The organism is Pseudoalteromonas issachenkonii (genome assembly GCF_002310795.1).
Taxonomy (GTDB): domain Bacteria; phylum Pseudomonadota; class Gammaproteobacteria; order Enterobacterales; family Alteromonadaceae; genus Pseudoalteromonas; species Pseudoalteromonas tetraodonis.
The window spans coordinates 1384112-1441782 of the sequence record NZ_CP011030.1; the positions used below are offsets into that span (position 1 = coordinate 1384112).

46 protein-coding genes, 2 tRNA genes and 1 pseudogene (2 of these 49 running past the window's edge) are annotated in these 57671 nt (G+C 40.3%); 31 read left to right on the forward strand and 18 right to left on the reverse strand.

All coding sequences use genetic code 11. From position 1 onward, the window contains the following. The 10 genes from PISS_RS06410 to PISS_RS06455 form a co-directional block, all read left to right on the forward strand. Positions 1-896 carry the 3' portion of a glycoside hydrolase family protein gene (locus PISS_RS06410; protein WP_058154477.1) on the forward strand. It extends 298 nt beyond the left edge of the window, so 896 of the gene's 1194 nt are visible here — the last part of the coding sequence; its start codon lies beyond the left edge, outside the window; it ends in the stop codon at positions 894-896. 15 nt (positions 897-911) lie between these two features. After that, positions 912-1664: a WecB/TagA/CpsF family glycosyltransferase gene (locus tag PISS_RS06415; RefSeq protein ID WP_058154478.1), complete on the forward strand. Its 753-nt coding sequence runs from the start codon at positions 912-914 to the stop codon at positions 1662-1664. Between the two features lie 383 nt (positions 1665-2047). Then, complete coding sequence (locus tag PISS_RS06420) at positions 2048-4261, forward strand: choice-of-anchor A family protein (protein ID WP_058154479.1); 2214 nt, start codon at positions 2048-2050, stop codon at positions 4259-4261. A 108-nt stretch (positions 4262-4369) separates the two neighbouring features. Continuing rightward, entirely contained in the window at positions 4370-4768 is a 399-nt protein-coding gene (locus tag PISS_RS06425; protein ID WP_058155477.1) for a hypothetical protein, read from the forward strand. Positions 4769-4958: 190 nt separating this feature from the next. Further along, on the forward strand, positions 4959-6362 hold the full coding sequence (locus tag PISS_RS06430) for an undecaprenyl-phosphate glucose phosphotransferase (protein WP_058154480.1): 1404 nt from the start codon (positions 4959-4961) through the stop codon (positions 6360-6362). Then, on the forward strand, positions 6346-7560 hold the full coding sequence (locus tag PISS_RS06435) for an outer membrane beta-barrel protein (protein WP_058154481.1): 1215 nt from the start codon (positions 6346-6348) through the stop codon (positions 7558-7560). The genes PISS_RS06430 and PISS_RS06435 overlap by 17 nt, the downstream gene beginning before the upstream one ends. Then, positions 7557-8078 carry a polysaccharide biosynthesis/export family protein gene (locus PISS_RS06440; RefSeq protein ID WP_058154482.1) on the forward strand — a complete coding sequence of 174 codons (522 nt, stop codon included), beginning with the start codon at positions 7557-7559 and terminating at the stop codon, positions 8076-8078. The genes PISS_RS06435 and PISS_RS06440 overlap by 4 nt, the downstream gene beginning before the upstream one ends. Before the next feature lie 25 nt (positions 8079-8103). Continuing rightward, positions 8104-10311, forward strand: a complete 2208-nt coding sequence (locus PISS_RS06445) for a GumC family protein (RefSeq protein ID WP_058154483.1) — start codon at positions 8104-8106, stop codon at positions 10309-10311. 11 nt (positions 10312-10322) lie between these two features. Continuing rightward, positions 10323-11051: a tyrosine-protein phosphatase gene (locus PISS_RS06450; RefSeq protein ID WP_058154484.1), complete on the forward strand. Its 729-nt coding sequence runs from the start codon at positions 10323-10325 to the stop codon at positions 11049-11051. Then, on the forward strand, positions 11044-11757 hold the full coding sequence (locus PISS_RS06455; RefSeq protein WP_058154485.1) for a VpsP family polysaccharide biosynthesis protein: 714 nt from the start codon (positions 11044-11046) through the stop codon (positions 11755-11757). The genes PISS_RS06450 and PISS_RS06455 overlap by 8 nt, the downstream gene beginning before the upstream one ends. A gap of 745 nt (positions 11758-12502) precedes the next feature. Here the strand turns inward: PISS_RS06455 and rsmF are convergent. Beyond that, positions 12503-13942, reverse strand: a complete 1440-nt coding sequence (rsmF, locus tag PISS_RS06460) for a 16S rRNA (cytosine(1407)-C(5))-methyltransferase RsmF (protein ID WP_058154486.1) — start codon at positions 13940-13942, stop codon at positions 12503-12505. A gap of 263 nt (positions 13943-14205) precedes the next feature. Between rsmF and PISS_RS06465 the strand changes: the two genes are divergently transcribed. From PISS_RS06465 to PISS_RS06490, 6 genes are all read left to right on the forward strand, one after another. Further along, positions 14206-14919: a GntR family transcriptional regulator gene (locus PISS_RS06465; protein ID WP_058154487.1), complete on the forward strand. Its 714-nt coding sequence runs from the start codon at positions 14206-14208 to the stop codon at positions 14917-14919. Between the two features lie 119 nt (positions 14920-15038). After that, entirely contained in the window at positions 15039-15917 is an 879-nt protein-coding gene (gene prpB, locus PISS_RS06470) for a methylisocitrate lyase (RefSeq protein WP_013464731.1), read from the forward strand. 26 nt (positions 15918-15943) lie between these two features. Further along, a complete protein-coding gene (gene prpC, locus PISS_RS06475) occupies positions 15944-17071 on the forward strand; it encodes a bifunctional 2-methylcitrate synthase/citrate synthase (protein ID WP_058154488.1) in 1128 nt (375 codons plus the stop codon). Between the two features lie 113 nt (positions 17072-17184). Continuing rightward, positions 17185-19794 carry a Fe/S-dependent 2-methylisocitrate dehydratase AcnD gene (gene acnD, locus PISS_RS06480; RefSeq protein WP_058154489.1) on the forward strand — a complete coding sequence of 870 codons (2610 nt, stop codon included), beginning with the start codon at positions 17185-17187 and terminating at the stop codon, positions 19792-19794. A gap of 12 nt (positions 19795-19806) precedes the next feature. Then, positions 19807-20982 (forward strand): 2-methylaconitate cis-trans isomerase PrpF, encoded by a 1176-nt coding sequence (gene prpF / locus PISS_RS06485; RefSeq protein ID WP_016899865.1) that lies wholly within the window; start codon positions 19807-19809, stop codon positions 20980-20982. A gap of 581 nt (positions 20983-21563) precedes the next feature. Further along, complete coding sequence (locus tag PISS_RS06490; protein ID WP_058154490.1) at positions 21564-22859, forward strand: sensor domain-containing diguanylate cyclase; 1296 nt, start codon at positions 21564-21566, stop codon at positions 22857-22859. A 47-nt stretch (positions 22860-22906) separates the two neighbouring features. Here the strand turns inward: PISS_RS06490 and PISS_RS06495 are convergent, their stop codons facing one another. Next, positions 22907-23806, reverse strand: a complete 900-nt coding sequence (locus PISS_RS06495; RefSeq protein ID WP_058154491.1) for a substrate-binding periplasmic protein — start codon at positions 23804-23806, stop codon at positions 22907-22909. Between the two features lie 196 nt (positions 23807-24002). Here PISS_RS06495 and PISS_RS06500 point away from each other — a divergent pair, with 196 nt between their 5' ends. Then, positions 24003-24926 (forward strand): V-type ATP synthase subunit I domain-containing protein, encoded by a 924-nt coding sequence (locus tag PISS_RS06500; protein ID WP_013464737.1) that lies wholly within the window; start codon positions 24003-24005, stop codon positions 24924-24926. Positions 24927-24962: 36 nt separating this feature from the next. Here the strand turns inward: PISS_RS06500 and PISS_RS06505 are convergent, their stop codons facing one another. Next, a complete protein-coding gene (locus tag PISS_RS06505) occupies positions 24963-25736 on the reverse strand; it encodes a type 2 periplasmic-binding domain-containing protein (protein ID WP_058154492.1) in 774 nt (257 codons plus the stop codon). A 393-nt stretch (positions 25737-26129) separates the two neighbouring features. Between PISS_RS06505 and PISS_RS06510 the strand changes: the two are divergent. Beyond that, positions 26130-26628, forward strand: a pseudogene (locus tag PISS_RS06510) (REP-associated tyrosine transposase). Positions 26629-27202: 574 nt separating this feature from the next. Here the strand turns inward: PISS_RS06510 and PISS_RS06515 are convergent. The 4 genes from PISS_RS06515 to PISS_RS06530 all read right to left on the reverse strand — a co-directional run bounded on the left by PISS_RS06515 (position 27203) and on the right by PISS_RS06530 (position 30101). Continuing rightward, positions 27203-27279 (reverse strand) — tRNA-Val (locus PISS_RS06515). Between the two features lie 250 nt (positions 27280-27529). Further along, positions 27530-27606 (reverse strand) — tRNA-Val (locus PISS_RS06520). A 112-nt stretch (positions 27607-27718) separates the two neighbouring features. Then, positions 27719-28768 carry a DUF3080 family protein gene (locus PISS_RS06525; protein WP_033102522.1) on the reverse strand — a complete coding sequence of 350 codons (1050 nt, stop codon included), beginning with the start codon at positions 28766-28768 and terminating at the stop codon, positions 27719-27721. Further along, positions 28746-30101 carry an MATE family efflux transporter gene (locus PISS_RS06530; protein WP_058154494.1) on the reverse strand — a complete coding sequence of 452 codons (1356 nt, stop codon included), beginning with the start codon at positions 30099-30101 and terminating at the stop codon, positions 28746-28748. Before PISS_RS06530 ends, PISS_RS06525 begins: the two co-directional genes overlap by 23 nt. A gap of 192 nt (positions 30102-30293) precedes the next feature. On the opposite strand from PISS_RS06530, the gene PISS_RS06535 reads away from it, so the two are divergent. After that, positions 30294-30920 (forward strand): riboflavin synthase, encoded by a 627-nt coding sequence (locus PISS_RS06535; protein ID WP_028835882.1) that lies wholly within the window; start codon positions 30294-30296, stop codon positions 30918-30920. On the opposite strand, the gene PISS_RS06540 is transcribed toward PISS_RS06535, so the two are convergent. Next, positions 30917-31120: a CPXCG motif-containing cysteine-rich protein gene (locus PISS_RS06540; protein ID WP_008464077.1), complete on the reverse strand. Its 204-nt coding sequence runs from the start codon at positions 31118-31120 to the stop codon at positions 30917-30919. The two genes, PISS_RS06535 and PISS_RS06540, sit on opposite strands and share 4 nt — an antisense overlap. Positions 31121-31333: 213 nt before the next feature. Beyond that, positions 31334-32203, reverse strand: a complete 870-nt coding sequence (locus PISS_RS06545) for a fructosamine kinase family protein (RefSeq protein ID WP_036956340.1) — start codon at positions 32201-32203, stop codon at positions 31334-31336. A 122-nt stretch (positions 32204-32325) separates the two neighbouring features. On the opposite strand from PISS_RS06545, the gene PISS_RS06550 reads away from it, so the two are divergent. Continuing rightward, the gene (locus tag PISS_RS06550) at positions 32326-33018 is read left to right on the forward strand and encodes a hypothetical protein (protein WP_013464744.1); all 693 of its coding nucleotides are present in this window, start codon (positions 32326-32328) and stop codon (positions 33016-33018) included. Positions 33019-33115: 97 nt separating this feature from the next. Here PISS_RS06550 and PISS_RS06555 read toward each other — a convergent pair whose 3' ends face one another. Further along, complete coding sequence (locus tag PISS_RS06555; RefSeq protein ID WP_008465151.1) at positions 33116-33478, reverse strand: DUF3718 domain-containing protein; 363 nt, start codon at positions 33476-33478, stop codon at positions 33116-33118. 443 nt (positions 33479-33921) lie between these two features. Between PISS_RS06555 and PISS_RS06560 the strand changes: the two genes are divergently transcribed. The 3 genes from PISS_RS06560 to PISS_RS06570 all read left to right on the forward strand — a co-directional run bounded on the left by PISS_RS06560 (position 33922) and on the right by PISS_RS06570 (position 37444). Then, on the forward strand, positions 33922-34707 hold the full coding sequence (locus PISS_RS06560) for a hypothetical protein (RefSeq protein ID WP_013464747.1): 786 nt from the start codon (positions 33922-33924) through the stop codon (positions 34705-34707). 100 nt (positions 34708-34807) lie between these two features. Continuing rightward, entirely contained in the window at positions 34808-36190 is a 1383-nt protein-coding gene (locus tag PISS_RS06565; RefSeq protein ID WP_058154495.1) for an amidohydrolase, read from the forward strand. 12 nt (positions 36191-36202) lie between these two features. After that, entirely contained in the window at positions 36203-37444 is a 1242-nt protein-coding gene (locus PISS_RS06570) for an amidohydrolase family protein (RefSeq protein WP_058154496.1), read from the forward strand. A 158-nt stretch (positions 37445-37602) separates the two neighbouring features. On the opposite strand, the gene PISS_RS06575 is transcribed toward PISS_RS06570, so the two are convergent. Next, positions 37603-39825 carry an NADP-dependent isocitrate dehydrogenase gene (locus PISS_RS06575; protein WP_013464750.1) on the reverse strand — a complete coding sequence of 741 codons (2223 nt, stop codon included), beginning with the start codon at positions 39823-39825 and terminating at the stop codon, positions 37603-37605. A 453-nt stretch (positions 39826-40278) separates the two neighbouring features. Further along, a complete protein-coding gene (gene cspD / locus PISS_RS06580; protein WP_013464751.1) occupies positions 40279-40497 on the reverse strand; it encodes a cold shock domain-containing protein CspD in 219 nt (72 codons plus the stop codon). 209 nt (positions 40498-40706) lie between these two features. On the opposite strand from cspD, the gene clpS reads away from it, so the two are divergent. Together clpS and clpA are read left to right on the forward strand one after the other, a co-directional pair. Continuing rightward, positions 40707-41015, forward strand: coding sequence for an ATP-dependent Clp protease adapter ClpS (gene clpS / locus PISS_RS06585; protein WP_008110102.1), 309 nt, complete (start codon positions 40707-40709; stop codon positions 41013-41015). 68 nt (positions 41016-41083) lie between these two features. Continuing rightward, positions 41084-43345, forward strand: coding sequence for an ATP-dependent Clp protease ATP-binding subunit ClpA (gene clpA / locus PISS_RS06590; protein ID WP_058154497.1), 2262 nt, complete (start codon positions 41084-41086; stop codon positions 43343-43345). Between the two features lie 192 nt (positions 43346-43537). On the opposite strand, the gene infA is transcribed toward clpA, so the two are convergent. From infA to trxB, 5 genes are all read right to left on the reverse strand, one after another. Beyond that, the gene (gene infA, locus PISS_RS06595) at positions 43538-43756 is read right to left on the reverse strand and encodes a translation initiation factor IF-1 (protein ID WP_002962494.1); all 219 of its coding nucleotides are present in this window, start codon (positions 43754-43756) and stop codon (positions 43538-43540) included. Between the two features lie 90 nt (positions 43757-43846). Continuing rightward, a complete protein-coding gene (locus tag PISS_RS06600) occupies positions 43847-44551 on the reverse strand; it encodes an arginyltransferase (protein ID WP_058154498.1) in 705 nt (234 codons plus the stop codon). Further along, the gene (aat, locus tag PISS_RS06605) at positions 44544-45260 is read right to left on the reverse strand and encodes a leucyl/phenylalanyl-tRNA--protein transferase (protein WP_058154499.1); all 717 of its coding nucleotides are present in this window, start codon (positions 45258-45260) and stop codon (positions 44544-44546) included. The genes PISS_RS06600 and aat overlap by 8 nt, the downstream gene beginning before the upstream one ends. Positions 45261-45444: 184 nt before the next feature. Continuing rightward, entirely contained in the window at positions 45445-48258 is a 2814-nt protein-coding gene (locus tag PISS_RS06610) for a bifunctional aconitate hydratase 2/2-methylisocitrate dehydratase (RefSeq protein WP_083494649.1), read from the reverse strand. A gap of 326 nt (positions 48259-48584) precedes the next feature. Next, positions 48585-49535, reverse strand: a complete 951-nt coding sequence (gene trxB, locus PISS_RS06615; protein ID WP_008110078.1) for a thioredoxin-disulfide reductase — start codon at positions 49533-49535, stop codon at positions 48585-48587. A gap of 276 nt (positions 49536-49811) precedes the next feature. Here trxB and pssA point away from each other — a divergent pair, with 276 nt between their 5' ends. Next, the gene (gene pssA, locus PISS_RS06620) at positions 49812-51137 is read left to right on the forward strand and encodes a CDP-diacylglycerol--serine O-phosphatidyltransferase (protein WP_013464757.1); all 1326 of its coding nucleotides are present in this window, start codon (positions 49812-49814) and stop codon (positions 51135-51137) included. A 118-nt stretch (positions 51138-51255) separates the two neighbouring features. Here pssA and ald read toward each other — a convergent pair whose 3' ends face one another. Beyond that, a complete protein-coding gene (gene ald, locus PISS_RS06625; RefSeq protein WP_013464758.1) occupies positions 51256-52377 on the reverse strand; it encodes an alanine dehydrogenase in 1122 nt (373 codons plus the stop codon). Between the two features lie 139 nt (positions 52378-52516). Here ald and lrp point away from each other — a divergent pair, with 139 nt between their 5' ends. The 5 genes from lrp to crcB form a co-directional block, all read left to right on the forward strand. After that, positions 52517-52996 carry a leucine-responsive transcriptional regulator Lrp gene (gene lrp / locus PISS_RS06630; RefSeq protein WP_008110073.1) on the forward strand — a complete coding sequence of 160 codons (480 nt, stop codon included), beginning with the start codon at positions 52517-52519 and terminating at the stop codon, positions 52994-52996. A gap of 196 nt (positions 52997-53192) precedes the next feature. Beyond that, entirely contained in the window at positions 53193-55682 is a 2490-nt protein-coding gene (locus PISS_RS06635; protein ID WP_058154501.1) for a DNA translocase FtsK, read from the forward strand. Next, positions 55682-56308 carry an outer membrane lipoprotein periplasmic chaperone LolA gene (gene lolA / locus PISS_RS06640; RefSeq protein WP_058154502.1) on the forward strand — a complete coding sequence of 209 codons (627 nt, stop codon included), beginning with the start codon at positions 55682-55684 and terminating at the stop codon, positions 56306-56308. The genes PISS_RS06635 and lolA overlap by 1 nt, the downstream gene beginning before the upstream one ends. Next, complete coding sequence (locus PISS_RS06645) at positions 56301-57644, forward strand: replication-associated recombination protein A (protein WP_013464762.1); 1344 nt, start codon at positions 56301-56303, stop codon at positions 57642-57644. Before lolA ends, PISS_RS06645 begins: the two co-directional genes overlap by 8 nt. Continuing rightward, a protein-coding gene (gene crcB / locus PISS_RS06650) for a fluoride efflux transporter CrcB (protein ID WP_010389726.1) crosses the window boundary here: on the forward strand, positions 57637-57671 show its start. The gene runs 346 nt beyond the window's last position; the window shows 35 of its 381 coding nt (coding positions 1-35); the start codon lies at positions 57637-57639; the stop codon falls past the right edge of the window. Before PISS_RS06645 ends, crcB begins: the two co-directional genes overlap by 8 nt.

Genomic DNA, 57671 nt, shown 5'->3' on the forward strand with positions numbered 1-57671 from the left:
AGCTGGCTGATTGGTTATTGACTCAGCAAAGTGATAAATCTATTTGGCAGCATAGCTGTTGGGGTTACCACTTTGACTGGAATGCCCGTGCGTTTTTTGTACCTAAAGGTAAGCCAAACGTAATTACTACTATTTATGTTGCTCAGGCTTTATATGCGTTAAGTGAAATCACCAAAGACAAAAAATACTCAGAACCTGCAATTGATAGTGCGCATTTTATTGTAAAAACATTATACAAAGAATGTGATGGTAGACAGTTTTTTGGTTACATACCAGGCGAAACTGCATTTGTGCATAATGCTAGCCTTTGGGGCGCTGCATGGGTTGCTAAAGTAGCTGTACTTACTAACAACCAACACTACAAACAGCTTGCTTTAAATGCAGCAAGGCAGTCGGTAAGCGAACAGGGAGTTGATGGCTCATGGGTATATGGTGCTCGCCATCATCATCAGTTTATTGATGGCTTTCATACCGGTTATAACCTAGAAGCACTTCGCTTATTGAGTGATGAATTACAAACTGATGAGTTTGAATCTGCAATTGCTAAAGGACTTACTTATTATAAAACGCATTTATTTGAGCAAGATGGTACCGCAAGATATTACAATAATAATCGCTACCCACTCGATATGCACAGTGTATCGCAAGCTGTTTTTACATTATTAAAAGTAGGTAAAACGCCAGATGACTTTACGATGGCCGAAAAAGTAATAAACCGCGCTATTCAAACCCTATATATGCCTAAAAAGCAGCGTTTTATTTATCAAAAAAATAAGTACTTTACCAATAAGGTTGACTATGTGCGTTGGACACAAGCATGGGTATATTATTCGTTTGCTTATTTTAATCGACAAAAAATGAACAGCGCTAAAAGTGCAGTTATTGAACAACTTTAAAAAACGGACTCAACAATGAAACGTATTGAATTTTTAAAAGCACCAATGGATATTGCCACCATGCAAGAGACGGTGTCTTTTATTGAAAACAGAATTGAAAAAAAACAATTTTTACAGCATGTTGTGGTTAATGTTGCCAAAATAGTTAATATGCAAAAAGATCCTGTTTTAGCTGAGTCGGTTAAAGCCTGTGAGGTAATTAATATTGATGGTATGGGCGTTGTGTTTGGTGCGCGTTTTTTAGGGCACGATGTGCCAGAGCGTGTAGCTGGGGTTGACTTATTTCATGAATTGTTAGCAATGAGTGCCAAGCGAGACTTCCCTGTGTTTTTGCTCGGTGCCACCGAAGAGGTGGTTAGCAAAACAGTGGAAGTAGTTAAAGCACAAAACCCAAATTTAAATATTGCTGGTTATCATGATGGTTATTTCTTTGGAAATAAAGAGGGGGATGATGAAGAGGCCGTGGTCACTAAAATACGTGAATCGGGCGCTAAGTTATTATTTGTTGCGATTACCTCGCCTAAAAAAGAAAACTTTATTAATAAATGGCAAGACAAGCTTGGTGTTGACTTTGTAATGGGTGTTGGCGGTACGTTCGATGTTGTAGCAGGAAAAGTAAAGCGAGCACCACAGTGGATGCAAAAAGCCGGTTTAGAATGGCTATATAGGGTAATTCAAGAACCAGGCAGAATGTGGAAGCGCTACTTAGTTACTAATTCAAAGTTTGCGTATCTTTTAATAAAAAATAAGTTTAACGGTTCATATTAAGAAACCTATTTAAAGGCACTTATCCCCTCACACAATTCTACTATACCTCTTCAGAGATTAACGAAAAAAAAGATAAGATTAACGTGAAATCGTTGATCTTTTCTTTTAAATGTAGGTTTTAACTAAAAATTAACATTCGGTAGTCCTTTACGGTGTTTTTTTTGTTTTTTTTAAATTTTTTTTATTGAAATCAACTGTAAGTCATTGATATAAAGTTTTCACTCTTTTTTAGGTACTGTAAATTAGTACTTTCGTAGTGTTTTTTATTCCTTTTGATTTTATTTGTGTATATAATGTTCACCAATAGCTTGATGAATTAACTTTCATTAAACAAATGACTTAAATTTGGTGCCATCATGCACTTTTCATTTTCGAGGGATAAAATGACTAACTCACTATTAAAATTTAAAAAATTGAGTGCAGTGATAGCACTTACGTTAGCCAGTTCTACAACACTAGCCGCAGATTTAGGCGTTGCTAATAATTTTTCAGCATTTGTTTTTAATGATTTTAAATCGAACTTTGGTCGTGCAGATGGCGCTATTGCAGCTGGTGAAATTGATCTTAAAGGTTATAGCGTAGGTTACACTCGCCCTTATAGCCCAGAAGAATATTACTTAATTAGTGAATCAAGCATAAAATTTAAATATGGTCGCCAATATGTAGGTAGCATGGTAGCCGGTGGCGGTACTGATATTCACTGGAGTGTACGCTGGGGTATGGAGTGGGGCTCTAAAATCCTTTCTAACCAAGATGAATCGGCAATGCCATTTAACTTTGATGAGCAAGAGCAATATTACAAAGATTTAAGTTCACAATTAAGTGAACTAGATGAAACGGGCACAGTTTATCGTAAATGGGGTGGCCTTTATTTACAAGGTGATGGCAGTTCAGATAGACAAGTATTTAATTTAGATGCTCGTGACTTTGCTAAAGCGCATACTTTTAAAGTATGGGGGATTCCTGCGGATGCCACTATAATTTTTAATATTACAGGTGATGACAACGTAGTTGTAAAAGGCAAGAGCTTTGCACGTTTACGCCACCATGCAAGTAAAACCGTATTCAACTTTACTAATGCACAAAAACTCGATATCAAAGGCAATCGCTGGGAAGGCGTTGTATTAGCACCATATGCTGATGTTAGAGGTGTATACGGCACTGCAAAAATGCCAATTATTGGCCAAAGTTTTTACGGTTCTATGGCGTTATTAGGTGGCGAGTTCGATGGTGAATTACCATCTAAAGTGCAACCAATAGCGCCATTTGAGATGTCGGAAAAGTGGAGTTGGAACTCAAGCGACTTTATGCCTGAATATAGCCAAGTTATGTCGACTCCGGTTGTTGCACAACTAAATGACGACAACGGCGATGGAGTTATAAATAATAATGATATTGCTGATGTGGTTGTTGTTTCGTATAAGGCTAGAGATTTATCTAACGGTGTTTTAAGAGCATTAAGCGGAGTAGATGGCAGCGAACTTTGGAGCTATGCTAACGGGCCAATAAGTGCGGATGCAAGGTATACACCTGCTGCCGCCGATTTTGACGGCGATGGAGTGGTTGAAGTTATTGTTTCTAGTAGATTTGATGATGTAATAACTGTTGTTGATAATAATGGTGTTGTGAAAAAGCAAATAGCAAAAGCTAGTACTAACTGGGATACAATTGGTAATATTGTCGTTGCTGATTTGAATAATGACGGTGTTTCAGAGCTTGTTTTGGGAGATACAGTCTATAATTATAACACTGGCGCAAAGTTTACTTATGGTTGGTCGCCATCTCCAATTGTATTTGACCATAACAGTGATGGTATACAAGAAGTTTTTGCTAAAGGAGAGTTGCTAGATGAATATGGAGTAGTTCTGTGGTCTTATATTACTGATGAATTAAATTGGTTTTCTTCAGTAGCTGATATTGATAATGATGGCCAGCCTGAGGTTGTTTTATCTATACCATCAAACTCTGGCGCACCAGAGAAAAGTAGCTTAGTAGCACTTGAAAGTAATGGTAATGTTAAGTGGCAAATTAGTAATATGACAAATCCTGGAGGTGGTGCGCAAGCTTTATCAAACTTCCTTGGTATAAATGATATGGGTATTGTATATGCAGGTTATACTGCCGTAGATATGTATAATAAAGACGGACAGCTAATATGGTCTGTTGCCAATGATGATGAATGGAGCGGTAAGATAGGTGTGAGTGCTTATGACTTCAACGGTGATGGCATTGATGAAGTGATTGTACAAGATCATTACAAAGTAAGAGTACTAAATGGCGTTAATGGTGAGGTATTATCGACTGTTGCAAACTCAACAGCATCACTTTGGGAGTATCCAATTGTTGTTGACCTTGAGGGTGATGATAATGCAGAGCTAGTAGTTGTATCAAATAATACTGATAGTCGTTACAGTATTAACAATGGTGTAACTGTTTATGGAGCTGCAGATAACAGCAAACCTTGGAAAAATGCAACACGCATTTGGAACCAGCACTCTTACCACCAAACAAATATTAACCAAGATGGTACTGTACCAACGGTTGAACTACCAAGTTGGTTAAATAACAACACCTATCGCTCTAGTACGCTTAAATAAAAGTACTTTAGCAAATAAAAAGCCAATTAAGTTTTAATTGGCTTTTTATTATTAAATAGTTGTTTAAAATAATTGGCAATTAATAATCATGTTGCATTTGAGGTTTTTTTGTCGAACTTAAAGCAAGACCCAGCTATTAGAAGTTTACTAGAGCGAATGCCTAAAAACATTCAATCTACCTTTACCGATGAACAGTTAGCGCATTTAAAAATAGCCATAGGTGCAAGGCAGTGGGGTAACCATACTGTTGATTGCAGAGGCGTAGTTAAGTTTTTTAAATACCGTTACTACTATGTTGTTTTAGCGGGGCGAAACAGGCGTGAATTAAGCATAAAAGAGCAAAAAATAGCAAGGTTTACTCAAGCAATAATTTTAAGTTTGGTAGTTACGTTTATTATTTTATTTACATTGCTGGTTTTATATTTGATTAAATCTGCATTGGGAATTGATATTTTTGAAGGATATTCGTTTGGTGTTTGGAGTTGGTTTAAGGGCTTATTTAATTAAACCTAAGTAAAATGCGAGTATTTACTTTAATACTTAATAAGTAAAGTAAGAGTTAGCTAAAAGGTTTAAACATGAATTTTAGTACTTTTGTCGGAATCAGTAATTGAACAAAATTGGCTAATACTATATTATCCTCGTGGATTTTTTGAGGTGCTACTCACACTGAATTAGCTATAAGGAATTAAGCAAAATGACATCTCCAAGGACATTTAAACCTTCAGGTTCCTCTGATGCCAATTTTTACCGATTATTCGACATATTTGCATTATTCTTAGCTTTTCAATGCGCAGCCTTACTTTACAGTTTTAAACTCACTCCTATTTATGCCGCTTCTGCATTAACTGTTGCACTTAGCTACTTTTACAGTGCTGAGCTGTTTTCTACTTACCGTTCTTGGCGTGCTGGCAAATTTAGAACAATGGTAATTTGTGCATGGGGTAGTGTTTTAATTGCCTTTGCGTTTTTACTGGTTGTTTCTTTTTTATTTAAGTTTACCGAGTCGCTTTCTCGCGTGGGAATCGCGATTTGGTTTATGCTTAGTGTGGCGTATTTATATATTTGGCGCTTAGGGGCTTATTGGTATAAGCGCAACCGTCGCAAATTAGGACTATCACAACGCAATGTGGCCATTATTGGTGCTACAGAGTCTGCTGCTTATTTACATGCTGAAATTGTAAAACACGACGAGCTTGGGTTTAACTTTAAAGGCTTTTACGACGACAGAAACCCAGAACGTTTATTTGAACAACTTGAACAGCAAGGTGTTGAGGGCGGTATACAAAGTGCGGTAGACGCAGCACGCAATGGCGAAATAGATATACTTTACATTGCGCTCCCCATGAAAGCACAAAAACGCATAGCTGATATTTTATTACAGCTAGGTGATACCACCGTCGATGTGCACATAGTGCCAGATTTTTTACTTTCAAATTTAATACATGCTCGCATTGAGCACGTGGGTGATGTAGATACACTAAGTGTGTTTGAAGCCCCATGTATTGGTGCTCACGAATTTATAAAGCGTACAGAAGATATAGTAGTATCAGCTATTATTGTTACCTTAATAACCCCACTATTATTGACTATTGCTGCCGCCATAAAGCTGACATCTAAGGGGCCTATTATATTTAAGCAAGATCGCTATGGCTTAGATGGCCGCAAAATAAAAGTGTGGAAGTTCCGTTCGATGACGGTAACCGAAAACAGCGATGTGGTGACTCAGGCAACTAAAAACGATGCCCGAATAACTCCGTTAGGTGGCTTTTTGCGCCGCACTAGCCTTGACGAACTGCCGCAGTTTATAAATGTTTTAAAAGGCGATATGTCGATTGTTGGCCCAAGGCCACATGCGGTTGCGCATAACGAAGAGTACCGAAAAAAAGTAGAATTTTACATGTTTAGGCATAAAACCAAACCGGGTATTACCGGTTGGGCACAAATTAACGGCTGGCGCGGCGAAACCGATACTTTAGATAAAATGGCCAAGCGAGTTGAATACGACCTACATTACATTAAACATTGGTCTTTATGGTTTGATGTAAAAATAATTTTTATGACAATTTTTAAGGGATTTAAAAGTGAAAATGCGTACTAATACAATTACCACTTTACTTGTCGCGTTGGGCTTAAGTGCACCTGCATTGGCAGTAGAATTAAAGCCAGGCAGTGTAATGACTAAAGACGGCGCCGAGATTACACCTACGCTACAGTTAGGTGTGAGCAGCAACGACAACTTTTTTATGACGCCGTCTGCCACTCAGTCACGTTTAATATGGAATATAGCGCCGAGTTTAAATGCATTAATTGAAGACGGCCCAGACAGTTATAAATTTGACATTGCATCTAGCACGTCGTTTCATAATAAAGACACCACCGATAACTTTACCCAAGTAAATGTGGGCGCTGGTGTGCACAAAGAGTTTACTAGTCAACACCGTTTAGATGTTACTGGTGATGCCGACTGGTTGTACGAGCCACGTGGTGGCGGATTAACTGAAGGCCAGGGCAGCGCACTAGATGAGCTTGTAAATTATCAGCAACAAAACCTAACTGCTCGCTACGAATACGGCGCACAAAGCTCTAAAGCCCAGGTTGCTTTAACAGCGGGTTATTATAACAAAAATTACCAAAATTTTACGGCCATATCGCAGTACCGCGATTACGATAAACCTATGTTGGGTATTATTGGTTATTACAACACCCAAGCTGGTACGCGTGCCTTTTTAGAGGTTAAGCAAGAAAACTACCGTTACGATGTAATTGACTCAAACGGTATTTCACGTGACTCAGACGACGTTAAAGTATTATTAGGTATGGAGTGGGAAGCCACAGCCGTTACCACTGGGTCATTTAAAGTGGGTTATCAAAATAAAGATTTTGAGTCAAACCTGCGCGATAACTTTAGCGGCTTAAGCTGGGAAGGTGCTGTGGTTTGGAAGCCGTTAACTTATTCAACTTTGCAACTAGTTACTAGCCGTGCGGCTAAAGATCCACTTCTTTCAGGCGATTACATTCGAGAAAGTGTTTATGGTGCAACATGGCAACACGATTGGAGCGACTTTTTAAGCTCGGTTGTAAGTGCTAATTATGTTGATCAACAATATTCTGGTAATTTTAACCGTAAAGACAAAGTTAAAAATGCTCGCCTAGGCTTAAATTATTTAGCCAGTAACTTTGGCATGGTAACCGGCTATGTTGATTTTATTGACCGTAATTCAACCCAAGCGGATATTGAATTTGACCGCGTAATTGTTGGCCTTAACTTTACATTTGCATTAAAGGGAAATGAATGAAGGTTAAAATTTTAAGTGGCTTTATATTGTTACTGAGCTTTTGTAGTTTTGCGAACGATTCGCAAAACTACATTTTAGGTGCGGGTGACAAAATAGAAATTAAAGTATTTGGCCAGCCTGATTTAGATGTAACCTCATTGCTTGGTAATAGTGGTGAGATAAACTACCCATTTTTAGGTAAGGTTAAACTTGTGGGTTTAAGTGTTTCGCAAGTTGAGCAAACAATAAGCGAAGGGCTGCAGCCTGATTACTTAGTAAACCCTAATGTGTATGCGCAAGTTATAGAATACCGACCTTTTTATATACATGGTGAAGTTAAAGAGCCAGGTGCATATCCTTACCAACCTGCTATGACGGTAAACCAAGCAATAGCTTTAGCCGGTGGGTTAACTGAACGCGCCTCGGTTGATAAAATATTTATTTTTAAAGAACAAACCAAACAGCAGCAACAAAAAGGTAGTTTAAACAGCCAAATTGCAGCGGGTGACACCATAAAAATAGAACAGCGCTTGTTTTAAGCAGTTTAAGGTAGTAATTAAAAAAATGAATACACACTCTGAAAAACCTAACAACAACGAGGAAGTTATTGATTTAGGTGCTTACCTTAATGTTATTAAGCAAAGTAAATGGAAAATTTTAGGTTTTGCAATTGTAGTGACCTTGCTCACTATAATGGTTGCGTTAACGTTAGTGCCTAAGTATGTAGCCACAGCCACTTTATTGATTGAGTCGGAGCAAACCAAAGCGGTGAGTTTTGACGAAATATATGGCTTAGATTCTACTAAAAAAGAATATTACTTAACTCAATTTGAAGTGATTAAGTCAAACAGTATTGCTCGTGAGGTTATTACTAAACTCAACTTAAAAGAGCATACCGACTTTATTGCTAAACCTTCACTTACAGGTGAGTTAAAAGGCATTGTTAAGCAGCTGTTACCTTTTTTAAATAAAAAAGAAAGCTCAGCTCTTAGCGAAGAAGAGCAAGCAGAGCGAGAAATGTTAGGTTTGCTTGCTGCGTTTAAGTCTCGTTTAACGGTGTCTCCAATTCGTAATACACAATTAGTGCAAGTAAGTTTTGAGTCGAGCGACCCTAAGCTTGCAGCTTTAGTGGCTAATACCGTTGGTGAAGTTTACATAGAAAGCCAAATGCGCGCTAAAATGGGTATTACCCAGCAGGCATCTAGCTGGTTAAATACGCGTTTATCTGAATTGCGTATACAACTAGATAGCTCTGAAGTGCGTTTACAAGCTTACCGAGAAGAACAAAAACTGGTTGATATAGAAGGTATTGCAGGTTTGGTTACCCAAGAGCTTGAGCAAACCTCAAAACAGCTAGTTGATGCGCGTGCGACTAAAAATAACCTAGAAAGCATTAACCGTGTTATTAACGAATATGGTAACGATAACATAGAGCTATTGGGTAGCATGCCTGAAATTACCTCACACCGTGTAATACAAGATGTTAAACGCGAAGTTGTATTGGTTGAACGAAAGGTAAGTGAACTTGCAGAGGTTTATGGCCCTAAACATCCTAAAATGATTTCAGCTATATCTGAGCTTACTACAGTTAAAACTAACCTTAATAAGCAAATTAAAGGCTTAATTACCGGTATTGAAAAAGAGCTTAATAGAACAACGCGTACAGTAAATGCGCTTGAGCGTGATTTAGCTAAAATACGTTCTGAATATCAAGATATTACCCGCAAAGAAACCCAATATAATCAGTTAAAGCGTGAGGTAGAAACAAACCGTAATATTTTCAATACCTTTTTATCTCGCTCTAAAGAAACCGAAGTAACCAGTGACTTTAGTTCTGCAGCAGCGCGCTTTACTGATCGTGCTTACGCACCTAAAGATCCAAGCAAACCTAACAAAAAGTTAATTGTTATTTTAGCCTTTGTAGCTAGTTTTGGGTTTGCAGTGGTAATGACTTTTGTTTTTGATGCCTTAAACGACACTGTTAAAAACAAAAATGATGTCGAAAATAAACTCGCCCAGCGCATGTTAGGGTTATTACCGCATGTTGTAGTGCCTAAAAAGAGCTTTTTCCCGATACATGCTTATTTAGAAGATACCTATCGCCGCTTTGCTGAGTCGGTACGTACCTTCCGTACTAGTTTATTGCTCACCCATTTAGATAGAGCGCATCAGGTTATTGCGGTTACCTCTACCTCCCCAGGGGAAGGTAAAACTACCACCTCTGCTAATCTAGCGATGTCGTTGGCACAAATGGGCAAGGTATTACTGATTGATGCCGATTTACGTAAACCAACATTAGCTAAACGTTTTGATATACCTGTATTTCACCCAGGTTTAAGTAATTTAATGATAGGTACTGAGCAACTAGCTGAGTGTGTTCATATTGATACGCAATCGGGTGTAACTATTATGCCAAGCGGGCAAATACCGTCTAATCCGCTTGAGCTTTTATCAAACCCACGTTTTGCTGAGTTACTTGGCGAGTTAAAAACGCAGTACGATCACATTATTGTTGATACACCGCCTACACAGGCAGTAAGTGATGCATTAGTAATTGCACAAAGTGTTGACTCGGTAGTGTATGTTGTTAAATCCGACATAACTCGTATTAAACCAATTACAGCCGGTCTTGAGCGTTTATTTGAAGTAAAAGCCCATGTTGCTGGTGTGGTACTTAACCAGGTAGATATGAGTAAATCTAAAGATGAGCATAGTCATGGTTACTATGATTATTACGATTACTCACAACAACCAGAAAAGCCTCAAGTGTAATTAAGTAATTTATGATTGATATTCATACGCATATTTTGCCGGGTATTGATGATGGCGCTAAAGATTTAACTGAATCTTTAGCGCTTTTAAAATTGGCTGAAAACGACGGTATTACTCATATAGTTGCAACGCCACATATACATATGGGTCGCTTTAACAATGCGACTGCTCAAATCAAAAACGATTTAGAGAGTTTAAAGCTAGAGGCTCATAAAGAGGGTATTAATGTTAAATTAGCGGCCGCTGCTGAGGTGCGCTTAGACGTAGAACTTATGGCAATGGTGATGGCTAATAAGCTGCCTTTTATTGGTAAAATAGCAGACAAAAATGTGTTGTTATTAGAGTTACCGCATTCACACATGCCACAAGGTTACGATAAGTTTATACAGTGGCTCGCAAAACAAAACACACGCGTTATTATTCCGCACCCTGAGCGTAATCGCGATATTCAGTCAAACCTTTATTATATTCAGCACTTAAAGCAGTTAGGCTGCGACTTTCAATTAACAGCATCGAGCATTGAAGGTGAGTGGGGCGAAAGCGCCCACACTATAGCGTTACAAATGCTAAAAGATGGTTTAGTGAACTATGTTGCCTCTGATGCCCATTCAGTAAAACGTCGACCGCCTATTTTAAGCCAAGCAAGAAATACAGTAGCGCAATTAATAGGTGAAGAGCAGGCTACAGCGCTTTTTGTAACTAACCCGCTGCAACTAACCGAGAGCTTATTTAATGACTAAATTAAACATGGTCAAGGTAGTGCCTGCTGTTATTTTAGCTCTAATAGTGCTTGTAATTGCATATAGCAGCATGCAAAGTATGCGCGCTAATGCATGGTACTTTCATGCGCTTAATATTGTGCAAGAGTCGGATGGTACTTTATCTGGTTCATCGCTTCAAGCTGCAGAAAATGCGATTACGTTAGCTACGAATATGGATCCCGAGCATCCTCATTATTGGCATTTTTTAGCCCATATAAAATTACTAAGCCTCAGTGGTATAGATACCACATCAAGTGAGCAATCAGATAAAGTAAAGCAAACATATCAACAAGCTGAGCAGGCGCTATTAAAGTCGGTTGAGCTTAGACAAACTTGGGCACAAACTTGGATGAGCTTAGCGCAGGTTGTAAGTTATCAAGAGGGGCCAACAGAGCGGGTATACAATTATATTCAGCAAGCCAAAAAAGTAGGCCCATATAAGTTAGATATTCATTTAGGCATTATTCAAATTGCGTTAATGCACTGGAGTGAACTACCACCTACCTACAAAGCCCTTTATGTGAATGAGCTTAAATTAGCTTCTAAATATGGTTATAAATTTTATGATGTGTTTAGTATGGCTGAGCAAATGAACCGTTTGCCAATAGTGTGTTTATCGCTGCAATTTGGTTCTCATTATGAGGCTATCAGAGGCAGCTGGATGTTTAATAAATACTGTGGTTAAAACACGAGCCACGAGCTTCGAGTAACGGGTTTCGGGTAACGGGCCTTGAACCTCGCAGCTCGTCTACTCTGAACTTTAACCTTTTTTGAACCACAGAGAGCACCGAGGCGCTTCGCGCTGCACAGAGAAAAAGCTTCAATTTCGGAAATCTAATAACTAACAACAGTTCTTTAATCTTTTTCTTTAATCACTTTCTCTGTGTGCTCCTATCCTCTGTGGTAAATAAATCACTAAGTTCTTATTGTAATGCCCAGGTCCGGTTGTCCGATCCCCGCAACCAGTTAGCTATCTCCTAAAACCTTTATTTTTGAACCACAGAGAGTACCGAGGCGCTTCGCGCTGCACAGAGAAAAAGCTTCAATTGCGGAAATCTAATAACTAACAACAGTTCTTTAATCTTTGTCTTTAATTACTTTCTCTGTGTTCTCCTCTCCTCTGTGGAAAATAAATCACTAAGTTCTTAATGTAATAATAGGGCTGGGTGAGGGATTAAGCTCGTAACCCGACTCTCGCAGCTCGTTAACTTTCGCCTAGACAAAAAAAGACCCAGAGCTATAAGAACTCTGGGTTATAGAGGGGCTCGTATTTGAGCCCTGCGCTAACTAAAGACACTTTCAGATTCTTAGGGAGAAGAAGAAAGTTATTTAAGTATAGTCAAAAGTGCTAAAAATACACATTTTTGTTCATTTTTTATACTGCAGTAATTACAGTGAGTTACATTTGTTATACACACCTTTATTAGAATTTACGCCCAGTTTATTAACTGCGTATTTTGTACTAAATCTCGTGGTAAAGAGTTTTTAACTTTATTTTTTTGCCATTTCCCTAAGCCAATAGGGCAACCACATAAAGTTAGGATCACCTCGCCGCTGGATTTGGTTACCTCTTCTAGGCGTATATCTTTACCATTAAAGTAATCGTTAGCCTGTTCATTGGTTAATACCAGTACATTACTTTTACACTGCTTACCAAATACGGTGGCAAATTCGTGCGTTAGGCGTACGCCATTTTTATGAATAACGCCTACTTGTATGCCTAATCGCGCATATTTAATTTTGTTTTGTATCGCTTCAAACTCATCAGGAAACAGCCAAAGCTCTTTGTCGCGTTGTTTTAACGTACCTGGCAGGCTTGTTAAACCAAATTGCTTTTTGAGAGAGCTCATAAACTCATCTTGCTGTTTACTGTCAAATTGGTTAAACGGGAATGCCCCTTTTTTCACTTTAATGTTTTGGTTTTCGCAGCTGCTGTGCTTTTTAAATTTGGCAATAAAAAAACCTTCGCTGTCGAACGTTTGCGGCCAAACATGTAAGTAACCCTCGTCTGTAGTGGCTTTTTCAGCGCCAGGGAAAAGGTCATTTAAAGGCTCTGGCGTAATGTATTCGCCAAATTCTTCTAGCAATGCATCACACACTTGTTGGTTTTCGAGTGGGGTTAATGTACAGGTTGAATACACCAATGTGCCGCCAGGTTTAAGTGCGTAAAATGCACTTTTAATCAGATCTTTTTGTACTTGGGCAATGGTAATATTTGACTCGATAGACCAATTTTTTAATGCGTCGCTATCTTTACGTACCGTGCCTTCGCCAGAGCAGGGCGCATCAAGTAAAATGCTGTCGAAGCATTCAAACATGTAATTGCCAAATACCACACCATCAAAATGCGATAGCGCGCAGTTACCTACACCCATACGCTTTAGCGTGGCACTGAGTACTTTTAAACGTGATGACGACAGCTCATTTGCAACTAAAACGCCTTGATTGTCCATTATCGCGGCAAGTTGTGAGGTTTTAGAGCCCGGTGCCGAGGCCATATCGAGCACTGTGTTACTGGTTTTAAGGCTTTGCTTTAGTGCCATTGGCGGCAACATTGAGCTTGCCTCTTGCACGTACATAGCCCCGCTTAAGTGTAAGTCGGTATTACCCAGCGCTAAATTTTGCTCTTCATCGTTTGGGCGCTCTAACCAAAAACCTTCATCGCACCAAGGAATAGCGGTAAGTTGCCAGTTTTTTTGAGCCGCTTGTTGCTTAAACTCTTCAACACTCATTTTTAATGTATTAACGCGAACAGATTTACGCAGTGGACGACGACACGCACTTAAAAAGTCATCTAAGTTTAGGTGCTCGGGTAAATAGGTTTTTACGTCGTTAATAAATGGCTCAGGGATGTAAGTGTTTGCGTCCACGATTTGGCTCATACAGTCAAAATAAAGCAGAATAATAGCATTTTTAACGATTTTTTTCAGTGTTAAAAACGAAATAGTAACCCTTAAAAGGTGTCGACATCTTGTTTAGTAAAACAGCTTAAATACATTTTTTATTATACTTTCGGCTAATAATGTCGACAATGTGGTGGTTTTTCACTCGATTTAAGTGGTTCTAGGGTTGACAGATATAAATAATAAGCACATAGTTAGAGCATAAATTGTCGACAATATAAAAATACTTTATGACACAGCACTTGTTAAATGAAACATCTATCACAACCGCTTCCGATAAAGTGTTTGTAGATATGCGCCGCGAAATTGTAGAGGGCAGCATTGCACAAGGCAGTAAAATATCAGAGCCGGAACTAGCAAAGCGTTACGGTGTAAGCCGTGCAACGCTCAGAGAAGCGCTTAACCGTTTAGAAAGTTGTTATTTAGTTGAGCGTAAAGCCAATATAGGTTGCCGCGTTGTGGCACTTACCGCAGAGCGATTAATTGAAGTATACCAAGTTCGCAGTGCTCTTGAGGGACTTGCATGTAGGTTAGCTGCCGACAATATGGAACCAGATGAAGTGCAAGGCTTGAAACAATTACTTAATCAGCATTTGCAAACTCAGCGTGTTAAAGAAGGTGAGTCGTACTATCAAGAAGCAGGCGACTTAGATTTTCATTACAGAATAATCAAAGGCAGTAAAAACGCGCACTTAATTCATTTGTTATGCCACGACCTGTACCAATTAATAAGAATGTACCGTGTACAAATGGGTATGGTAGGGCCGCGGGTATCTAAAGCGTTTGACGAACACTTAGCCATTATTAACGCGATAGAAAATCATGATGGTGAGCTGGCCGAAATGCTAATGAAGCGCCATATCAGTGCATCACAGGCAAATATCCAAACAAAATTTGATAGATATCAATCAGTACAAGCCACTCAAAATGAAGTGGTTAACTAGGGTCTGTTGACCTTTGCAAATTAAATTTTGAAAGGTCAATAGACCCTAATACATATGTCACAATATTAAAAAATACTAAGTTGCCAAAGAGCAGCCCCGTTCAAAGTTAGGAGAAGGTAATGTCAGCAGGATTAAAATTTAAACAGGCAATTGCAAATAACCACCCGCTACAAGTGGTAGGTACTATTAACGCGTACACCGCGATGATGGCTGAAAAAATGGGCCATCAGGCTATTTATTTATCGGGTGCGGGTGTGGCTAATGCCTCATTTGGTATGCCAGATTTAGGGATGACCAGCCTTGATAACGTGCTTGAAGATATTCGCCGTATTACCGGTGCTAGCGATTTACCTTTGTTAGTGGATGCCGATACAGGTTGGGGCGGGGCGTTTAATATTGCCCGTACTGTTAAAGAAATGACTAAAGCAGGTGCAGCCGGTTTTCATATTGAAGATCAAGTGGCGCAAAAGCGTTGTGGCCATCGCCCTAATAAAGAAATAGTTACCCAAGCTGAAATGGTAGACCGAATTAAAGCGGCGGTTGATGCTAAAACCGATAGCGATTTTTACATTATGGCGCGTACCGATGCGTTTCAAAAAGAAGGCTTAAATGCGGCGATAGACCGTGCAGCAGCTTGTGTTGAAGCCGGTGCCGATGCGATTTTTGCAGAAGCGGTTCATGATCTTGCTGATTATCAAGCATTTACTAAGGCGATTAATGTGCCTATTTTGGCCAATATTACTGAGTTTGGCCAAACCCCAATTTACACCAAAGAGCAACTAAGCGATGTGGGCGTAGAAATGGTGCTTTACCCACTTAGTGCGTTTAGAGCAATGAATAAAGCCGCACTTAACGTGTATTCAGCAATTTTGAATGAAGGTTCTCAACAAAGCCAAATTGAAAACATGCAAACGCGTGCAGAGCTTTACGACTTTTTAGATTATCACTCGTACGAAAACACACTCGATAACCTTTTTTCAGCAAAATCTGACAAATAATAAAAAATTTCAACAGGAGACACATCATGGTAGATAAAGCATTAGGTGGCGCAGGCTTACGTGGCCAAGTAGCAGGACAAACAGCATTATGTACAGTAGGGCAAACAGGCTCAGGTTTAACTTACTGTGGTTACGATATTAGTGAACTGGCTGAAAAAGCGCAGTTTGAAGAAGTGTCGTTTTTACTTTCTCGCGGCGAGCTACCAACATCAAGCGAACTGGCAGAGTACAAAGCTAAACTTAAAAGCTTGCGCGGTTTACCAGAGGCACTAAAAACAGTGCTTGAGAACATTCCTAAAGACGCACATCCAATGGATGTAATGCGCACAGGGTGTTCTATGCTAGGTAACCTTGAAATGGAAAACGACTTTAGCGAAGCAAACGATGCGATTGATCGCATGGTGGCAATTTTCCCAAGTATTATTTGTTACTGGTATCGTTTTACTCATGACGGTGTTCGCATCGAAACACAAACTGATGACGATTCAGTAGGTGCACACTTTTTAACGCTATTACACGATAAAGCGCCAAGTGAATTATTTGCACAAGTAATGAATGTATCACTAATTTTGTACGCAGAGCATGAATTTAATGCCTCTACCTTTACCGGTCGCGTGTGTGCATCAACGCTTTCTGATATTCACTCATGTGTAACTGGCGCAATTGGTACCTTACGTGGTCCACTTCATGGTGGTGCCAACGAAGCCGCCATGGATATGATTGAAGGCTTTAGCAGCGCCGATCAAGCTGAAGACGCGCTAATGGGGATGCTGGAGCGTAAAGATAAAATTATGGGCTTTGGCCACGCAATTTACCGCGAGTCAGATCCACGTAACGTTATTATTAAAAAGTGGTCTGAAAAGTTGGCGGCAGAAGTGGGTGATGAGGTGCTTTACCCGGTATCTGTTCGTTGTGAAGAAGTCATGTGGCGTGAGAAGAAGTTATTCTGTAATGCTGATTTTTTCCATGCATCGGCGTACCACTTTATGAGTATTCCTACTAAGTTATTTACGCCTATCTTCGTAATGAGCCGTGTAACCGGTTGGACAGCGCATGTAAAAGAGCAACGTGCAAATAACCGTATTATTCGCCCAAGTGCTGATTACACCGGGCCAGATGCGCGTAGCTACACGCCAATCGAATCAAGAGGCTAATTAGTTAGCGTTTAAGGTGAGCCTAGCTCACCTTTTATTGTTTATAGCGCTGATGATTACTCATTATAGCGCTTTAGCGTACTCTCCTCCGTCACCAAATTAGCGAATTTATTATGACCATTATTAATAACACCCAATACCGTAAGCCTTTACCAGGCTCAAATGTTGATTACTACGATACCCAAGCCGCCGTCGATGCCATTAAGCCAGGCGCATACGCTACACTACCTTACAGTTCGCGTGTATTTGCCGAAAACTTAGTGCGTCGCTGTGAGCCCGAAATGCTAACCGATGCGCTTAGCCAAATAATTGAGCGTAAACAAGACTTAGATTTTCCGTGGTATCCGGCACGCGTTGTATGTCATGACATTTTAGGCCAAACCGCACTGGTTGATTTAGCGGGCCTGCGTGATGCTATTGCTGCAAAAGGCGGCGATCCTGCAAAAGTAAATCCGGTTGTACCGACTCAACTGATTGTTGACCACTCATTAGCTGTTGAGCACGCAGGTTTTGATCCCGATGCATTTGAAAAAAACCGCGCCATTGAAGATAGACGCAACGATGACCGTTTTCATTTTATAAACTGGACCAAAACAGCGTTTAAAAATATTGATGTGATCCCACCGGGTAATGGCATCATGCATCAAATTAACCTTGAAAAAATGTCGCCGGTGATTCAAAACCGCGATGGCATTGCCTTCCCAGATACCTTAGTAGGTACCGACAGCCATACCCCGCATGTTGATGCATTAGGTGTTATTGCTGTCGGCGTAGGTGGCCTTGAAGCCGAAAGCGTAATGCTTGGGCGCGCATCATATATTCGTTTACCAGATATAGTGGGCGTAGAGCTTACCGGTAAACGCCAGCCTGGCATAACTGCAACCGATATTGTACTGGCGATTACTGAATTTTTACGTGAGCAACGTGTGGTATCGACTTACCTTGAGTTTTACGGTGAAGGGGCTGATGCACTAACCCTGGGTGATAGAGCGACCATTTCGAACATGACCCCAGAATTTGGCGCCACCGCTGCTATGTTCTACATTGACGATAAAACTATTGATTACTTGCGTTTAACAGGCCGTGATGAAGAGCAAATTGCCCTGGTAGAAAACTACGCTAAAACAGCGGGTTTATGGAGTGATAGCTTAAAAACCGCTCAATACGATCGCGTACTTAAATTTGACCTATCAAGTGTAGGGCGCAACATTGCAGGACCTTCAAATCCGCATCGTCGTGTATCTACCAGCGATTTAGCAGCGCAAGGTATTTCGGGTGTTGTTGAGAACGAAGAAGGCTTAATGCCAGATGGCGCCTGTATTATCGCCGCTATTACCAGCTGTACTAATACCAGTAACCCGCGCAATGTAATTGCTGCAGGTTTATTGGCGCGAAATGCAAACGCTAAAGGCTTAATGCGTAAACCGTGGGTTAAAACATCCCTGGCACCGGGCTCTAAAGCAGTGCAATCGTATCTTGAGGACGCAAACTTACTCACTGAACTAGAGCAACTCGGTTTTGGTATTGTTGGTTTTGCCTGTACTACCTGTAATGGCATGAGTGGTGCGTTGGACCCTAAAATTCAACAAGAAGTGATTGATCGCGACCTATATGCAACAGCGGTGCTTTCGGGTAACCGAAATTTTGATGGCCGAATTCATCCGTATGCTAAGCAAGCGTTTTTAGCGTCACCACCTTTAGTAGTTGCTTATGCAATTGCGGGCACCATTCGTTTTGATATAGAAAAAGATATACTCGGTAAAGATCAGCAAGGTAACGATGTAACCTTAAAAGATTTATGGCCATCTGATGAGGAGATAGATGCGGTTATCAAACAAAGCGTAAAACCAGAGCAGTTTAGAAAAGTATACGAGCCAATGTTTAACTTAACTGTTGATTACGGCGAAGATAACGACCCACTTTACGATTGGCGCCCAGAAAGTACATATATTCGCCGCCCACCTTATTGGGAAGGGGCTTTGGCAGGTGAGCGCAGTATGACAGGTATGCGCGCTTTAGCAGTACTTGGCGATAACATTACAACCGATCACTTATCACCTTCTAATGCGATTATGGCAAGCAGCGCGGCAGGTGAATACTTAACTAAAATGAACGTACCAGAAGAAGACTTTAACTCATACGCCACTCACCGAGGCGATCACTTAACCGCACAACGAGCTACATTTGCAAACCCTAAACTATTGAACGAAATGGTATTAGATGAAAACGGAGAAGTGAAGCAAGGCTCGTTCGCACGTATAGAGCCAGAAGGTGAAAACACACGCATGTGGGAAGCAATCGAAACCTACATGCAGCGTAAACAGCCACTCATTATTGTGGCAGGTGCTGATTATGGCCAAGGCTCTTCGCGCGATTGGGCAGCAAAAGGCGTTAGGCTTGCTGGTGTTCAGGTTATTGCAGCCGAAGGGTTTGAACGTATTCACCGTACTAACTTAATTGGTATGGGCGTATTGCCGCTTGAATTTAAACCAGGCACAACGCGTAAAACACTTAATCTAGATGGTAGCGAAAGCTACGACGTGAAGGGCGAACCAACACCAGGTGCAACCCTAGAGCTTGTTATTACGCGTAAAAATGGCGAGGTATTAAACGTACCCATGAAATGTCGACTAGATACGCAAGAAGAGCTCTCTATTTATGCGGCAGGCGGTGTGTTACAACGCTTTGCGCAAGACTTTTTAGAAGCCACGCAAGCATCATAAGGACACACGTTTATGTTTAAACCACAAATTAAAGTGCCTGCGACCTATATGCGTGGTGGCACGAGTAAAGGGGTTTTTTTTAATTTAACCGATTTACCCGCACCTGCCCAAGTGGCAGGTGCGGCGCGCGATAGCTTATTATTGCGCGTTATTGGTAGCCCAGATGCATACGGTAAACAAACCGACGGCATGGGCGGAGCAACCTCAAGTACCAGTAAAACGGTTATTTTGAGTAAGAGTGAACAGCCCGATCACGATGTTGATTATTTATTTGGTCAAGTCGCCATTGATAAAGCGTTTGTTGATTGGAGTGGTAACTGCGGAAACTTAACCTCTGCCGTGGGCGCGTTTGCCATCAGCAATGGTTTAGTTGATAAATCTCGCGTACCGGATAATGGCATTGCTATTGTGCGCGTATGGCAGGCGAACATTAAAAAAAGTATTTTAGTGCATGTACCCATGACCAACGCTCAAGTTCAAGAAACCGGTGACTTTGAGTTAGATGGTGTGACGTTTCCTGCCGCTGAAGTAAAGCTTGAATTTATTGACCCTGCTGATGGTGATGGTGCGCTATTTCCAACAGGCAATGTGGTTGATGATTTAGAAGTACCAGGTGTGGGGACATTAAAAGCAACTATGATCAACGCAGGTATCCCGACTATTTTTGTAAATGCCAGCGATATTGGTTATTCCGGTACTGAGCTACAAGATGATATAAACGCTGATGAAGCCGCACTCACTAAGCTTGAAACCATTCGTGCCTATGGCGCGGTAAAAATGGGACTAATTAGTACTATTAATGAAGCGCAAGCACGCCAACACACACCTAAAGTGGCGTTTGTGGCTGCACCGCTTAATTACAAATCATCAAGTGGTAAGCAGGTTAATGCAAGCGATATAGATTTGTTAGTACGTGCAATGTCAATGGGTAAGTTACACCATGCGATGATGGGCACAGCCGCCGTTGCTATTGGCACAGCAGCCGCAATTGACGGAACATTAGTTAATTTGGCCGCTGGTGGCGGTGCTATTAACGAGGTTAACTTTGGTCACCCATCGGGCACACTTAAAGTAGGTGCCGAGGCGGTTGTTACAAATGGCCAATGGCAAGTGACTAAAGCGAGTATGAGCCGCAGCGCACGTGTATTAATGGAAGGCTGGGTAAGAGCGCCATTTGATTATGACTAACTAGCACCCAAAATACGTACTATAGTAAAATAATAAGCCGCGAACTTAACTTAGTTTGCGGCTTTTTTATTTAGCAATTCAGTAGGTTGTAAAATGTACTTTGTTGAGGGGTGCTCAATAAACAGCAACATTTTTTCTGTTATGTCGGCAAATATTCACTTATATTAAAATGAACATTAGGGTCTGTTGACCTTTCAAGGTTAAATTTGCAGTAGTCTGTTTGGTATTTAGGCAAGGCAGAGCCTATGTGGTGTGGTTATTCCCCATAAATAGGCGATAACGCAGCATCAATGCCAAACAGGCGCTGCCCGAAGGGTTCTGCCTAGGGGCGATTTACTCTTTGTTGCCTAAATGGATGTAGGTAAGGGGCGTGAGCAGGACGCCGAAGCTTTGCTCGGTTTTTACTTATTCTTACATGGATGTAAGCCAGTAGAATAACGCAGGAGCAGTTATCGAGTCCACTAGGTTACAAACCTCGCGCCGCGATTAAACAGCTCCTAGTTTGAACAAATTGTAATCCGCAAAGGTTAACAGACCCTAGCCCGTGTATTTTTTCAATACAGTTTGTACGGAGTACATTAATGGATTTATCAAGGCTAAATGCAGAAAGGTTAATACAAAACTTACAAACCGGTGTGGTGGTGCATTCACCAGACACAGGAATTTTGTATGCAAATCCTGCGGCTTTAAATATTTTACGTTTAACAAAAGAGCAAGCGTTAGGGCGCGACTCGTTTGATAATAAATGGAAATTACTGGATGAATTTCGTCAACCACTGCAGAATTCTCAGTATCCTGTTAGTGTTGTTATTAAAACCCAAAAACCATTGATGAATCTTGAAATAGGTATATGTGACAGCTCAAGCGACGAAATTACATGGGTGCTATGTAACGCTTATCCAGAGTTTGACGAGCAGAATAACATTGCTGAAATAGTCGTCACTTTTATAGATATTACTCATCAAAAACAAGCTATTCCATTTAAAGAAATTGTTGAATTAGCCAGCGACGTTATTTTAGTTACCGAGGCAAGCCCTATTACTAATGATGGCCCTAAAATTGTTTATGCAAACCAATCGTTTACTAAAGTAACGGGTTATCATTTAGATGAAGTTAGAGGTAAAACGCCGCGCATTTTACAAGGCGCTAAAACTCAACAAGCCACACGCGATAAAATTAGGCATGCGCTAGAAAATAAACAGCAAGTATCTGAGCAAATTCTAAATTATAAAAAATCAGGTGAGCCTTATTGGATTGATATGAATATTTTTCCATTAAAAAATGCGTTAGGTGAGGTGGCTTACTATGCAGCGATTGAGCGCGATATTACAAAAATGAAGCAGTATCAAGCACAACTAAAAGATTTAACCATTAAAGATCCGCTTACTAATTTGCTCAACCGAAGAGGGTTTATGGAAACAGCTAAACTTGCACTTGATGAGTGTATTAAAGACAGCCAGCACTTAACCCTTACGATGATAGATATAGACCACTTTAAGCGCATTAACGATCAATTTGGCCACGAAGGCGGAGATAGTGTGTTGCAAAGCATAGCTGCTACGTTTAAATCATTTTGTGACAGTGATGATATTATAGCGCGTTTAGGAGGAGAAGAGTTTTGCATTGTTTCTCCTACCAAATGTGTCAGTACCGTTGTTAAAACCTTAGCAAAGTTGCAAGATCATTTAAAAGATAACCCAGTGCAGTTATCAAGTGGCGGGCAGGTGAGTTATACAATAAGCAGTGGTGTATCAAGTTTGACTTCTGAGTCGTGTTCGCTGCAAGGATTATTAAGAAATGCCGATACAGCACTTTATAATGCAAAAACAACCGGACGGAACCAAACGGTGGTGTTTAACCAAAGCCTTAGACTATGAGTAGATATAACTGAAAACAGGCACGCTCAAATTTAGCTGTCTATGGCTTAATCGAGGTTATAACACTGCTGTTTTTTAGTTTTTATAAAGCGCTCAAATTCATTATTTGCACGCATAATCGCTATTTCTGCGTTGATATCATCTAAGATAAATTGCCAATTAGGCGTACTTTTACTGATTTCATAATACAGGGCTTTGTATTCTATGCTTGGCGTTAATGCAACTAGCGCACTAAGCATCCTCTTTTTTTCTCTAGCTGATAATAGTGATTTATAAATACTGGCTCTTAGCACTTCTAAGTCGGCAACAATAAGCTCAACCCGACCATTTAAAAGCAAATGAATAAGCTGATACTCACTGTTAGCAACAATGGTTTTTATTCCACCTTGTTCAATAAGTTGATCTAATTCTTTACTATTTTTATATGAACGTACCACCCCCATAACCCTGTTTTTTACAGACTCAATACTGCCATCGTAATTTATGCTGTGATCTCTAAGTGCTACAAATGATAAGTCGCCACCAGGAATGGGCTCAGATAACGCCAATAACTGATTACGTGTTTTGGTTAAAATGTTTTCTGACATTACATCGTCACTAATAAAATACTCAGGGAATAAAATATCAGCTTTACCTAATTCAGCTTCACGAACGGCACGCGCCCAAGGGTAAAACTCTATATGTACACCATAGCCGCGTTTTACTAACATGCTTACTGTGAGTTGATATAGCCAGCCCTTATTGCATAAGTGATCGTCTATATAAGGGGGCCAATTAAGTGTAACTAAGCGAAGAACTGTATCGGCTTTTAAATTATAGCCATAGCCGCTTTTGTATTTCTCTCCGGAAAGTGTGATATTTTTATTGTCGACCGTATAGGTTACTGGCGCAGGTTGTGCGTAAGTGAAAAATGATAGTACTAAGGCAGCGATTAAAAATATTCTCATAAGGATAATGCATTTTTATCTTTAATTTTAAGTTTAGTGCGTTATTTGGAATAAACAACTTAAATAGTGAGGTTCTTCTAGTATACAAACAATTAAATATAGCCTTAAAAAGCGATAGCTATTAACATGCAAAGGTAGGTAATTTCACTTTAATACGACATAACAACAAAAAGTCTTTTTACTAGAGGGAATTTTTATGGCTAACAAGCCAATAAGTGAAGACAATCCATTTGCTAATTTATCTGATGTGCAGTGTGAGCAGATCCAAAATTGGTACCAAAAGCATATTTCTTCAACCTTACATTCTTTACTTAAAGGCAGTAAGTCTGGGCAAGTTATTGAGAGTAAGTTAGAAAGTACTTTAAATAAAGCGCTCTCTCAGAGCAAACAGCTTACTACTTATGCTATTGAGGGTAATTCGAGTATTAAATTAAAAAATGCCAGTGTTATGGCTGAGCTTAATGATACCCGTGATTTGTTTTATGGCGCGCAAGTTAAAATAAATAAACTAGAGCAAAAAATAACAACCAGTGCTCAAGAAATACAATTATTAGAGACAGAAAAAAGCGAATTGCAGCTAGAAGTACGTAGCTTAAAGCAACGTTTAAATCACGTACTTTCAAGGCTAGAATCGCAAGGTGTCTCATTCCAAAAAAGCCATTATGTAGGACGTATATTAGTTCAGGCTTTGCGAGCAAGTTTTGAAAATTGGCAGCAAACTCCACAAGGAGAGCCCTTTAAAAATCATGATTTTTACAAGCTTTTCCCGCGTGTTTTGTACTCAAGCTTATTAAAGGAAATAGAAAAACTGCTAGGGGAGCACGATTATAATCAAATCGAGCGTTCACTTAGTGATTTTGTGTTTAAGCAAAAGGGCTCGCCTGTAGAAAATTGGCCAGATGAAGACCCGATTTACGAGACGCGGTTAATTAACCAAAAGCAGTCAGAGCTGTTAATAAAATTACATAGCCAACACCTGCAACGAAAAAACTTTACGTCCTATTTAGAAAAACGCCTTTCTAGTACTGGCTTTACCCATAAACACAGTGATTTATTGATGACTTTAGTTGAGTTTGCGACACACGATGAAAATAGCAAATTTTCTAGTTATTGCCATTAAGTTATTAGTAATGTTATTAGTATTAAAGCAGCACCACTAAATATCATGTTGTTGTAGGCTAAGTATCTTTAATTTGGTTGCTAGGGTATTTTGTGCAAGTGTTTTTTTTACTATTTTATAAAGTGTGTTTACATTAAGTTGGTGTGTAGGGCGAATTAATAATTGGTGTTTATAGGTTTGCGCGACGCGTTCAGAGATAAGCAGCTTTTTTTTACTTTCTGGGTATTTATTCAGGTATTGATTTAAGTAAGAACGGGTAACAATCGCCATATCGATGCGTTTTTTTAATACTAATTCAATACTTTTTTTATGACTGCTCAGTAACGTCATTTTATATTCGTTTTCAAGTATTGAGGGGTTGTTTTCAAAGTTTGCTAGCTGATAGTGATAGCCTAAAATCCCAATGAGGGTTTTATCGTCTAAGTTATCAAACCAAGCTTGTGACTTTGCAAATTGCTTTAAAGCAATAAATACTTCGCTGTCTGTTGCTATCACAGGGGAGTTACTGATTATATGGTTGCCTTGCAGCCACCCCCAGTTTGGATCTTCAAAAAATACCGCATCGAACAAACCTTGCTGATAATCTTTAAAGCGCCGAATAGGTGTGGTGAGCACAAGCTCAAAATGATAGTCAGATTGTATTTTATTAAGTTCGCTAATTAGCTCTACGGTAAGGCCTGAAGCACGGCTGTCAATAATCTCTATGTAGGGAGGAAATTCATAGCCACCCACTTTGACTAGGGTTTTAGCTTGAACTTGCCCAGCAAAAATAAATAGCAATAGTAATGTAATGAGTGCGGCAGACTTCACAGGTAAATCCTTTCCTAGAATACTTTCTGATATTTCATCTTATAAGATAGCCTACTTGTTAACATAGTATTAATTTTCAAGCAATAAATTCTGACTTTGCAACGTGATTAAATGGATGTTACCAAATATTTATTAAGGAAGTTTAGAGCGTGTGCGCTTTTTTGGAGCTTTTTGATGTTGGCGTTGCTTGATGGCGGGTGTTTCCCCAATGTCGGGTGTTTCCCTCAATGTCGGGTGGCCGGCTTCGCCACTTAACCGACCTACGTTCTTAATAATTAACGTAGGTTGGATAAGCCAGAGGCGCCATCCGACGATGTTGGATAATTCAAAGGCGTTATCCTAAGGTATTGAATAACCCAGAGGTATTAGTCGTTTATTATAAGGAGATTTTTTGTGAGATATCGTAGAAATTATCAACCGGGAGGAACGTATTTTTTTTACGGTTAATTTGCAGGATCGTAAAGAGTCATTATTGGTTGAGCATATTGATTTATTGCGTGGGGCTGTGCGCTGGGTAAAAATGCATAAACCATTTTATATTGATGCGTGGGTGGTGTTGCCTGATCATATGCATGCAGTGTTAACTTTACCCGAAGGTGATAGCGATTATTCTGGTCGTTGGCGCGAAATTAAAAAACGTTTTTCTAAAGGCTTGCCTAAAAACGAACATGTATCACTCGCACGCATTAATAAAAATGAACGAGGGATTTGGCAACGCCGTTTTTGGGAGTATACCATTGTTGATGAACGTGATTATTGGCACCATGTAAATTATGTTCATTTTAATCCGCTTAAACATGGTTTGGTTGAACGGGTAGTTGATTGGCCTTATTCAAGCTTTCATAAAGCGGTCGCATCAGGAATGTACAGCCGTAATTGGTGTGGGGAATAATTAATACATTTTATGTCGGGTGTTTCACATACGTTACCAATAATGAACGTAGGTCGGATAAGCCGGAAGCGTCATCCGACGATGTTGGTATTGGTCATTACCTGTGCATGCTTTGCTTTATGTTGGATGGTGTTTAGTGTTGGAATGTTACCTAATTTATGGTGTTTTACCAATGTCGGGTGGCGCGGCTTCGCCACTTAACCGACCTACGTTCTTTTTTTATTGGTACGACTGAGTGGATTCGAACCACCGACCTTTGGAGCGGGTGATTAAGAGTAGGTAGTGCTTTTTCTTGAGGTGTTTTTTTTAATTGGTGCGACTGAGTGGATTCGAACCACCGACCCTTGGATCGGGTGATTAAGAGTAGGTAGTGCTTTTTCTTGAGGTGTTTTTTTGAATTGGTACGACTGAGTGGATTCGAACCACCGACCCTTGGAGCGGGTGATTAAGAGTAGGTAGTGCTTTTTCTTGGGGTGTTTTTTTGAATTGGTACGACTGAGTGGATTCGAACCACCGACCTTTGGAGCGGGTGATTAAGAGTAGGTAGTGCTTTTTCTTGAGGTGTTTTTTGAATTGGTACGACTGAGTGGATTCGAACCACCGACCCCTACCATGTCAAGGTAGTGCTCTAACCAACTGAGCTACAGTCGTACAATATGAAATTCTTAAACTTTAAATACAGCATTTACTCATTTTGGTACGACTGAGTGGATTCGAACCACAGACCTCTGGATCGGGTGATCAAGAGTAGGTAGTGCTTTTTCCTTTATCGTACTTTAAATACAGCATTTACTCATTTTGGTACGACTGAGTGGATTCGAACCACCGACTTCTGGACCGGGTGAACAAGAGTAGGTAGTGCTTTTTCTTTCAACGTACTTTAATTAAATCTTTAAAAATTTGGTACGACTGAGTGGATTCGAACCACCGACCCCTACCATGTCAAGGTAGTGCTCTAACCAACTGAGCTACAGTCGTACTTCTGTATTTAAAAATTGTTAATTGCTTAACAACGGTCGCTAATATATAGCGTGATGAGTGGTGAATCAAGCATGTTTATGGTTTTTAAGTTTATTTGCCGTTTTTTTATTCATATTGGACTGATTTCGCACGTTTTATAAAATTTTTGCCACCAGATAACATGCTCTTTTGCTGACGCTTTTAGCTGAGAGAGTAAGTTGTTAGAATTTGGGTCAAGTAGGGCATTTACCGCTTCACTACTCACTGCTTGATTAAACCATAGCTGCATATAAAGCGGCTGCAATGTTTCTAAATACCCGCTCAGCTGTGCTTGATAAGGCTGTATTTGTTTTAAATAATATTTATTAAATATATTACTGACAATTTTAGCCTGCTGCTTGTTTTTCCCTTTAGGGCAGATATCTTCTACTACTAATGAATTTACAAACTGGGTTGCTGTATGATTTAAGCTAATTTGTTCTCGCGCAGCTTGAATAAGCTGTTGGTCAAATTTGTATCTGTTGAGCGGTTCAAGCGCTGACAAAATATCATCGCTGTTTATTGCCATACTCCCTTTAGTTTCTATTTGGTGTTTAATGGTCGTTAGCTTTTTAAGCGCCTCAACCGTGTCACTAAACCCAGCCGGTTGGGTGCTGAGTTCTTGGCCAGTTAGCTGCCAAGTGCTGCTCAGTTCAGGTTCACTATATAAAACATTATTAAAATAATGAGTGAGTTGAGTTTGTTTTTGGTTTTTTGCCGCTGTAATTTTACTGTGAACGTTGCTTTGTTTATCTAAGGTGTTTAAACAGTTTTGCGCGCTTTGAATAAAATCTATTTGGTACTTCAATTTACTAGCAGCGGTGGCTGTTTTGCCTAATTGATTATTATGCTCGCTTATCAGAACGTTAAGTTTACATTGGCTAATACCAGCTAGTTCAGTTATGCCAATTTTAATCGCAGGTTGCAACGCTTCAACTGGCTTTACTAAGGCTAATTGTTGCAGTGGCTTTGTGTGTGGCTCAGGCGTTTGTAAGGTATTACTCAAGCGAGACAAATAGGTTTTATTTGCCTCACTGGGCTGCTCTGAGCAGCCCAAAAGCACCATACAACATGCCGCCAATAACCAATTAAGCGGCAGTTTGGTATAGATTGATTGTTTAAGAGAGAATAAATGGTTCACGTTTAAATCGCCTATGAACGGTCAGCATCAGTAGTATAGCTGCAACTGATAAGCCAACGATAATACCTATCCAAAAACCATGAGGGCCCATTGCTGGCACTATTATGTCTGTTCTTGCTAATACGTAGCCTAAACTAAAGCCGATTAACCAATAAGAAATAAAAGTGATATACGAAATCGGCGCTGTGTGTTTTAAACCACGTAAAATACCGTTTGCAGCTACTTGTAATGCATCAGGAAGTTGGTAAATACAGGCTAAAATCATAATTGATGAAGCAAGCGCAAGTACCGCAGGGCTATCGCTATATAATTGGCTGATCACATCACGCCCTATAAATGTATTAAAAGCGATAAACAACGCAACCATAGCCGCCATAATATAACTTGTTGATACTGCTACTTTTAATTGATCTAAATGATTTTGCCCAAATAAATTACCAATTCGTATGCTAATGGCAATTGAGAGGCTCAGAGGCATCATAAATAATAGTGCAGTCACACTGGCTGCAATTTGATGGCCAGACACAGCCACCGCACCCAAATGCGCAATAAACAGGGGAATACAGGCAAACAAGGTCACTTCAAAAAAAGTAGCGAGTGAAATAGGAATACCGAGTTTGGTAATAATACCAATGGTTTTAAAATTGGGTTTTTCAAAGCCAGTTAATAAGCCTTTGGCATCTATTTTTTTACTCAGCTGGCAATAAGTAACTTGCGCAATAGCCATTACAGTAAATACCAGTGCGGTGGCAATACCACAGCCAGCGCCCCCAAATGCGGGTAGACCAAATAAGCCCTTAATAAAAATATAATTGAGTGGGATATTTACCGCAAGTCCGAGTAGGCTGATATAAAACGCAGGCTTGGTCATCCCCATACCTTCGGTCATATTTCTATACACGGTAAAAATTAAAAAACCAAATACACCCCATTTAACAAAATGAATGTAATCAAAAGCAAGTCCCGCAATCGCCGGGCTAGTATCAAGCTGTAAAATAACGGTATTGGCAAGCTGGGCAGCACAAAAACCTGCAATACTCAAAAGGAGCGTTAAATAAAGCGCTTGCTGAAAATAATGGCTAATGCCGTTGCGGTCTTTAGCACCCGCAAATTGAGCAATGACTCCCGTTAGGGCTAATAGAATACCTTGTATTGCTAATAAAATTGGGTTCCATATTCCTGTAGCAATTGAGAGGGCAGCGAGATCGGTTGGACTCACTTGTCCGGCCATAATGGTATCAACCACTGACATTAATACTAAGGTCACTTGTGCTAAAAAAACGGGAAAGGCGAGGGAAAGTAAACGTTTAGCTTCCCAACTACAAAAAGTCATAAAAATCAGCTATTCATAAAAACATGGGCGCATTGTAATCTATTGTGATTGCTCTATCTATGTAGACAATCAGCGAATCTATTAAATTGCTGCATAAGCTTACTTTTGTTGCGAATAAAAGTGCTATTAAGTGAATTATTTTAGCGATTGATACGTTAAACTAGCACTTTGTTAGAAAGAGAAGCGATTTTTATGTTTACCGGTATTATTCAAACTCAAGCAACAGTAGTCTCTAGAACCCATACGCAGGGTGTATTACGTTTAGTCGTTTCTGTTAATGAGCAATACGTAAAGCATTTAGACTTAGGTGCTAGCATCGCTATAAATGGTTGCTGCTTAACGGTAGTTAAAGTAGAGCTTAGTAATCAAGATGTGGTGGCTCAAGTGCATTTTGATGTTATTGACGAAACTCTGCAGCTTACTAACCTTGGACAACTGGAATTGGGTAGTTTAGTCAATTACGAGCGTTCTGTGTCGTTTGGTACTGAGCTGGGTGGGCACATAGTCTCTGGCCATATTCATTGTACTGCCAAAATAGTGCAAATAGTTAAACTAGAAAATAACTACAAAATGCAGCTTAGCCTTCCAAAAAAATGGCAAAAATATGTGTTATACAAAGGGTTTGTATCTATTAATGGCGCCAGTTTAACGGTTGGTAATATTGATGAGCATGGCTTTTGGTTACACTTAATACCAGAAACACTCGATATTACTAATTTAGGTGCAGCCGTTGTAGGTGATGAATTTAATATAGAAGTTGATCAGCAAACATACACTATTATAAACACCGTCGAAAACTACATGCGCCAACATAGCTAAAATATTTGTTCGTCATCGCTGTCCACGTGTAACTCTAACTTATTACGTGCATAGTCTATATGCATATTTAAATGAATTAGATTACAGCAAGCACTGCATTCTTCATAGTAGTCTTGGTCGCCCATACTGGCATCAAGGTCTAAATGAATATGGTGTCCACAATGTGGGCAGGCGATACGTTGTGATAAAAAGTCTTTCATAACACCCCCTTAAAAATTAAGTTATTTTACCTAGATAGCACATAACGGCTTAATACTAAGTAGCTTAAACTCTGACTAAATGATTTACTTATATTGAGCTATCAACAGTGACTTATTACAAGTAAATTTAATGCAATTAGCGTTAAAAATAACGCTCGAATAGATTTATTTTTTAGAGTTCAAGTATAAGTATAGTGCTTATATTTTGTTTACTCATTTATTTAAGTTTAGTAGTTTTTCAACGTGTTCTTTAGCCTGATTTAAGTAATGGCCTGCATAAATATTGGCATGGTTTAAAATAGGGTAAAGCTGATAAATAAGCTTGCGATGTTGGTAGTTCTGAGAGAGTGGATAATGGTGATCATAGGCGTTATAAAATTCATCGGGTAATGGGGCAAAAAGCTTACTCATAGCAATATCGACCTCCCGATCACCGTAATAGCAGGCAGGGTCAAATAGGGTCGGAATATTATTTACAAATCCCATGTTTCCGCGCCAAAAGTCGCCATGTAATAACGAGGGCAAAACATGATGATTATGCAGTTGCTCTTTTACTAAATTTATCAGTTGTTCGGGGTCTGCCAGCACAATGTCTTTTTCAGCTAATAGCTGTAATTGCCAACCAATACGTTCTTCTGCAAAAAATACATCCCATTTTTTATGCCATTGATTTGGTTGAGGCGTAGAGCTTAAATAATTGTCTGTATCAAAACCAAACATCGCTTGCTCGTGTTTTTGATGTAACATGGCAAGGTGTTCACCCATCGTTGACCAATGCGTGTGGGGAAGGTCATCAAGTGTAAGCCACTCTAATACAATAAACGCATATTCTATATTGGCGCCAGTTGTAATACAGTCGGGCACCATAAATATACTGTTTTGAGTGAGTTGTTTTAAGCCCTGTGCTTGTGCTTCAAAGCGATCGAGCTCATTCTTTTGCGCAATTTTAACTAAATAATTGTGCTTGCCATCACTTATATGGAAAAGCTTATCGGTTGATGTGTTTTGCAACTGACGTTTATGGGTGTGTTTAAAATCGTAATGGATAGCTTGGCTGATCTGTTGATTGATTGTTTTCCACATAACAATTGCTCACCTTTTAAACCTATAAATAAACTATGGCAAAAAGGGATTAAATAAACAAATTAATCGGTGTAAAATTAAGACTATCAATTTCTAATACAAATCACTGAAATGGAATAAAAATGAATAAAAGTTTTATCACTAACTTATTGGCAGCGTGTTGTGTTGTTATTGGTTTTGTATTTGATCAAGCCATTGTACTTTCGGTGGGCTTATTTGCACTCTCTGGTGCGGTTACAAACTTACTCGCTATTCATATGCTATTTGAAAAAGTCCCGTTTTTATATGGATCGGGGGTGATTGCGCTCAAGTTTGAAAGCTTTAAAGTAGCTATAAGAAATTTAATACTTACGGAGTTCTTTTCTGAGCATAAAATAGATAAGCTTCTAAGCAAGGCGCAGCCAACGATAGACTTTGAATCGGTAATTGAAAAGGTAGATTTAAATCCTGCTTTCGATAATTTATTAGTGGTGATAGAGCAATCACAATTTGGCAGCATGCTGGCAATGTTTGGCGGTACAGAGGCGGTAGAGCCAATGCGAGAAAAATTTATCGAAAAAATGCAATTATCACTGGTACAAATAAGCGACACCGACGATTTTAAAATGCTACTAAGCGACATGCTTACTCAAGGAAATAACGCGGAAAGCTTACATAATACGGTACTTAAATTAGTGGATGAACGCCTAGATGAACTCACCCCTAAAATGGTAAAAGAAATTATTCAAACCATGATCCGTGAGCATTTAGGTTGGCTCGTTGTATGGGGTGGGGTATTTGGTGGCTTGTTTGGTTTGTTGGCAGCGCTTATTTAATAATAAATACACGTTAAGCAGGTACTAAGCCCTGCTTAACGTGTTTGATTCGTGTAAATTGAACGTATTAAAACCGATTTCCTAGTCATAATTTAGGTTATTTAGATCCCGCCATAATAACCACCATCAGTTTATTTACCTTTGCCAAATCCCTTATTGATGTGCTGGTGGTAGCCTCAATATTGAAAAAGCGTGCAGATTTGTCTAAATCATAAAGCGCTACAAAATCATTCATTGATAAATCATTGCAGCGTAATTTTTTGCCAATTACATGCTTGTTGGTATGGAGCTCTTTAATTGTTTTGTGCAGTGTCAGTTGTTTGTTAGATGCAACGGCCATGCAAACTTGTGTACCGGGTGATGAATCAGCGGCAACAAAAGTGGTTGCCATTACAGGCGCTGTTAATGTTGCTGCGCCCAATAATACAGTTGAATATAGAGTTGCTTTGAAAGAAATCATAGTATTTGCCTCTTTGTTTATGTGCAACTTAAGTATTGCTTAATGTAGCCAGCATGTTGTTAACTGAATGGGGCAAGCTGTAAGAAGATGTGTATATAAATCGTGCAATTTTGTAGGTGTATGAAAAGTTGTTCATAAGTAACCTGAACTATGGATAATAAATCTATCTCAAGCAGCTATTTTCAGCGCTAACTGCGTTGAATTTACTTGAAATAGGCCCACTATTGACGCGAAAATTCGCCTTGTTTTCACTGTAAATTTCTGGCTGGAGAAAACGAACTAAATTATTGATATAATTCAATATATTATTAAATCTCTTAACCAAAGTTCAGGTTAAGTAATTTATTTTTGACACACTTTAGCGTTTTCATACTGAAATATTTTTTCAGACTGTTATTATCGCGCCCTAAATTTGTGGCATTTTATATTTTTGGAGCGCAATTGTGAATAAAACGTTAGCCAGTTACTACCAGCAAGCTTATGCGTGTGAGCAACAGCATTTTAACCAATGTTTTTATTGCGGGTGTGAGGCAACAGAGCGCGATCATTGCCCACCATTGCACATGTTACAAAGTATTATTGATTTAGGCGAAGAAGCAGATTTTGTTGCTATTGCGGCTTGTTATGAATGCCATGCATTACTTCATAATGAACGCTTAATGACCATTGATGAGCGTTTTAGTAAGCTTAAAAAGAAACTATCAAATAAATACGCCAAGCCCTTACGTGTGTACAACATGTGGGAAGAAAGCGAGCTTGGCGACATGAGCGATGAATTTGCGCACAGCATTCAAGCGGGCATGAAACTCGGTAAAGAAGCGGCTGAGCGACTCGCCTTTACAGGGTTTAGTTATGCCACTGAAGAAGCGCGCGTTACGGTGCGCGAAAAAACCAAAGAGTTTGATGTAGAAGGCACCGTATTTACCGACTTTAAAGAAGCGCTTAACTATTGCATTACTGTATTAAAAGTACAAAAAAGTGATTTTTATAAAATTTTAGTCGAGGATTATCAAGGCGATTTTAATAAGGCATTGAGCCAATACAGGCATCGTCATGATAAAGTCACTGCCGCAAAAGATGGTAATACATTAATTAAAGATTTTTCAAAATTACATAAGCAAAATTCGGATTTTGTAACCCGAACGGTTAAACACTTTATTAGTAAAGATCCATCGCTCACCACTGAAGGGGCACTGGATAAGCTTTATAACAATTATATAAAAAAATAATTACAGAAACTCACCTTAAATAACCGCCTTTTCACCTGTTTTTTTAGCTTTATGCGTTTGCTTTCGCTAAAGTAGTAAAAAAACAGGAGAACCTAAAAACATGCAAAAATTTGCTCCCTCATTGTTAGCTGTTGGTTTAGCAGCGGCTCTTGTTGGTTGCCAAGAAAGCGGCCCGCAAGATGCAAAAGTAACCATTAATAAAAACCCATACCCAAGTACTTATCAACCCGTTGCTACATCAAGCACATTAATTACCAATGCCACTGTATTAACGGGCACGGGTGAGCGTTTAGATGAAGCCGATGTATTACTTGTTGATGGTAAAGTACAGCAAGTTGGTAAAGATTTAACCGCTAACGCAGACACCACTATCGATGCGCAAGGCAAATGGGTAACACCAGGTATTATTGATGTTCACTCTCATTTAGGTGCTTATCCAAATCCGTCGGTTGAGTCTCACCAAGATGGCAACGAAATGACTAGCCCAAATACAGCAGAAGTATGGGTTGAGCATTCAATTTGGCCACAAGATCCAGGTTTTAATCGCGCACGTGAAGGCGGTATTACCTCGTTACAAATTTTACCAGGTTCAGCTAATTTATTTGGTGGACGTGGCGTTACCCTTAAAAATGTACCGGCTCACACCATGCAAGGGATGAAGTTTCCTGATGCACCATACGGTTTAAAAATGGCGTGTGGTGAAAACCCTAAACGCGTTTATGGCCGTAAAGGTGAATTACCGATGACACGTATGGGTAATATGGCAGGCTATCGCACAGCTTGGATTGGCGCTCAAGAGTACAAACGTGCTTGGGACAAATACGATGCTGATTACGCTGCGGGTAAAAAACCAGAAGCTCCACACCGCGATATTAAATACGATACCCTTCGCGGTGTTTTAGAAGGTGAGGTTCGTATTCACAATCACTGTTATAAAGCTGAAGAAATGGCGATGATGATCGACCTTTCTAAAGAGTTTAATTACCATGCGGGTACATTCCATCACGGTATTGAAGCCTATAAAATCGCAGATTTACTGGCTGAAAATGGCTCGTGTGCAGCACTTTGGCCAGACTGGTGGGGCTTTAAAATGGAAGCCTACGATATGGTACAAGAGAACGTAGCGATTGTTGATGCAGTTAAAAACTCATGTGCCGTTGTGCATTCAGACTCAGACACGACCATTCAGCGCTTAAATCAAGAAGCCGCAAAAGTAATGTACAGTGCAAACCAAAATGGTTTTGATATTTCTGAGCAGCATGCAATTAAGTGGATCACGGCTAATGCCGCTAAATCACTCGGCATTGAAGATAAAACAGGCTCACTTGAAGCAGGTAAACAAGCTGATGTGGTTATTTGGAATCAAAGCCCATTTAGCGTTTACGCAAAAGCAGAGCAAGTGTTTGTTGATGGCGCAAAAGTTTACGATAGAAACGATAGCGCATTCCAAGCACAAAGTGATTTTATGTTAGGTCAACAATAAGGAGCACCCAGAATGAAAAAATTATCACGTTCGTTTTCGCTTTCTCTGGTTGCTGCAGGGTTACTAGCATCGGGTGCGGTGAGCGCTCAATCTCTTGCTATAATTAACGCAACACTGCATACATCCTCAGATCAAGGCGTATTAGAGTCTGCCAGCATCGTAATGAATGATGGCAAAATCACTGCAATTAATCCTAGCGATGTTAAAGCAGATAAAATTATTGATGCCAAAGGTCAAATCGTGACCCCTGGTTTTATTGCCACTGTAAATCAACTTGGTTTAGTTGAAGTAGGTGCGGTTGCGGGCTCTCGCGATGCGGGAGAAGAAAAAGCAGGTATTGATTTTGATGCAAGCTTGGCATTTAACCCTCGTTCAAGCCTAATCCCTTATGCACGTAAAGGCGGTGTTACTCGCGATTTGATCACCCCGTACGGCGGTGACAGCATATTTGCAGGCCTTGCCAGTGTGGTGGATTTAAGCGGCAGCTTTGAAAGCGTAAACAAAAAGCAAGCGGCATTAGTGGTTCATTTGGGTGAGCGAAGCAAAGGCTCTCGTGCATTTACATTGCAAACACTGATCAATAAGTTAGATGAGCACCAAACTAAAGCAAGCAAAGAAGCTAAAAAAGACGATGCTAAGCCAAGTGCTGAAGATAAAATAATGGCTAAAGTACTAAAAGGCGATATGCCATTACTAATTAGTGTGTCGCGTGCATCGGATATTGTTGAACTTATAAAAGTGAAACAGCAGTTTGGGGTAAATATTGTTCTTAATGGTGCGCAAGATGCCGTTGTAGTTAAAGATCGAATCGCAAAAGCGGGTATTCCTGTGATCATCAGTGCAATGGATAACTTACCAGGCAGTTTTGATTCATTACATGCAAGCCTAAATAATGCCGGCATACTAGAAAAAGCCGGTGTTAAAGTACTTTTAACTGTGGGTGGCGATGCCAGTCATAATGTTTACCAGCTCCGCTATGATGCCGGTAATGCAGTGTCTTACGGTATGAGCCAGCAAGGCGCATTAAAAGCGATGACTTCAAATGTGGCTGATGTATTTGGTATTAATGCTGGTAGCTTAGAAGTGGGTAAAGCCGCTGATGTTGTAATGTGGAGTAATGACCCGTTTGAGCTGAGCAGCCACGTAAATAAAATGTTTATTAATGGGGTTGAGGTAAGTACTGAATCTCGTCAAGATAAACTGCGTGAGCGCTATACATCAGAATCAAACATGCCACGTGCATACACTAAATAAACTTGTTTAGTTGAATATAAAAGGCCGCATTAGCGGCCTTTTTTATGAACAGCTTTTACTTATACCAATCTGCAAAGTAAACCACTTAAATAAGCGAATTGGTATTAGGCACAAAAAAAAGGCGCTCTTTGGAGCGCCTTTTCATTCATTTAATGGATTTATACCAGTTTAGATAAAATCTCGTTAAATGTTGTGCTTGGGCGCATTGCTTTAAAAGCTGCATCGTCATTTGGCTGGAAGTATCCGCCAATGTCCATTGCTGGGCCCTGTGCATCGTTTAGCTCGCTAACAATTTGCTCTTTGTTAGTTTCAAGGTCGCTAGCAATTTGCGTAAACTGCGCTTTAAGCTCGCTGTCATCATTTTGCTTAGCAAGTTCTTGTGCCCAGAATAAAGATAAGAAGAAATGAGAACCACGGTTATCAATCTCTTTTACTTTACGTGAAGGCGACTTGTTTTCAGCTAAGAATGTGCCGGTAGCTTTATCAAGTGTATCTGCAAGTACTTGTGCTTTTTTGTTACCTGTTGTTGTGCTTAGGTGCTCAAGTGACGCAGCAAGTGCTAAGAATTCACCTAAAGAATCCCAACGTAAGTGGTTTTCTTTCTCAAATTGTTGAACGTGCTTAGGAGCAGAGCCACCCGCACCAGTTTCAAATAAACCACCGCCATTCATTAGTGGCACAATTGAAAGCATTTTAGCACTAGTACCCAATTCTAAAATTGGGAATAAATCTGTTAAGTAATCACGTAACACGTTACCCGTTACAGAAATTGTGTCTTTACCTTCTTTGATGCGTGCTAGTGAGAACAAGGTTGCATCCATTGGCGATAAAATTTGAATATCTAGGCCAGCAGTGTCGTGATCTGGCAGGTATTTATTTACTTTTTTGATTAGCTCAGCATCGTGTGCACGTTCTGCATCTAACCAGAAAATAGCCGGATTACCTGTTGCGCGAGCGCGGTTTACTGCAAGTTTAACCCAATCTTGAATAGGTGCATCTTTAACCTGACACATGCGCCAGATATCGCCTTTCTCAACACTGTGCTCAAGTAACGTATTACCGTTTGTGTCTACAACACGGATAGTACCGTCAGCTTTTGCTTCAAATGTTTTATCGTGTGAGCCGTACTCTTCTGCTTTTTGAGCCATAAGGCCAACGTTTGGTACGCTACCCATAGTCGTAGGATCAAATGCACCGTGCTCTTTACAAAAATCAATCGTTGCTTGGTAAACGCCAGAGTAACAACGATCTGGAATTACAAAGCTTGTGTCTTGTAATTTATCGTCTTTATTCCACATTTGACCGCTTGAACGAATTGCAGCAGGCATAGAGGCATCGATGATCACATCACTTGGTACGTGTAAGTTTGTAATACCGCGATGAGAATCAACCATTGCGATAGCAGGGCGGTCAGCGTAAACAGCTTGAATGTCAGCTTCAATTTCTTCGCGCTTAGCGTCATCTAAAGTTTGAATTTTAGAGTACACATCGCCTAAACCGTTATTTACATCAACACCTAGCTCTTCAAAAAGTGCACCGTGTTTTGCAAAAACGTCTTTGTAAAATACTTTTACAGCGTGACCAAAGATGATTGGATCAGATACTTTCATCATGGTCGCTTTCATATGAAGCGAAAATAACACGCCTTTTTCTTTAGCTGCATTAATTTCAGCTTCAAGGAATGCTTGTAATTTTGCAGCACTAATACGTGATGCATCAATAACTTCACCAGCAAGTAGCGGTGTGCTTTGCTTAAGTACAGTGATATCGCCATTAGCCGCTACGTGTTCAATGCGAACATCCGTTGCTTCATCAACAGTTAGTGACTGCTCTGAACCAAAGAAGTCACCTTCTTCCATGCTTGCAACATAAGACTGTGAATCTTTGCTCCATGCACCCATAGAATGTGGGTTATTACGTGCATATTCTTTTACTGAACTTGGTGCGCGACGGTCAGAGTTACCTTCACGAAGTACAGGGTTTACTGCACTGCCTTTAATTTTGTCATAGGCGGCTTGAATCGCTTTTTCTTCATCGTTTTTAGGTTCTACAGGGTATTCTGGAAGTGCATAACCTTTTTCTTGAAGCTCTTTAATTACAGCGCGAAGTTGTGGAACTGAGGCACTGATGTTCGGTAATTTAATGATATTAGCTTCTGGTGTTTTCGCCATTTCGCCAAGTTCTGCAAGTGCATCACCAATGCGTTGTTCTTCTGTTAGGTAATCCGGGAAGCTCGCAATAACACGACCAGCGAGTGAGATGTCGCGTGTTTCAACTTCAACACCTGCCGCATTTGTGTACGCTTGGATAATTGGTAACAACGAATACGTTGCTAATGCCGGAGCTTCGTCCGTTTTTGTATAGATAATTTTTGATGTCATCATCATTCCTAGATAGTAGGCCGCATTGGCCAAATTCAACAATGCAAAGAAATCATCGCCTAATACCTTATAAATAAAGTATTAATGTATGCAATGAGTAGTCTGTTAGGTGTTGGTACTCGTATAACCTAAACAAGGTAAGAATAATCACACCTGACGGACTAGTGTCTTTTATAACTAAAATTTATGTAAATCTAAACTAGCCATTAGGCTAAAGTAATTACGTTTTACAGGATAAAGAGTGTAACAAGCTTGGCTAAAAAGGGCTAGGATTACGCGCTAAACGCCAGCAGTTAAACATCTAATAGTGAAATTATTGGGGTAGATAAAATAAAATCAAGGAGTGGGGTTGAATTAACGAACAATGAAGCAATTAATATGGAAGTGGTTAGGGATTTTAGGGAATTAAGCGAGGATCTAAATAGGTCGCTCGCTTTAGTCTCATATTTACAATCACTCTAAAATATCGCCGTTAGGGGCTATATTAGTAGCGTGTAGACCTTTAGGGCCTTGTTGTAATTCGAAGGTAACATCTTGACCAGCTTTAAGCGTCTTGTATCCGTCCATTACAATAGTGGAGTAATGAGCAAAAATGTCGTTCTCGCAACCGTCTTCTACGATGAAACCAAAACCTTTGGCGTTGTTGAACCATTTGACTTTACCACAAGCCATACTTCTACATCCTTCTATAAGTTGACTAATTTAGTTATCCTAAACTGTATTGTTTGCTAGACTGACTAAGGTTTAATCAATCACCATTTGACTGTAGTTTATTTAAGCAACCAGTCAAGTGTTTTGGGTTATTTTTTAACATTTTATTTATTTTTTTATTCAAGTTTGCTTGAGTTACAAAGACAAGACTATATTTAATTATGAGTGGTATGAAAGATTCTGGTGTTATCGACACCGTTCGCGATAGTGAAAAGCAAAAGTTGCAGCCACCGCGAAAATATAAAGTTGTGTTAAACAACGATGATTACACGCCGATGGATTTTGTAATTGAGATCTTGATGACGTTTTTTAATATGGATAGCGATAGAGCAACTGATGTGATGCTGCAAATACATCAGCAAGGTAAGGGCATTTGTGGTGTTTACAGCGCCGATGTAGCACATACCAAGGCTGAGCAAGTTAACCGCTACTCAAGGGATAACGAGCATCCACTGCTATGTAGTTGTGAGCAGGAATAAATACCACAAAGGTGAACTTTCATCTTTGAAGTGCGGTATAAAATTATTATCTCTGTAAGGGGTTGCCAATGCTAAATAAAGACTTAGAACTAACTTTGAACACCGCGTTTCGTGAAGCGCGTACACGTCGTCATGAGTTTATGACCGTAGAGCATCTTTTATTAGCTCTACTCGATAATCCATCAGCTGGAGAAGCGCTTAATGCGTGTTGTGTTGACATTTCTGGATTAAAAACAGAGTTACTTGAATTTATTGATGAAACCACACCGGTTATTCCTGATTTAGAAGAAGAACGCGAAACTCAACCAACGCTTGGTTTTCAGCGTGTATTACAGCGCGCGGTATTTCATGTGCAATCTTCGGGAAAAAATGAAGTGACTGGTGTAAATGTACTGGTGGCTATTTTTTCTGAGCAAGAAAGCCAGGCAGTTTATTTACTTAAAAAGAATGATATTTCTCGCCTTGATATTGTTAATTTTATTTCTCATGGGATTGCCAAAGGTGACGACGAATTAGGCGATGATACTGACGATATACATGAAGAAGTGCAAGAAGTTGCCAGTGAAGAAGCGAGTAAGCTCGACAGCTTCACCACTAATCTCAACATACAAGCCAAAGAGGGCAACATTGACCCGCTTGTTGGTCGTGACAGCGAAGTAGAACGTACCGTACAGGTGTTGTGTCGCCGTAAAAAGAACAACCCATTACTGGTTGGTGAAGCTGGCGTGGGTAAAACCGCTATCGCTGAGGGTTTAGCGTATCGAATTGTTAACGAGCAAGTGCCTGAAGTTATTGCTGATGCGGTTGTTTACTCATTAGATATGGGCGCTTTGCTTGCAGGTACTAAATACCGAGGCGATTTTGAGAAGCGCTTTAAAAGCTTATTAAAAGAGCTGCAAGCTAAACCAGGCTCTATTTTATTTATAGATGAAATTCATACCATTATCGGTGCAGGTGCTGCATCGGGTGGGGTAATGGATGCCTCAAACTTAATTAAACCGCTACTTTCCAGTGGACAATTGCGTTGTATGGGTTCTACCACCTATGGTGAGTACAAAAACATTTTTGAGAAAGACCGTGCCTTGGTACGTCGCTTTCAAAAAATTGATGTGCTTGAGCCCAGTGTGGAAGACACCACTAAAATTCTTAACGGCTTAAAAGAGCGTTATGAAGCACACCATGGTATTCGTTACACGCAAAAAGCGTTAAAGGCCGCAGCCGAGCTTAGCGCTAAGTACATTAACGAACGTCATCTGCCTGATAAAGCGATTGATGTTATTGATGAAGCGGGTGCAAGCCAACGCTTGTTACCTACCTCTAAACGTAAAAAAACGATTGGTGTTTCTGATATCGAGCTGATTGTGTCAAAAATGGCGCGTATTCCGCCACAAAATGTATCGTCGTCTGATAAAGAAACGCTGAAAAACTTAGACCGTAACTTAAAAATGTTAGTGTTTGGGCAAGATCAGTCTATTGATGCATTAACTTCTGCCATTCGTTTGTCGCGTTCAGGTTTAGCGAATGAGAACAAACCGGTTGGTTCGTTCTTATTTGCAGGCCCAACGGGGGTCGGTAAAACTGAGGTTACCAAGCAATTAGCTAAATGTATGGGCGTTGAGTTTATTCGTTTTGATATGTCTGAATATGTTGAGCGCCATGCGGTGAGCCGTTTAATTGGTGCGCCTCCGGGTTATGTTGGTTTTGAACAAGGCGGCTTACTAACAGAAGCGGTCATTAAAAATCCACACGCTGTTGTACTTTTGGATGAGATTGAAAAAGCCCATCCAGATATCTACAACATTTTATTGCAAGTTATGGATCACGGTACGCTAACTGATAATAATGGTCGTAAAGCCGACTTTAGAAACGTCGTAGTCGTGATGACCACTAATGCCGGCGTGCAAGAAACCACACGTAAGTCGATTGGCTTTAGTGAGCAAGACCATACGCACGATGCAATGGGTGAAATTAATAAAGTATTTTCACCAGAATTTAGAAACCGCTTAGATAACATTATTTGGTTTAATCACCTCGATAAAGAAGTTATTTTACAAGTGGTTGATAAGTTCGTTGTGGAGCTTCAAGCGCAACTAGACAAGAAATCAGTTAATCTTGAGCTGACGTCTAAAGCACGTGAATGGTTGGCTGACAAAGGCTATGACAAAGCAATGGGCGCACGCCCTATGGCACGTGTTATTCAGGAAGACCTTAAAAAGCAATTGGCAAACGAAATACTGTTTGGTGAGCTAATTTCTGGCGGTACGGTAAAAGTATCGGTTAAAGATAAAAAGCTGCGTTTTGATTACGAAAGTGATTTAACCCCAGCCTAATGGTCGTTATACAAAAGCCTGCTTTGCGCAGGCTTTTTTATTTGCCTAAGAAATAGACAACAAAAAACCCAGCAAAGGCTGGGTTTTTTGTTTATTAAATGTAATTACTGGCGAGTATCCATTAATTACATTTAATAAACGCTTAAAGCTAGTTTGCACTAGCCAAAAACTAAATCTCGTTTACGCACTTACTTAGCGAGCACGGAATACGATACGACCTTTCGATAAATCGTAAGGAGTCATTTCTACCGTTACTTTATCGCCGGTTAAAATACGGATATAGTTTTTGCGCATTTTACCTGAAATATGAGCCACAACTACGTGACCATTTTCTAGCTCAACTCGGAACATTGTATTTGGTAAAGTATCAAGGACTGTCCCTTGCATTTCGATTACGTCTTCTTTCGCCATGTTTAGCGTAACACCTCTTTAATAGTTAAACGCTGCAGATTTTGCCCAAAATACGCCAATAAGTAAAGGCGCAGGGGCTATTTTTGTAAATTAAATAGCCAGCCACTGGTCATTGCACTGTTTTTGAGCAGGTAAAAACTGGGTTTTATAGTTCATTTTGTCGCATTCATCTATTTGATAGCCTAAATAAACAAATTGTTTTTGTTGCAGTTTAGCAAATTTAAGTTGCTGTAATATCATCACAGTGCCTAAACTAAAGTGCTCATAGTCAGGGTCAAAAAATGTATAAATTGCCGAAATAGCATTGTCCATACAATCAGTTACAGCAACAGCCACTAAGTTTTCTTGATCCCAAAGCTCAATAAAAGTAATGGTTAACCAACTACAAAACAAAAAGCTTTGAAATTGTGATTTATCAGGTGGATACATACTACCGTCTTGGTGGCGCAAGCTAATGTATTTACTGTAAAGTGGATAGTATTGTTCGCGTTCAACTTGAGAATATTTTACCTCAAAGCGGTTTTTTGCTTTGTTAAGTTTACGTTTTTGCGATTTTGTCGGCATAAACTCATCAGCTAAAACGCGCACAGAACTACACGCGCTGCAAATAGGGCAGTGCGGACGGTAAATTTGGTTACCACTGCGACGAAAGCCCAATCCTAATAATGACTCAAACTTATTGCTGCTGTAACAACTTGGATCGAGTATGACCAACAGTTGCTCTTGGCGGTTAGGCAAATAACTGCATTCAAATGGTTGGCTTAGGCCAATACGAGCGGGAAGTTGTTCATTCATAAATCGCTAATAGCTCCTGTGGTTGCCACATGCTGTCAGGTGGGGTGTAACACTGTGCTTTATTAAGTTTAGTTAAAAATTCTTCACGTGGAATAACGCTAGCACCTAACGACATTAAATAAGGATTTTCTAATTGGCAATCAATAAAATGCGCATTATGGCGTTTAAGCCAATTAACCAGCGCCCACATAGCCAGTTTGGAGCAATTTGTTTGATGATGAAACATTGATTCACCACAAAAAACACCGGTTTGCATGATGCCATATAAGCCACCTGCAAGCTCTCCCTCGCGCCATACCTCTAAACTATGGGCCAAGCCATTGTGATGGGCATTAATGTACGCCTGTTGCATTTGCGGGGTGATCCAAGTGCCATCAGTATCAAGACGTTGATCGCGACATGCTTCTATCACTTCTTCAAAGGCATGATTAATGGTTACGGTGACCGGGTGCTTTTTTAAATGTTTTCGTAAGCTTTTACTAACATGAAAGTCATTAAGCTCAACAATACCGCGTTCACTAGGTGACCACCACATAATTGGCTCGTGTTCACTAAACCACGGAAAAATACCAGATAAATAGGCATTTTTTAATCGCGTTACCGATAAGCATCCACCAATGGCAAGTAAACCATCGGGATCATCTAATGCATGGTTGGGATCAGGAAAAGCAAAGTGGCTTTGAGCGAGTTGATAGAGTTGTTTAGTCATAACACCGATTGAATAACTGCATGGTCAAGATAAAGTGTAACCTGCTGCTTTAAAATCACAAACCACAAATTATTGTGTCACTGCATAGGACTTACTTTCTAAGCGCTATTTTTGTTAGGCAAAAAAAAAAGCGCGTTTAAAACGCGCTTTTAATTATTAGCTTAAAAAGTGTAAACTAATCGAATTAGCTAACCACTTTTACAGGTACTGCTTGTCCAGCGTTAAACTTAGTTGTCATTGCTTCTTCAACAGGTGTAAACGAGGTAAGGTCAATACCTTCAACCGCAGACATATACTCTTCGATAGTCGGGAAACGACCAAGTACAGTAGAAAGTACTACAACCGGCGTAGAACCCAGTAGTGACTCACCTTTTTTCTCAGATGTATCGGCTACTACACGGCCTTGGAACAGACGAGTTGATGTTGCGATAACAGTGTCACCAGGTTCGGCTTTTTCTTGGTTACCCATACATAAGTTACAACCAGGGCGTTCTAGGTATAGGATATTTTCATACTTAGTACGTGCCGCTGTTTTTGGTTTTTCATCGTCAAATTCAAAACCTGCGTATTTAGCAAGAATATCCCAGTCGCCTTCCGCTTTAAGCTCATCAACAATGTTGTATGTTGGTGGCGCAACAACTAATGGTGCTTTGAATGAGATAGAACCGTTTTTCTTTTCTAGGTTACGCAGCATATGAGCAATAATTTTCATATCGCCTTTGTGAACCATACACGAACCAACGAAACCTAAATCAACAGGTTTGTCGTTGTAAAAAGAAACAGGGCGGATCACATCGTGAGTATAACGCTTAGAAACGTCATCGTTGTTCACGTCTGGATCGGCAATCATTGGCTCAACGATTTGGTCCAAATCAACCACAACTTCTGCGTGGTATTTAGCGTTGTCGTCTGGAGAAAGTGCTGGCTCTTCACCAGATTGAATACCTGCAATACGTTTGTCAGCTAAGTCGATTAGACCTTGTAGCGTTTGCGCTTCGTTATCCATACCTTTGTTGATCATGATTTGGATACGTGATTTAGCAAGTTCAATTGACTTAATTAGCGTTTCATCATTTGAAATACAGATTGACGCTTTCGCTTTCATTTCTGCAGTCCAGTCAGTGAAAGTAAACGCTTGGTCAGCCATTAGGGTACCAATATGCACTTCAATGATACGACCTTGGAATACGTTTTCGCCACCAAATTGCTTAAGCATTTGCGCTTGCGTTGCATGTACAACGTCGCGGAAATCCATGTGCTTAGCCATTTTGCCTTTAAACGTCACTTTAACTGAATCAGGAATCGGCATCGCTGATTCACCGGTTGCAAGTGCAACAGCAACAGTACCTGAATCGGCACCAAAGGCAACGCCTTTAGACATACGAGTATGCGAGTCACCACCGATGATGATAGCGCGATCATCAATTGTAATGTCGTTCAATACTTTGTGAATAACGTCAGTCATTGCATGGTAAACGCCTTTCGGGTCACGTGCAGTGATCAAACCAAACTTATTCATGAACGCCATTAGTTTTGGAATATTTGCTTGCGCTTTGCTATCCCATACTGATGCAGTGTGACAACCAGACTGATAAGCACCATCAACAAGTGGTGAAATCGTTGAAGCCGCCATCGCTTCTAATTCTTGTGCTGTCATTGGACCGGTTGTATCTTGCGAACCAACGATGTTCACTTTAACGCGAACGTTTGAGCCTGCATGAAGTGGTGTATCAGATAGAACACCTACCGCATTACGGTTAAAGATTTTTTCAACCGCTGTTAAGCCTTGGCCTTCATGTGAAATTTCTTTTGAAGGTGCATACACAAGAGGAGTTTCAATGCCGAGCGTTTCAGCAGCAAACGTTTGTAGTTTCTTACCAAATACTACAGCGTATGAACCACCAGCTTTCATGAATTCAACTTTTTGCGGTGTGAACGCTGATGATACATCAACCAGTTCTTTATCACCGTTATAAAGCTTTTTCTCTTTTGTATTGATTGTTAATACAGTACCTGTGGCAACTGAATAAGCTTCTTCAAGCACTGCATCGCCATTTTCATCAGTTACAGTATTGCCGTCTGCATCTACTTTCTTAACCCAGTTTTTAAGATCAAGACCAATACCGCCGGTTACATCAACCGTCGTTAAGAAGATTGGTGCGATACCATTAGTACCTGCAACAACAGGTGCAATGTTGATGAAAGGAACGTATGGACTTGCTTGTTTACCCGCCCAAAGTGCAACGTTATTTACACCAGACATACGAGATGAACCAACGCCCATGGTGCCTTTTTCAGCAATAAGCATTACTTTAGCATTAGGGTGTTTCTTTTGAAGTTCAACGATTTCTTGTTGTGCTTCTTCAGTGATCATACACTTACCGTGTAATTCACGGTCAGCACGTGAGTGTGCTTGGTTACCTGGAGACAGTAAATCAGTTGAGATGTCGCCTTCACCAGCAATGTAAGTTACTACTTCGATTTTTTCTTCGATGTCAGGTAGTTTTGTGAAGAATTCAGCTTTTGAGAAACTCTCTAGTAATTCTTTAGCAATTGCGTTACCTGCTTCGTAGGCCGCTTTTATGCGCTCCATATCAGCATCGTATAAGAATACCTGAGTTTTAAGTACTTCAGCCGCTTGTGCTGCAATTGCTGCGTCATCACCAAATGCTAAATCAATTAGCATTTCAATTGACGGGCCGCCTTTCATGTGTGAAAGCAGTTCAAATGCAAATTCTGGAGTGATCTCTGCAACGTGCTCTTCACCTAAAATGATTTCTTTTAGAAACTGTGCTTTAACGCCCGCAGCACTAGTTGTTCCAGGTAAAGTATTATAAATAAAGAAATGCAGTGAATCTTTACGGTGCTCGTTATTAGTATCTTTAATTTGATTAATTATTTCTGATACTAGTTCAGCGCTATCGATTGGTTGTGGGCTTAATCCAAGCTCCGTTTTACGGGTTTGGATTTCTTCCATATATTTTGTATACAAACTCATAGAAAACTCTCGGTAATTTACTTGATATGAAGTTTAGCATTTTAACTGATTTTACAGTCTCTAGTAATGCCTAAATGAATAAAGCTTTTATTCCTGACGATAATTATAGTTAGTTTTACTTATATAATTTGACGGTATTCGTTGCTCACCCTTAGATCCTATCGTACCTAAGCCATTAATTGTATAAATACGATTGATTTTCAGTATAAATTTTGTGAATGTTTATACGGCTGCAATGAGTACTTTTCGGTGTTGGATGAGCCTTTATAATTTTTGGCCACAAAAAAAGGGCTGAAAATTCAGCCCTTACTATATGTTATGAAAACTTATAGGTTATCTAAAAAGCGTTCTGCATCAAGTGCAGCCATACAGCCAGTACCCGCAGAAGTGATTGCTTGACGGTAGATATGATCAGACACATCACCGGCAGCAAATACGCCTGGCACACTAGTTTGTGTTGCATTACCGTTAAGACCAGACTCAACTACTAAGTAGCCGTCTTTCATTTCTAGCTGACCTTCAAACATATCGGTGTTTGGCTTATGGCCAATGGCAATAAACACACCCGCTAAATCAAGTTCTTCAGTAGCATCTGATGCCACATCTTTAATGCGAACGCCGGTAACACCCATTTGGTCACCAAGCACTTCATCAAGTGTACGGTTGTAGTGCATGACAACGTTACCGTTCGCTGCTTTTTCAGCAAGGCGGTCAGCAAGAATCTTTTCACTACGGAAACTATCACGACGGTGAATAACATGAACTTCATCAGCAATGTTAGACAGGTATAACGCTTCTTCAACCGCTGTATTACCACCACCAACAACCGCTACTTTTTGACCTTTATAGAAAAAGCCGTCACAGGTTGCACAAGCTGAAACGCCGCGACCTTGGAAATTAGTCTCAGACTCTAAGCCTAAATATTTCGCAGAAGCACCTGTTGCAATGATTAAAGCATCACAGGTGTAAGTACCTTGGTCACCGGTTAGTGTGAAAGGGCGCTTAGATACGTCAACTTTGTTGATGTGGTCGAACACAATTTCAGTTTCAAAGCGTTCTGCATGCTCTTTCATACGATCCATTAATGCAGGGCCGGTTAAACCGTGTGCATCGCCAGGCCAGTTTTCAACTTCAGTAGTGGTTGTTAGCTGGCCACCTTGTTGAATACCTGTAATTAAAACAGGGTTTAAATTAGCACGTGCAGCGTAAACTGCAGCTGTATAGCCTGCAGGGCCCGAACCTAAAATAAGTAACTTACAATGTTTTGCTTCAGTCATGATCTTTTCCTAAACGTTTAATACGGTTTTAATGCGCCCGATTCTAAGAAAAACAAGCAGGAAGTAAATAAAAGATGAGATTATTTTTTTTCGCAAATTCCGAAGCTGTTCATTAATGTGTACTAGTAAATGACTTATAGGCAGTGCTCGACTAATAAATAGACTGTTAGCCAATAAAACGACGTTAATTCATGACCAGCCTGATTTTTTTTGTTATCTTTTAACTAATTTTGATTTGTCACTGCTTAATTATGTGACCTAAGTGAATAGGCAACTATGTTATTTTGGCAAGAGAAACCCGCATTTGGGTTGACTTCAAAAGACGTTAACGTCTTAACCAATGCGCAAGAATACCGTACGCAATTGTTAGATTTAATTGCCAACGCAAAAAAACGAATTTATATCACCACACTCTACTTACAAGATGATGAAGCGGGTCGTGAAATATTAGCTGCACTACACAGTGCTTCGTTAGCTAATCCTGCGCTTGAGATAAAAGTATTGGTGGATTTTCATCGTGCGCAACGCGGTTTAATTGGAGCTGAAAAGTCAGAGGGCAATGCAAGCTTATATTGCGACGATTTAGAAAAATTTAATTCAAACGTTCAAGTGTATGGTGTCCCCGTAAAGGCAAAAGAACTGTTTGGGGTGTTACATTTAAAAGGCTTTGTTATTGACGACACACTGCTCTACAGCGGTGCCAGTTTAAATAATGTGTATTTGCAATATAGCGACCGATACCGGCTCGATCGCTACTTTTTAGTATCGCAAAGCGAATTATGTGACTCAGTAGTCGATTTTATCGAATCAACTTTATTAAGTTCTGAAGCGGTACCAAGAATTGATCAACGACCGCTTAAACGTATGGCTGACTTTAAGCTTGAACAAAAGCAACTTATGCGTGAGCTTAAATCGGCAAGTTATAAAAATGCGCAAGAGTTTAATACCCATGCAATGGGTATTCGTTTATTTTTAGGGTTAGGCCGTCGTAATAACGAGCTCAATCGCTTAATTAAAGCGTTATTTGATACCACCGAGCAAGAATTGGTGTTATACACGCCGTATTTTAATTTTCCAGCGCCTTTAATGCGCTCTTTACGTCGCTTATTAAAGCAAGGTAAGCAGGTTACTATTGTGGTGGGCGATAAAACCGCAAACGATTTTTACCTGCCACCTAGCGAGCCATTTAGTAAAATTGGTGCACTGCCTTATTTATACGAAACTATTTTGCACAAGTTTGTAAAATCGCAAAAACGCCACATAGATAATGGCAACCTAAACGTATACCTTTGGAAACACGAGAGTAACTCGTTCCATCTAAAAGGGATTTGCTGCGACCGCAAAGTACATTTACTCAGTGGGCATAACCTAAATCCGCGCGCGTGGGGGCTCGATATCGAAAATGGCATCCTGATAGAAGATCCTGAGCAAACGATAATGCGCGACATTGATAATGAACGCCAAGAAATTTTAAAGCATTGTCGTCGTTTAACCGGCCCTGATGATTTAGAAACCATGGACGATTACCCGCAGCCGGTGAAAAAACTGCTTGGTCAAGCTAAGCGCGTAAAAGTCGACTTTATTATTAAACGATTTATATAATACGAGGATCTGTTGACCACAGACCCTAAAATTTAGATACAAAAAAAGCAGCTAATTAGCTGCTTTTTTAATGCTTATACCTAAATAATGACTTAGGTATAAGCGGTAACTATTATTGTTACGCGTTTTCTACTGCAGTACGTGGGTCAACATATTCCATGTTGAACGCTTCAGCTACTTCTTTGTATGTTACTTGGCCTTTAATTACGTTTAAGCCTTTTAAGAAGTGGGCGTCATCTAGTAGTGCTTTTTTGTAACCTTTGTTTGCAAGGTTAATGATGAACGGTAATGTTGCATTATTAAGTGCAAACGTAGATGTACGTGGAACAGCACCAGGCATGTTAGCAACACAGTAGTGAACAACTTCATCAACGATGAAAGTAGGATCAGCGTGCGTAGTTGCTTTAGAGGTTGCAATACAACCACCTTGGTCAATCGCAACATCAACAATAGCAGCACCAGGCTTCATTGCTTTAATGTGTTCAGCAGTCACTAGTTTAGGTGCAGCAGCACCTGGGATAAGCACGCCACCAATTACTAGGTCAGCTTCTAGTACGTGCTTTTCAAGCGCGTCAGCTGTTGAGTAAATAGCTTTAACTTTGTTACCAAACTGTGCGTCTAGTGCACGTAGTACGTCGATGTTACGGTCAAGTACAACAACCTCAGCACCTAAGCCAACCGCCATTTGTGCAGCGCTACGACCAACCATGCCGCCACCAATAACAACAACTTTAGCTGGCTCAACACCTGGTACACCACCTAGTAACATACCACGACCGTGGTTTGCTTTTTCTAGCGCTTGTGCACCTGCTTGAATAGACATACGGCCCGCTACTTCACTCATTGGTGCCAATAGTGGTAAACCGCCGCGTGCATCAGTCACTGTTTCATAAGCAATACAGATTGCTTTACTTTTAACAAGGTCTTCAGTTTGTGGAAGATCCGGTGCAAGGTGAAGGTAAGTGAAAAGAATTTGGTCTTCACGTAACATTGCACGTTCAACAGCTTGTGGCTCTTTTACCTTGATGATCATTTCTGCTTTTGCAAAAACGTCAGCAGCTGTTTCTAAAATTTCAGCACCTGCTTGAACATAATCATCATCTGTAAAACCAATGCCCATACCAGCGTTAGTTTCAACAATCACTTGGTGACCGTGATTTACAAGTTCGCGAACACTCGCAGGAACCATACCTACACGGTACTCATGGTTTTTAATTTCTTTAGGTACACCAATAATCATAATTTTGCCTTGTTAGAACGGGATAAAAATTTTTCACTATTATATTCATGCTAGGGTAGTGTGTCTCACCTTTTTTTAAGGTCTTTGTAGTGTTAGTATCTGTTAAATCGATTTTATTAGAATAAAAAACTAAAAAGCTATGCATAACTTATTAGACCGTATTGATCGCAAGATTTTAGTCGAATTACAACTCGATGGCCGCCTGTCAAATGTTGAACTGGCCCGACGAGTTGGCCTAAGCGCCACGCCCTGTCTAGAGCGAGTGAAAAAGCTAGAGCGCGAAGGGTATATTTTAGGCTACAAAGCCGTGGTTGATCCTGCCAAGCTTGGTCAAGGGCTTTCTGTGTATGTGGAAGTAACCATTACCAAAACATCGCCCGACGTATTTGAAGAGTTCAGTGCTGCTGTTAGAAAGCACGAAGAAATTATAGAATGTCATTTGGTTTCGGGTAATTTCGACTTTTTATTAAAAACCCGGGTTAACGATATGTCAGAATACCGAGGCGTGCTCGGTGATATATTATTAAAGCTGCCTAATGTGAGTGAAAGCCGCACCTATGTAGTCATGGAAGAAGTAAAAGGTGAAGAGGGCGTGGTTATCCGTCCTTTTGTTGCTTAATGATAGAGTAACAGCCTTTAATATACTTTTATTGTTGCAGCCAACTTTGCTTTTTTAATAAGTGTACGACTAAATAATAAAAACTTGTTCATAATCAGGCCATCATGGTTAAGATAAAGTGCATCAAAATACATTTCCTGCTAAGGTATTCTATTGCCAAGTGAGTGTAAAAAATAATAATGAGGGATAGGTAATTATGCGCCTAAACGGTGTACAAAGACTATTAGAAACGGGGCTCATCGTCAGCACCTTTGCAGCGGTATTTATTTTATGTGCTTTAATTAGTTTTCATCCTGCCGATCCTGCTTGGTCGCAAACGGGTGAATTTACCAACGTACAAAATATTACGGGTACAGCGGGCGCGTGGGTGGCCGACATACTATTACTTACCTTTGGCTGGCTTGCCTATTTTGTGCCAGCGGCTATTCAGCTGCTAGGTTACTTGGTGTTTAAGCAGCCACACCGTATTTTACAACTCGATTACACCACACTTGGATTACGCATTATTGGTTTTGCGCTGTTTATTACCTCAGCCACCGCTATTAGCAGTATTAATTTTGATGATATTTATAATTTTTCATCCGGTGGGGTAGTGGGTGATGTGATTGCATCAGCCATGATGCCAGCGTTTAATTTTACCGGTACCTCTATTTTACTACTGTGTTTCTTTTTTGCAGGGTTAACCCTATTAACAGGTGTGTCGTGGGTACAATTTGTTGATTACTTAGGTGATTTAATTGTTAGGTTATACCGCTTTTTGGTGACCTATGCCCGAGGCTGGATGCAACGTGAACGCATTGCAGGTAAAGTACAAGACGAGCAACCTGATGCTTATTTTGAAGACGATACACGCCAACAAGAACCTGAACTTGCTAATAAAGTAGCAGACAAACCAAAAGCACTCGATAAACCAGCAACTAAGGTTAATGCCCCTCAAGACGAAGAGTTTATGCCGTTTGACGAGCTTGACCAAATACTCGATCAAGAAATTAGTTTCAGCGCCATAGACGATGAACCGATGGACACCGAGGCAGCACTTAACGCGCTGGATCAAAGCCCAGTGGTTGAACCTGAAAAACCAGCAACAACCGTGGTTTCACCAGCAAGGCCAATTAACAAGCCAAAATCAGGGTTTCAACCGCCGCCAACTGCAAAAGAGAAGTTTGAACAATTATTAGAGCAAGAGCCACCTCCGGGGCCATTGCCGTCACTGGATTTACTCGACAGACCCGACAAAGCTAAAAACCCTATTTCGCAAGAAGAGCTTGATAGTGTATCGCGCCTTGTAGAAACAAAATTACTCGATTTTAACGTACAAGCAACCGTAGTTGGAGTATATCCAGGGCCTGTTGTTACTCGTTTTGAGCTTGATTTAGCACCGGGTATCAAGGTGTCTAAAATTACAGGGCTGTCAAAAGATTTAGCGCGTTCACTTTCGGCAATTAGTGTGCGCGTGGTTGAAGTTATTCCAGGTAAAACCTATATCGGTATTGAGTTGCCTAATAAATACCGTGAAATTGTACGTTTATCAGAAGTCATAAACGCGCCTAAGTTTGAGCAAAACCCATCGCCACTGACCATGGTGCTAGGTAAAGATATTGCAGGGCAACCTGTGTGTGCCGACCTAGGTAAAATGCCACACTTACTGGTAGCTGGTACAACCGGTTCAGGTAAGTCAGTGGGCGTTAATGTAATGATATTAAGCTTACTGTATAAATCGGGCCCTGAAGATGTACGTATGATCATGATTGACCCGAAAATGCTTGAGCTTTCAGTTTACGAAGGCATTCCGCATTTATTGTGTGAAGTTGTAACTGACATGAAAGAAGCGGCCAACGCACTGCGCTGGTGTGTAGGTGAAATGGAACGCCGTTATAAGCTGATGTCGGCTTTAGGTGTACGTAACTTAAAAGGTTACAACCAAAAAGTAATGGAAGCCAAAGAAGCGGGCTACCCAATTATGGATCCATTATTTAAAGACACCGACGGCATGAAAGATGGCCCCGATGAGCTAGATAAATTACCTAGCATAGTGGTGGTTATTGACGAATTTGCCGACATGATGATGATTGTAGGTAAAAAAGTTGAAGAGTTAATTGCTCGTATTGCGCAAAAAGCGCGTGCTGCGGGTATTCACTTAATTTTGGCAACGCAGCGTCCGTCGGTTGATGTAATAACCGGTTTAATTAAAGCGAATATACCTACACGTATGGCGTTTCAGGTATCAAGTAAAATAGACTCGCGCACCATACTGGATCAACAAGGCGCAGAAAATTTATTAGGCATGGGTGACATGCTTTATTTACCGCCAGGTACCAGTGTACCTGAGCGTGTGCATGGCGCGTTTGTAGACGACCATGAAGTACATGCTGTGGTAAACGATTGGAAAGCCCGTGCTAAACCAAATTACATAGACGAGATTTTAAATGGCGATGCCACGGAAGATATTCTATTACCAGGGGAAGCCAGTGAAAATGGCGATGAAGAGTCAGATCCGTTATACGACGAAGCGGTCGCTTTTGTAATAGAAACCGGTAAAGTGTCGGTATCATCAGTGCAACGTAAATTACGTGTAGGCTATAACCGTGCTGCACGATTAGTAGAACAAATGGAAACATCAGGTATCGTGAGTGCACCAGGACACAACGGCGCGCGCGATGTATTAGTACCTAATGGAGCAAATTAATGAAAAAATTAAGTAGTTTATTATTGGTATTGGGCAGTTTAGTGGCGATGCCAAGCTTTGCTGACGACAGCCAAGCATTACAAGATAAGTTATCGACCTTAAAAAGTTTTAAAGCACAATTTAAACAAAACGTAACCGACGGTGAAGGCCAACTGGTAATGCAAGGTCAAGGCAATATTGCGTTGCAACAGCCATTAATGATCCGCTGGCAGCAAACTAACCCAGACGACACTTTATTTGTATCAAACGGCGATAAAACCTATTACTTTGATAGCTTTGCTGAGCAAGTAACCATTATGAAAACCAGCGGTTTAATTGACTCAACGCCGTTTATATTGCTCACCTCTAAAGACCCTGCGCAATGGGAAAAATACAGCGTGATCGCTACTGACTTAGGCTTTAGCATTACCCCAAATAAAGGCGTAGAAAGCCAAGTAGAGCAGCTTGATATTACTTTTGCTAATAACGAGCAAGGGCTTGCAAAACTGGTAGTTAAAGATAACTCAGGCCAGCTGTCTGCGTTTACATTTAGCAATGCACAGGTTAATACTGAGCTTGATAAAACAACTTTTGAATTTACCCCGCCAGCGGGTGTAGAAATAGACGATCAGAGTAACGGTGAGTAATTTAGGATTTAACTTTGGGCCCGATGTGCGCCCACTCGCTGCGCGTATGCGCCCTTTATCGCTTAACGATTACATAGGGCAGCAACATTTACTCAGCGCTGATAAACCTCTTCATCAAGCGATAGTAGCAGGGCGCTGCCATAGTTTAATTTTATGGGGGCCGCCGGGGGTAGGTAAAACTACGCTGGCGCAAATTATTGCCAACCATGCAGACGCTGAACTAATTCAAATGTCGGCGGTAACTGCCGGGGTGAAAGATATACGCGATAGCGTAACCCAAGCGCGCGATAACTTACAAAGCCGCGGTCAGCGCACTTTAATGTTTGTTGACGAAGTACACCGCTTTAATAAGTCTCAGCAAGACGCGTTTTTACCGCATATTGAAGATGGCACTTTCATATTTGTAGGCGCCACCACCGAAAATCCGTCGTTTGCGCTTAATAATGCGATTTTATCTCGCGCAAGGGTCTATGTATTAAAATCCTTGCAGGAAAGCGACTTATACACAGTAATAGAGCGCGCACTCAAACAAGACGAACAACTTAGCCAAAAGCAAATCGTGATTGCAGATAACGCCAAACAAGCGCTGTGCCAAGCAAGCGGTGGCGATGCTCGTAAAGTGCTTAATTTACTCGAGCAAGCAGTCGATTTAACCACTGAGCAAAACGGCAAGTACAACGTAGACGAACAGGTACTGAGCCAAGTACTCCCCACGCATTTAGCTAAATACGATAAAGGCGGCGATGAATTTTACGATTTAATTTCGGCGTTTCATAAATCAGTACGGGGCAGTTCGCCAGATGGTGCGCTTTACTGGTACTGCCGTATTTTAGCGGGTGGCGGCGACCCGCTTTATGTTGCAAGGCGCTTATTAGCAATTGCCACAGAAGACATCGGCAACGCCGATCCACGAGCGATGGAAGTGGCTTTAAACGCATGGGATATTTTTCAGCGTGTTGGCCCAAGCGAAGGTGAGCGCGCCATTGCACAGGCCACCTTATATTTAGCCAGTGCACCTAAAAGTAATGCGGTTTATATGGCGTTTAATCAAGCCAAACAGGACGCTAAAAACGAGCCAAGCTACCCAGTACCAGAGCATTTACGCAACGCCCCCACTAACTTAATGAAAGACTTAGGCTATGGCGCAGAGTATCGTTACGCGCATAACGAAGAAGGCGCATTTGCTGCTGGCGAAAAATACCTACCGCCAGAAATGGATGGAAAACAATACTACCAGCCAAGTGATCGTGGACTTGAGCAAAAAATTAAACAAAAGCTCGATTATTTAAAAGAGCGCGACGCACAAAGCCCAATAAAACGTTATGAGCATGATTAAACTTTACATGATGATAGCCCTTGGCGG

What these genes read in the sequence shown, in the direction of transcription:
- PISS_RS06415 (WP_058154478.1), top strand. Translation starts at nt 912, where the DNA reads ATGAAACGTATTGAATTTTTAAAAGCACCAATGGATATTGCCACCATG.
- PISS_RS06420 (WP_058154479.1), top strand. Translation starts at nt 2,048, where the DNA reads ATGACTAACTCACTATTAAAATTTAAAAAATTGAGTGCAGTGATAGCA.
- PISS_RS06430 (WP_058154480.1), top strand. Translation starts at nt 4,959, where the DNA reads ATGACATCTCCAAGGACATTTAAACCTTCAGGTTCCTCTGATGCCAAT.
- PISS_RS06440 (WP_058154482.1), top strand. Translation starts at nt 7,557, where the DNA reads ATGAAGGTTAAAATTTTAAGTGGCTTTATATTGTTACTGAGCTTTTGT.
- PISS_RS06445 (WP_058154483.1), top strand. Translation starts at nt 8,104, where the DNA reads ATGAATACACACTCTGAAAAACCTAACAACAACGAGGAAGTTATTGAT.
- PISS_RS06450 (WP_058154484.1), top strand. Translation starts at nt 10,323, where the DNA reads ATGATTGATATTCATACGCATATTTTGCCGGGTATTGATGATGGCGCT.
- PISS_RS06455 (WP_058154485.1), top strand. Translation starts at nt 11,044, where the DNA reads ATGACTAAATTAAACATGGTCAAGGTAGTGCCTGCTGTTATTTTAGCT.
- PISS_RS06465 (WP_058154487.1), top strand. Translation starts at nt 14,206, where the DNA reads ATGACACAGCACTTGTTAAATGAAACATCTATCACAACCGCTTCCGAT.
- prpB (WP_013464731.1), top strand. Translation starts at nt 15,039, where the DNA reads ATGTCAGCAGGATTAAAATTTAAACAGGCAATTGCAAATAACCACCCG.
- prpC (WP_058154488.1), top strand. Translation starts at nt 15,944, where the DNA reads ATGGTAGATAAAGCATTAGGTGGCGCAGGCTTACGTGGCCAAGTAGCA.
- acnD (WP_058154489.1), top strand. Translation starts at nt 17,185, where the DNA reads ATGACCATTATTAATAACACCCAATACCGTAAGCCTTTACCAGGCTCA.
- prpF (WP_016899865.1), top strand. Translation starts at nt 19,807, where the DNA reads ATGTTTAAACCACAAATTAAAGTGCCTGCGACCTATATGCGTGGTGGC.
- PISS_RS06490 (WP_058154490.1), top strand. Translation starts at nt 21,564, where the DNA reads ATGGATTTATCAAGGCTAAATGCAGAAAGGTTAATACAAAACTTACAA.
- PISS_RS06495 (WP_058154491.1), bottom strand. Translation starts at nt 23,806, where the DNA reads ATGAGAATATTTTTAATCGCTGCCTTAGTACTATCATTTTTCACTTAC.
- PISS_RS06500 (WP_013464737.1), top strand. Translation starts at nt 24,003, where the DNA reads ATGGCTAACAAGCCAATAAGTGAAGACAATCCATTTGCTAATTTATCT.
- PISS_RS06530 (WP_058154494.1), bottom strand. Translation starts at nt 30,101, where the DNA reads ATGACTTTTTGTAGTTGGGAAGCTAAACGTTTACTTTCCCTCGCCTTT.
- PISS_RS06535 (WP_028835882.1), top strand. Translation starts at nt 30,294, where the DNA reads ATGTTTACCGGTATTATTCAAACTCAAGCAACAGTAGTCTCTAGAACC.
- PISS_RS06540 (WP_008464077.1), bottom strand. Translation starts at nt 31,120, where the DNA reads ATGAAAGACTTTTTATCACAACGTATCGCCTGCCCACATTGTGGACAC.
- PISS_RS06545 (WP_036956340.1), bottom strand. Translation starts at nt 32,203, where the DNA reads ATGTGGAAAACAATCAATCAACAGATCAGCCAAGCTATCCATTACGAT.
- PISS_RS06550 (WP_013464744.1), top strand. Translation starts at nt 32,326, where the DNA reads ATGAATAAAAGTTTTATCACTAACTTATTGGCAGCGTGTTGTGTTGTT.
- PISS_RS06555 (WP_008465151.1), bottom strand. Translation starts at nt 33,478, where the DNA reads ATGATTTCTTTCAAAGCAACTCTATATTCAACTGTATTATTGGGCGCA.
- PISS_RS06565 (WP_058154495.1), top strand. Translation starts at nt 34,808, where the DNA reads ATGCAAAAATTTGCTCCCTCATTGTTAGCTGTTGGTTTAGCAGCGGCT.
- PISS_RS06570 (WP_058154496.1), top strand. Translation starts at nt 36,203, where the DNA reads ATGAAAAAATTATCACGTTCGTTTTCGCTTTCTCTGGTTGCTGCAGGG.
- PISS_RS06575 (WP_013464750.1), bottom strand. Translation starts at nt 39,825, where the DNA reads ATGACATCAAAAATTATCTATACAAAAACGGACGAAGCTCCGGCATTA.
- cspD (WP_013464751.1), bottom strand. Translation starts at nt 40,497, where the DNA reads ATGGCTTGTGGTAAAGTCAAATGGTTCAACAACGCCAAAGGTTTTGGT.
- clpS (WP_008110102.1), top strand. Translation starts at nt 40,707, where the DNA reads ATGAAAGATTCTGGTGTTATCGACACCGTTCGCGATAGTGAAAAGCAA.
- clpA (WP_058154497.1), top strand. Translation starts at nt 41,084, where the DNA reads ATGCTAAATAAAGACTTAGAACTAACTTTGAACACCGCGTTTCGTGAA.
- infA (WP_002962494.1), bottom strand. Translation starts at nt 43,756, where the DNA reads ATGGCGAAAGAAGACGTAATCGAAATGCAAGGGACAGTCCTTGATACT.
- PISS_RS06600 (WP_058154498.1), bottom strand. Translation starts at nt 44,551, where the DNA reads ATGAATGAACAACTTCCCGCTCGTATTGGCCTAAGCCAACCATTTGAA.
- aat (WP_058154499.1), bottom strand. Translation starts at nt 45,260, where the DNA reads ATGACTAAACAACTCTATCAACTCGCTCAAAGCCACTTTGCTTTTCCT.
- PISS_RS06610 (WP_083494649.1), bottom strand. Translation starts at nt 48,258, where the DNA reads ATGAGTTTGTATACAAAATATATGGAAGAAATCCAAACCCGTAAAACG.
- trxB (WP_008110078.1), bottom strand. Translation starts at nt 49,535, where the DNA reads ATGACTGAAGCAAAACATTGTAAGTTACTTATTTTAGGTTCGGGCCCT.
- pssA (WP_013464757.1), top strand. Translation starts at nt 49,812, where the DNA reads ATGTTATTTTGGCAAGAGAAACCCGCATTTGGGTTGACTTCAAAAGAC.
- ald (WP_013464758.1), bottom strand. Translation starts at nt 52,377, where the DNA reads ATGATTATTGGTGTACCTAAAGAAATTAAAAACCATGAGTACCGTGTA.
- lrp (WP_008110073.1), top strand. Translation starts at nt 52,517, where the DNA reads ATGCATAACTTATTAGACCGTATTGATCGCAAGATTTTAGTCGAATTA.
- PISS_RS06635 (WP_058154501.1), top strand. Translation starts at nt 53,193, where the DNA reads ATGCGCCTAAACGGTGTACAAAGACTATTAGAAACGGGGCTCATCGTC.
- lolA (WP_058154502.1), top strand. Translation starts at nt 55,682, where the DNA reads ATGAAAAAATTAAGTAGTTTATTATTGGTATTGGGCAGTTTAGTGGCG.